58 protein-coding genes and 2 tRNA genes (2 of these 60 running past the window's edge) are annotated in these 55183 nt (G+C 71.3%); 23 read left to right on the top strand and 37 right to left on the bottom strand.

All coding sequences use genetic code 11. The features are described 5' to 3' along the window. From ACWGUG_RS07760 to ACWGUG_RS07740, 5 genes are all read right to left on the bottom strand, one after another. Window positions 1-321: the 5' end (the start) of an ABC transporter permease gene (locus ACWGUG_RS07760; protein WP_336397953.1), read on the bottom strand. Its footprint begins 447 nt before the window's first position; the window shows 321 of its 768 coding nt (coding positions 1-321); its start codon is at window positions 319-321; its stop codon lies beyond the left edge, outside the window. Continuing rightward, window positions 318-1133 carry an ABC transporter ATP-binding protein gene (locus ACWGUG_RS07755; RefSeq protein ID WP_452324357.1) on the bottom strand — a complete coding sequence of 272 codons (816 nt, stop codon included), beginning with the start codon at window positions 1131-1133 and terminating at the stop codon, window positions 318-320. Before ACWGUG_RS07755 ends, ACWGUG_RS07760 begins: the two co-directional genes overlap by 4 nt. Then, window positions 1130-1498, bottom strand: coding sequence for a DUF1048 domain-containing protein (locus tag ACWGUG_RS07750; protein WP_452324356.1), 369 nt, complete (start codon window positions 1496-1498; stop codon window positions 1130-1132). The genes ACWGUG_RS07755 and ACWGUG_RS07750 overlap by 4 nt, the downstream gene beginning before the upstream one ends. Window positions 1499-1500: 2 nt before the next feature. Then, the gene (locus tag ACWGUG_RS07745; protein WP_336397950.1) at window positions 1501-1854 is read right to left on the bottom strand and encodes a PadR family transcriptional regulator; all 354 of its coding nucleotides are present in this window, start codon (window positions 1852-1854) and stop codon (window positions 1501-1503) included. Between the two features lie 161 nt (window positions 1855-2015). Further along, window positions 2016-2098: transfer RNA gene (locus tag ACWGUG_RS07740), tRNA-Leu, on the bottom strand. Window positions 2099-2144: 46 nt separating this feature from the next. On the opposite strand from ACWGUG_RS07740, the gene ACWGUG_RS07735 reads away from it, so the two are divergent. Beyond that, window positions 2145-2768, top strand: coding sequence for an ANTAR domain-containing response regulator (locus ACWGUG_RS07735; RefSeq protein WP_336397949.1), 624 nt, complete (start codon window positions 2145-2147; stop codon window positions 2766-2768). 59 nt (window positions 2769-2827) lie between these two features. Here the strand turns inward: ACWGUG_RS07735 and ACWGUG_RS07730 are convergent, their stop codons facing one another. After that, on the bottom strand, window positions 2828-3259 hold the full coding sequence (locus tag ACWGUG_RS07730) for a hotdog fold thioesterase (RefSeq protein ID WP_452324355.1): 432 nt from the start codon (window positions 3257-3259) through the stop codon (window positions 2828-2830). Between the two features lie 79 nt (window positions 3260-3338). Here ACWGUG_RS07730 and polA point away from each other — a divergent pair, with 79 nt between their 5' ends. Beyond that, on the top strand, window positions 3339-5996 hold the full coding sequence (polA, locus tag ACWGUG_RS07725) for a DNA polymerase I (RefSeq protein WP_452324354.1): 2658 nt from the start codon (window positions 3339-3341) through the stop codon (window positions 5994-5996). 74 nt (window positions 5997-6070) lie between these two features. After that, window positions 6071-7744 carry a DUF885 domain-containing protein gene (locus ACWGUG_RS07720; protein ID WP_452324353.1) on the top strand — a complete coding sequence of 558 codons (1674 nt, stop codon included), beginning with the start codon at window positions 6071-6073 and terminating at the stop codon, window positions 7742-7744. 13 nt (window positions 7745-7757) lie between these two features. Here ACWGUG_RS07720 and ACWGUG_RS07715 read toward each other — a convergent pair whose 3' ends face one another. Then, window positions 7758-8414, bottom strand: a complete 657-nt coding sequence (locus ACWGUG_RS07715) for a phosphoribosyltransferase (RefSeq protein ID WP_378880744.1) — start codon at window positions 8412-8414, stop codon at window positions 7758-7760. Window positions 8415-8503: 89 nt separating this feature from the next. Between ACWGUG_RS07715 and ACWGUG_RS07710 the strand changes: the two genes are divergently transcribed. From ACWGUG_RS07710 to ACWGUG_RS07700, 3 genes are read left to right on the top strand one after another with little or no spacing between them, the layout of a single operon-like run. Further along, window positions 8504-9547 (top strand): LLM class flavin-dependent oxidoreductase, encoded by a 1044-nt coding sequence (locus ACWGUG_RS07710; RefSeq protein ID WP_452324352.1) that lies wholly within the window; start codon window positions 8504-8506, stop codon window positions 9545-9547. Between the two features lie 36 nt (window positions 9548-9583). Further along, window positions 9584-10936, top strand: a complete 1353-nt coding sequence (locus tag ACWGUG_RS07705) for an MFS transporter (RefSeq protein ID WP_336397943.1) — start codon at window positions 9584-9586, stop codon at window positions 10934-10936. 25 nt (window positions 10937-10961) lie between these two features. Then, complete coding sequence (locus tag ACWGUG_RS07700) at window positions 10962-11723, top strand: SGNH/GDSL hydrolase family protein (RefSeq protein ID WP_452324351.1); 762 nt, start codon at window positions 10962-10964, stop codon at window positions 11721-11723. A 35-nt stretch (window positions 11724-11758) separates the two neighbouring features. Here the strand turns inward: ACWGUG_RS07700 and ACWGUG_RS07695 are convergent, their stop codons facing one another. Further along, window positions 11759-12328, bottom strand: coding sequence for a dihydrofolate reductase family protein (locus ACWGUG_RS07695; protein WP_452324350.1), 570 nt, complete (start codon window positions 12326-12328; stop codon window positions 11759-11761). Window positions 12329-12421: 93 nt separating this feature from the next. On the opposite strand from ACWGUG_RS07695, the gene ACWGUG_RS07690 reads away from it, so the two are divergent. Together ACWGUG_RS07690 and ACWGUG_RS07685 are read left to right on the top strand one after the other, a co-directional pair. Further along, a complete protein-coding gene (locus tag ACWGUG_RS07690) occupies window positions 12422-12799 on the top strand; it encodes an ArsR/SmtB family transcription factor (protein WP_336397940.1) in 378 nt (125 codons plus the stop codon). After that, on the top strand, window positions 12792-13238 hold the full coding sequence (locus ACWGUG_RS07685) for an SRPBCC family protein (RefSeq protein ID WP_452324349.1): 447 nt from the start codon (window positions 12792-12794) through the stop codon (window positions 13236-13238). Before ACWGUG_RS07690 ends, ACWGUG_RS07685 begins: the two co-directional genes overlap by 8 nt. A 30-nt stretch (window positions 13239-13268) precedes the next feature. Here the strand turns inward: ACWGUG_RS07685 and ACWGUG_RS07680 are convergent, their stop codons facing one another. Continuing rightward, window positions 13269-14567 (bottom strand): MFS transporter, encoded by a 1299-nt coding sequence (locus ACWGUG_RS07680; RefSeq protein ID WP_452324531.1) that lies wholly within the window; start codon window positions 14565-14567, stop codon window positions 13269-13271. Between the two features lie 211 nt (window positions 14568-14778). Between ACWGUG_RS07680 and ACWGUG_RS07675 the strand changes: the two genes are divergently transcribed. Beyond that, window positions 14779-15042 carry a DUF6458 family protein gene (locus ACWGUG_RS07675; RefSeq protein WP_336397938.1) on the top strand — a complete coding sequence of 88 codons (264 nt, stop codon included), beginning with the start codon at window positions 14779-14781 and terminating at the stop codon, window positions 15040-15042. A 108-nt stretch (window positions 15043-15150) separates the two neighbouring features. Here ACWGUG_RS07675 and ACWGUG_RS07670 read toward each other — a convergent pair whose 3' ends face one another. Then, window positions 15151-15669 (bottom strand): hypothetical protein, encoded by a 519-nt coding sequence (locus ACWGUG_RS07670; RefSeq protein WP_452324348.1) that lies wholly within the window; start codon window positions 15667-15669, stop codon window positions 15151-15153. A 207-nt stretch (window positions 15670-15876) separates the two neighbouring features. Here ACWGUG_RS07670 and ACWGUG_RS07665 point away from each other — a divergent pair, with 207 nt between their 5' ends. Both ACWGUG_RS07665 and ACWGUG_RS07660 read left to right on the top strand, forming a co-directional pair. After that, window positions 15877-16104: a hypothetical protein gene (locus ACWGUG_RS07665; RefSeq protein WP_336397936.1), complete on the top strand. Its 228-nt coding sequence runs from the start codon at window positions 15877-15879 to the stop codon at window positions 16102-16104. Window positions 16105-16186: 82 nt separating this feature from the next. Then, window positions 16187-16897 carry a nitroreductase family deazaflavin-dependent oxidoreductase gene (locus ACWGUG_RS07660; RefSeq protein ID WP_452324347.1) on the top strand — a complete coding sequence of 237 codons (711 nt, stop codon included), beginning with the start codon at window positions 16187-16189 and terminating at the stop codon, window positions 16895-16897. Between the two features lie 285 nt (window positions 16898-17182). Here the strand turns inward: ACWGUG_RS07660 and ACWGUG_RS07655 are convergent, their stop codons facing one another. Next, window positions 17183-17632 (bottom strand): pyridoxamine 5'-phosphate oxidase family protein, encoded by a 450-nt coding sequence (locus ACWGUG_RS07655; protein WP_336397932.1) that lies wholly within the window; start codon window positions 17630-17632, stop codon window positions 17183-17185. A gap of 88 nt (window positions 17633-17720) precedes the next feature. Between ACWGUG_RS07655 and ACWGUG_RS07650 the strand changes: the two genes are divergently transcribed. Further along, on the top strand, window positions 17721-18641 hold the full coding sequence (locus tag ACWGUG_RS07650) for an AEC family transporter (protein WP_336397931.1): 921 nt from the start codon (window positions 17721-17723) through the stop codon (window positions 18639-18641). Window positions 18642-18652: 11 nt separating this feature from the next. On the opposite strand, the gene ACWGUG_RS07645 is transcribed toward ACWGUG_RS07650, so the two are convergent. Genes ACWGUG_RS07645 through ACWGUG_RS07635 form a run of 3 tightly spaced genes read right to left on the bottom strand, consistent with a single transcriptional unit; the run spans window position 18653 to window position 20237 of the window. Then, window positions 18653-18925 carry a DUF6510 family protein gene (locus ACWGUG_RS07645; RefSeq protein ID WP_336397930.1) on the bottom strand — a complete coding sequence of 91 codons (273 nt, stop codon included), beginning with the start codon at window positions 18923-18925 and terminating at the stop codon, window positions 18653-18655. Then, window positions 18922-19647, bottom strand: coding sequence for a ferredoxin reductase (locus tag ACWGUG_RS07640; RefSeq protein WP_452324346.1), 726 nt, complete (start codon window positions 19645-19647; stop codon window positions 18922-18924). Before ACWGUG_RS07640 ends, ACWGUG_RS07645 begins: the two co-directional genes overlap by 4 nt. Beyond that, a complete protein-coding gene (locus ACWGUG_RS07635) occupies window positions 19644-20237 on the bottom strand; it encodes a sulfite oxidase-like oxidoreductase (protein WP_452324345.1) in 594 nt (197 codons plus the stop codon). The genes ACWGUG_RS07640 and ACWGUG_RS07635 overlap by 4 nt, the downstream gene beginning before the upstream one ends. Before the next feature lie 184 nt (window positions 20238-20421). Here ACWGUG_RS07635 and ACWGUG_RS07630 point away from each other — a divergent pair, with 184 nt between their 5' ends. Next, entirely contained in the window at window positions 20422-20979 is a 558-nt protein-coding gene (locus tag ACWGUG_RS07630) for an HdeD family acid-resistance protein (protein ID WP_336397928.1), read from the top strand. Window positions 20980-21036: 57 nt separating this feature from the next. On the opposite strand, the gene ACWGUG_RS07625 is transcribed toward ACWGUG_RS07630, so the two are convergent. Both ACWGUG_RS07625 and ACWGUG_RS07620 read right to left on the bottom strand, forming a co-directional pair. Continuing rightward, window positions 21037-23013: a S9 family peptidase gene (locus tag ACWGUG_RS07625; RefSeq protein WP_452324344.1), complete on the bottom strand. Its 1977-nt coding sequence runs from the start codon at window positions 23011-23013 to the stop codon at window positions 21037-21039. A gap of 3 nt (window positions 23014-23016) precedes the next feature. After that, entirely contained in the window at window positions 23017-23790 is a 774-nt protein-coding gene (locus tag ACWGUG_RS07620; protein ID WP_452324343.1) for an SDR family oxidoreductase, read from the bottom strand. A 44-nt stretch (window positions 23791-23834) separates the two neighbouring features. Here ACWGUG_RS07620 and ACWGUG_RS07615 point away from each other — a divergent pair, with 44 nt between their 5' ends. The 4 genes from ACWGUG_RS07615 to ACWGUG_RS07600 all read left to right on the top strand — a co-directional run bounded on the left by ACWGUG_RS07615 (window position 23835) and on the right by ACWGUG_RS07600 (window position 26589). Continuing rightward, window positions 23835-24329, top strand: a complete 495-nt coding sequence (locus tag ACWGUG_RS07615; protein ID WP_452324342.1) for an NfeD family protein — start codon at window positions 23835-23837, stop codon at window positions 24327-24329. After that, window positions 24326-25309 carry an SPFH domain-containing protein gene (locus ACWGUG_RS07610; RefSeq protein ID WP_336397924.1) on the top strand — a complete coding sequence of 328 codons (984 nt, stop codon included), beginning with the start codon at window positions 24326-24328 and terminating at the stop codon, window positions 25307-25309. Before ACWGUG_RS07615 ends, ACWGUG_RS07610 begins: the two co-directional genes overlap by 4 nt. Next, complete coding sequence (locus tag ACWGUG_RS07605; RefSeq protein WP_452324341.1) at window positions 25306-26082, top strand: glycerophosphodiester phosphodiesterase family protein; 777 nt, start codon at window positions 25306-25308, stop codon at window positions 26080-26082. The genes ACWGUG_RS07610 and ACWGUG_RS07605 overlap by 4 nt, the downstream gene beginning before the upstream one ends. 126 nt (window positions 26083-26208) lie before the next feature. After that, window positions 26209-26589 carry an RNA polymerase-binding protein RbpA gene (locus tag ACWGUG_RS07600; RefSeq protein ID WP_336397922.1) on the top strand — a complete coding sequence of 127 codons (381 nt, stop codon included), beginning with the start codon at window positions 26209-26211 and terminating at the stop codon, window positions 26587-26589. 23 nt (window positions 26590-26612) lie between these two features. On the opposite strand, the gene lnt is transcribed toward ACWGUG_RS07600, so the two are convergent. The 9 genes from lnt to ACWGUG_RS07555 all read right to left on the bottom strand — a co-directional run bounded on the left by lnt (window position 26613) and on the right by ACWGUG_RS07555 (window position 36574). After that, window positions 26613-28169 carry an apolipoprotein N-acyltransferase gene (lnt, locus tag ACWGUG_RS07595; protein ID WP_452324340.1) on the bottom strand — a complete coding sequence of 519 codons (1557 nt, stop codon included), beginning with the start codon at window positions 28167-28169 and terminating at the stop codon, window positions 26613-26615. A gap of 58 nt (window positions 28170-28227) precedes the next feature. Beyond that, on the bottom strand, window positions 28228-30726 hold the full coding sequence (locus ACWGUG_RS07590; protein ID WP_336397920.1) for a DEAD/DEAH box helicase: 2499 nt from the start codon (window positions 30724-30726) through the stop codon (window positions 28228-28230). Then, window positions 30723-31481 carry a twin-arginine translocase subunit TatC gene (gene tatC / locus ACWGUG_RS07585; protein WP_336398058.1) on the bottom strand — a complete coding sequence of 253 codons (759 nt, stop codon included), beginning with the start codon at window positions 31479-31481 and terminating at the stop codon, window positions 30723-30725. Before tatC ends, ACWGUG_RS07590 begins: the two co-directional genes overlap by 4 nt. Before the next feature lie 66 nt (window positions 31482-31547). Then, on the bottom strand, window positions 31548-31808 hold the full coding sequence (tatA, locus tag ACWGUG_RS07580; protein WP_336397919.1) for a Sec-independent protein translocase subunit TatA: 261 nt from the start codon (window positions 31806-31808) through the stop codon (window positions 31548-31550). 72 nt (window positions 31809-31880) lie between these two features. Then, the gene (locus tag ACWGUG_RS07575) at window positions 31881-32843 is read right to left on the bottom strand and encodes a helix-turn-helix transcriptional regulator (RefSeq protein WP_452324339.1); all 963 of its coding nucleotides are present in this window, start codon (window positions 32841-32843) and stop codon (window positions 31881-31883) included. Then, window positions 32840-33832: a helix-turn-helix transcriptional regulator gene (locus ACWGUG_RS07570; protein WP_336397917.1), complete on the bottom strand. Its 993-nt coding sequence runs from the start codon at window positions 33830-33832 to the stop codon at window positions 32840-32842. Before ACWGUG_RS07570 ends, ACWGUG_RS07575 begins: the two co-directional genes overlap by 4 nt. 44 nt (window positions 33833-33876) lie before the next feature. Further along, window positions 33877-34842, bottom strand: coding sequence for an FKBP-type peptidyl-prolyl cis-trans isomerase (locus tag ACWGUG_RS07565; RefSeq protein ID WP_336397916.1), 966 nt, complete (start codon window positions 34840-34842; stop codon window positions 33877-33879). Between the two features lie 44 nt (window positions 34843-34886). Continuing rightward, window positions 34887-35900: a tRNA (adenine-N1)-methyltransferase gene (locus ACWGUG_RS07560; protein WP_378880703.1), complete on the bottom strand. Its 1014-nt coding sequence runs from the start codon at window positions 35898-35900 to the stop codon at window positions 34887-34889. Then, on the bottom strand, window positions 35897-36574 hold the full coding sequence (locus ACWGUG_RS07555) for an HAD family hydrolase (RefSeq protein ID WP_452324530.1): 678 nt from the start codon (window positions 36572-36574) through the stop codon (window positions 35897-35899). Before ACWGUG_RS07555 ends, ACWGUG_RS07560 begins: the two co-directional genes overlap by 4 nt. Window positions 36575-36704: 130 nt before the next feature. Here ACWGUG_RS07555 and ACWGUG_RS07550 point away from each other — a divergent pair, with 130 nt between their 5' ends. Beyond that, complete coding sequence (locus tag ACWGUG_RS07550) at window positions 36705-37580, top strand: PAC2 family protein (RefSeq protein ID WP_336397914.1); 876 nt, start codon at window positions 36705-36707, stop codon at window positions 37578-37580. Window positions 37581-37617: 37 nt separating this feature from the next. Here ACWGUG_RS07550 and ACWGUG_RS07545 read toward each other — a convergent pair whose 3' ends face one another. The 5 genes from ACWGUG_RS07545 to ACWGUG_RS07525 all read right to left on the bottom strand — a co-directional run bounded on the left by ACWGUG_RS07545 (window position 37618) and on the right by ACWGUG_RS07525 (window position 43207). Further along, window positions 37618-38439 (bottom strand): undecaprenyl-diphosphate phosphatase, encoded by an 822-nt coding sequence (locus ACWGUG_RS07545; protein WP_452324338.1) that lies wholly within the window; start codon window positions 38437-38439, stop codon window positions 37618-37620. Window positions 38440-38494: 55 nt separating this feature from the next. Further along, on the bottom strand, window positions 38495-39796 hold the full coding sequence (locus ACWGUG_RS07540; RefSeq protein ID WP_452324337.1) for a M20/M25/M40 family metallo-hydrolase: 1302 nt from the start codon (window positions 39794-39796) through the stop codon (window positions 38495-38497). Between the two features lie 140 nt (window positions 39797-39936). Then, a tRNA-Leu gene (locus ACWGUG_RS07535) sits at window positions 39937-40021 on the bottom strand. Window positions 40022-40104: 83 nt separating this feature from the next. Then, entirely contained in the window at window positions 40105-41193 is a 1089-nt protein-coding gene (locus ACWGUG_RS07530) for a VIT1/CCC1 transporter family protein (RefSeq protein ID WP_452324336.1), read from the bottom strand. Window positions 41194-41389: 196 nt separating this feature from the next. Next, window positions 41390-43207 carry a DEAD/DEAH box helicase gene (locus ACWGUG_RS07525; protein WP_336398056.1) on the bottom strand — a complete coding sequence of 606 codons (1818 nt, stop codon included), beginning with the start codon at window positions 43205-43207 and terminating at the stop codon, window positions 41390-41392. Between the two features lie 237 nt (window positions 43208-43444). Between ACWGUG_RS07525 and ACWGUG_RS07520 the strand changes: the two genes are divergently transcribed. Together ACWGUG_RS07520 and ACWGUG_RS07515 are read left to right on the top strand one after the other, a co-directional pair. Next, window positions 43445-44335, top strand: coding sequence for an SGNH/GDSL hydrolase family protein (locus tag ACWGUG_RS07520; protein WP_336397910.1), 891 nt, complete (start codon window positions 43445-43447; stop codon window positions 44333-44335). Window position 44336: 1 nt separating this feature from the next. After that, window positions 44337-45026 (top strand): SDR family oxidoreductase, encoded by a 690-nt coding sequence (locus ACWGUG_RS07515; RefSeq protein ID WP_452324335.1) that lies wholly within the window; start codon window positions 44337-44339, stop codon window positions 45024-45026. Between the two features lie 27 nt (window positions 45027-45053). Here ACWGUG_RS07515 and ACWGUG_RS07510 read toward each other — a convergent pair whose 3' ends face one another. Further along, window positions 45054-45857, bottom strand: a complete 804-nt coding sequence (locus ACWGUG_RS07510; protein WP_452324334.1) for a TrmH family RNA methyltransferase — start codon at window positions 45855-45857, stop codon at window positions 45054-45056. A 30-nt stretch (window positions 45858-45887) separates the two neighbouring features. Next, complete coding sequence (locus ACWGUG_RS07505) at window positions 45888-46661, bottom strand: class I SAM-dependent methyltransferase (RefSeq protein ID WP_452324333.1); 774 nt, start codon at window positions 46659-46661, stop codon at window positions 45888-45890. Window positions 46662-46752: 91 nt separating this feature from the next. Here ACWGUG_RS07505 and ACWGUG_RS07500 point away from each other — a divergent pair, with 91 nt between their 5' ends. Continuing rightward, window positions 46753-47598 (top strand): Sir2 family NAD-dependent protein deacetylase, encoded by an 846-nt coding sequence (locus ACWGUG_RS07500; protein WP_378881292.1) that lies wholly within the window; start codon window positions 46753-46755, stop codon window positions 47596-47598. Between the two features lie 23 nt (window positions 47599-47621). Next, window positions 47622-48227 carry a histidine phosphatase family protein gene (locus ACWGUG_RS07495; RefSeq protein WP_452324332.1) on the top strand — a complete coding sequence of 202 codons (606 nt, stop codon included), beginning with the start codon at window positions 47622-47624 and terminating at the stop codon, window positions 48225-48227. Window positions 48228-48241: 14 nt separating this feature from the next. Here ACWGUG_RS07495 and ACWGUG_RS07490 read toward each other — a convergent pair whose 3' ends face one another. The 5 genes from ACWGUG_RS07490 to ACWGUG_RS07470 are packed head-to-tail and all read right to left on the bottom strand — an operon-like array spanning window position 48242 to window position 54494. Beyond that, the gene (locus ACWGUG_RS07490) at window positions 48242-49051 is read right to left on the bottom strand and encodes an HpcH/HpaI aldolase/citrate lyase family protein (protein WP_378880681.1); all 810 of its coding nucleotides are present in this window, start codon (window positions 49049-49051) and stop codon (window positions 48242-48244) included. After that, window positions 49048-49593, bottom strand: coding sequence for a MaoC family dehydratase (locus tag ACWGUG_RS07485; protein ID WP_452324331.1), 546 nt, complete (start codon window positions 49591-49593; stop codon window positions 49048-49050). The genes ACWGUG_RS07490 and ACWGUG_RS07485 overlap by 4 nt, the downstream gene beginning before the upstream one ends. A gap of 16 nt (window positions 49594-49609) precedes the next feature. Beyond that, entirely contained in the window at window positions 49610-50770 is a 1161-nt protein-coding gene (locus ACWGUG_RS07480; RefSeq protein ID WP_336397902.1) for an acyl-CoA dehydrogenase family protein, read from the bottom strand. Window positions 50771-50787: 17 nt separating this feature from the next. Beyond that, window positions 50788-52884, bottom strand: a complete 2097-nt coding sequence (locus ACWGUG_RS07475) for an acetyl/propionyl/methylcrotonyl-CoA carboxylase subunit alpha (RefSeq protein WP_452324330.1) — start codon at window positions 52882-52884, stop codon at window positions 50788-50790. A 5-nt stretch (window positions 52885-52889) separates the two neighbouring features. After that, window positions 52890-54494 (bottom strand): carboxyl transferase domain-containing protein, encoded by a 1605-nt coding sequence (locus tag ACWGUG_RS07470; protein ID WP_452324329.1) that lies wholly within the window; start codon window positions 54492-54494, stop codon window positions 52890-52892. 136 nt (window positions 54495-54630) lie between these two features. Between ACWGUG_RS07470 and ACWGUG_RS07465 the strand changes: the two genes are divergently transcribed. After that, window positions 54631-55183, top strand: partial view of an SACE_7040 family transcriptional regulator gene (locus ACWGUG_RS07465; RefSeq protein ID WP_452324328.1) — the 5' portion only. The gene runs 44 nt beyond the window's last position; only the first 553 of its 597 coding nucleotides appear in the window; the start codon lies at window positions 54631-54633; its stop codon lies beyond the right edge, outside the window.

Raw genomic sequence — 55183 nt, 5'->3', positions numbered from 1 at the left:
CGCCCACAGCACCCCCGACCGCGAGATCGGCAGCGACTGGAACCGCTCGAAGATGCCGCTCTTCATGTCGAGGAACAGCCGATAGGCGGTGTATGCGATGCCCGAGGCGATGGTGATGAGCAGGATGCCGGGCAGCATGTAGTCGATGTACGACCCGCGGTCGGCACCGGTGTCGATCGCGCCGCCGAAGACGTAGACGAACAGCAGCATCAGGGCGATCGGTGTGACCGCCGTGGTGATGATGGTGTCGGGGCTGCGCAGGATGTGGCGCAGCGACCGACCGGTGAGTACGGCGGTGTCGCCGATGGCGTGAGAGGTCATCGCCCTTCCTTCCGTGTCGTGGCGGTGCCGGTCCCGGCCTCGCCGGCTTCCGCGGCGCCGTCCTCGCCCGTCAGGGCGAAGAAGACGTCCTCGAGGCTCGGCTGCTTCTCGACGTACTCGACCTTCGCCGCGGGGAGCAGCTGCTTGAGCTCGCTCAGGGAGCCGTTGACGATGATCCGGCCCTTGTGGAGGATCGCGATCCGGTCCGCGAGCTGCTCGGCCTCTTCGAGGTACTGGGTGGTGAGCAGGACGGTCGTGCCGCCCCGCGCGAGCTCTCTGACGGCATCCCACACCTCCAGGCGGGCCGCCGGGTCGAGGCCCGTGGTGGGCTCGTCCAGGAAGATCACCGGCGGGTCGCCGATGAGGCTCATGGCGATGTCGAGCCGCCGGCGCATGCCGCCGGAGTAGGTCGCGACCTTGCGCGAACCCGCGTCGGTGAGCGAGAAGCGCGCGAGGAGGTCGTCGGCCACGGCCCCCGGATCGGGCAGGTGGCGCAGCTGCGCGATGAGCATCAGGTTCTCGCGCCCGCTGAGGACCTCGTCGACCGCCGCGAACTGCCCCGTGAGGCTGATCGTCTCCCGGACCTTCTGGGACTGCGCGACCACATCGAAGCCGGCGACCGCGGCCTTGCCGGCGTCGGCCTTCAGCAACGTCGACAGGATTCGCACGACGGTGGTCTTGCCTGCTCCGTTGGAGCCGAGAAGGGCGAAGATGCTGCCCTTCTTCACATCGAAGTCGACGCCTCGCAGCACGTGCAGGTCCTTGTACGACTTCTCCAGGCCGGCGACCTGGATGACGGTGGCGGCGGTCATCGGTTCTCTCCTCGCTCTGCGTCGTCGATCGCCTTGTTGAGGCGCTCGCGCTCCTTGTCGATCCACTGCCTGCCCGAATAGGCGGCGGTGAACTCCTGCGCGAACGCCGACGGGTCCTCGCCCACGATGTCGCGCACGGGGGTGTGGTCGGCGGCGGCGCGCTCCCACATGTCGGCGGAGTCGCTGAGCATCTGGATCATGGACTCGCCGTCGGTCATGCCGCCGACGGTCATGAAGTACCGCTCCACGGCCTTCGCCGCGGCACGGTAGGGCTCCGGCAGGGCCTCGATGCGCGCCTTGTACTGCTTGTACTGCTTCTTCTGCTCGAGCGAGCCGGTGACGACCTCGTACCACTTGGCGGCCATGATCAGACCTCTTCCTTCCTGTTGTTGTCTTCGTGCTGGCGGTGGAGCTGTTCGATGCGCTCTGCGAGGAAGCTCCACGTCCGCCAGAACTCCGTGAGCTGTTCGCGCCCCTGCGCGTTGAGGGAGTACACCTTGCGCGGCGGCCCCTTCTCGGACGGCACCTTCTCGACGTCGACGAGACCGCGCTGCTCGACCCGCACGAGCAGGGCGTAGACCGTGCCCTCGGCGATGTCGCTGAAGCCCTGGTCGCGCAGCCACGTGGTGATCTCGTATCCGTAGGCCGGGCGGCCCGAGAGGATCGCGAGCACGATGCCCTCCAGCGTGCCCTTGAGCATCTCGGTCTCCTGCTTGCCCATCACGCGCCTCCTCTGACTACTCAGTGTTGCTGACTACCAGTACAAAGTAACACTAGGTACCAGTACTTAGCAACACCGGATACCGAGAAGTCTCGGGTGGCGGAAACGCCGAAGAGCGGATGCCTCGAATCCGAGGCATCCGCTCTCCGCGACAGATGGGGTGCCGGTGGTGGGAGTCGAACCCACACGCCCTTGCGGGCAACCGAGTTTGAGTCGGTCGCGTCTGCCATTCCGCCACACCGGCCCGCGGGCATGCCGCGCGTCCGCGATTGACCATACCGTAGGATTCAATGGTGACTGAGCAGGAGCAGAACGCCGCCCCCACGGCCTCCACACCCCGTCGTGTCGTCGTCGCGGAGGATGAGTCGCTCATCCGCCTCGACATCGTCGAGATCCTCCGCGACAACGGGTTCGACGTCGTCGGCGAGGCAGGCGACGGCGAGACGGCCGTCCAGCTGGCGACCGAGCTGCGGCCGGACCTGGTGATCATGGACGTCAAGATGCCGCAGCTCGACGGCATCTCCGCCGCCGAGAAGCTCAGCAAGAACCACATCGCCCCCGTGGTGCTGCTGACGGCCTTCAGCCAGAAGGAACTGGTCGAGCGCGCCAGCGAGGCCGGCGCGCTGGCGTACGTGGTGAAGCCGTTCACGCCGAACGACCTGCTTCCCGCCATCGAGATCGCCCTCGCCCGCTACGAGCAGATCATCACGCTCGAGGCTGAGGTCGCCGACATGGTCGAGCGCTTCGAGACCCGCAAGCTCGTCGATCGCGCCAAGGGCCTCCTCAACGAGAAGATGGGCCTGAGCGAGCCCGAGGCCTTCCGGTGGATCCAGAAGGCGTCGATGGACCGCCGCCTCACGATGCAGGACGTCGCCAAGGCGATCATCGAGCAGCTCGCGCCGAAGAAGGGCTGACCGCGCACGCTTTGCAGGAGCGGATGCCTCGATCGGGGCATCCGCTCTTGGCGTGAGGATCAGCGCTGCGGCCGCTGCGTGATGTGGTTCGTGATGCGCACCGTCGAGCAGCGGCGCCCCTGCTCGTCCGTGACCACGATCTCGTGGACGGTGATGCCGCGCCCGAGGTGGACGGGCGTGCACACTCCCGTGACGACCCCGGACGTGGCCGAGCGCGTGTGCGTGGCGTTGATGTCCACGCCGACGGCCAGACGTCCGGGCCCGGCATAGAGGTTCGCCGCCATCGAGCCGAGGGACTCGCCCAGCACCACATACGCACCGCCGTGCAGGAGCCCGACGGGCTGCGTGTTGCCCTCGACGGGCATGGTCGCCACCGCGCGCTCCACCGAGAACTCGGTGAAGACGATCCCCATCTTCTCGGCCAGCGCGCCCATGCCGCGATTCGCCGCCCACGCGAGTCCGTCGACGGCGGAGGGGGAGTGCTCGGGCATGGCAGGACTCTCGGTTCGGGCGGCGGGAGGGGCGTTCCGCGCGGGAGGGACTGTCGCCGCCCCTGGCTAGGCTTGCAGGGTGACGGACACCGCAAAGCCTACCCTTCTCGTCGTCGACGGCCATTCGCTGGCGTACCGGGCCTTCTACGCCCTCCCGGTCGACAACTTCTCGACGAAGGACGGCCAGCACACCAACGGGATCTACGGATTCCTGGCGATGCTGATCAATCTCATCAAGGCGGAGAAGCCCACCCACCTCGCCGTCGCCTTCGACACGTCCCGGCAATCCTTCCGCACGCGGGAGTACAGCGAGTACAAGGCCAACCGCTCCGAGACGCCCAGCGAGTTCAAGGGCCAGATCCCGCTCCTGCAGGACTGCCTGGCGGCGATGAGCATCCGCACGCTCTCGCAGGAGGACATCGAAGCCGACGACATCCTGGCGACTCTCGCCACCCAGGGTGCGGCGCAGGGCTTCCAGGTCCTCGTCTGCTCCGGCGACCGCGACACCATCCAGTTGGTGAACGACGACATCACGCTGCTCTACCCGAACGTGCAGGGCGTCTCGCAGCTCAAGCGCTACGACCGGGAGGCCGTCATCGAGCGCTACGGCGTGCCGCCCGAGCAGTATCCCGACATCGCCGCCCTCGTCGGCGAGACCAGCGACAACCTCCCCGGCGTTCCGAAGGTGGGCGAGAAGACCGCGGTGAAGTGGCTGACCCAGTTCGGCTCGCTCGACGCCCTGCTCGACGGCGCGGATTCCATCAAGGGCGTCGTCGGCGGCAACCTGCGCGAGCACCTCGACGACGTGCGCCGCAACCGGCGCCTCAATCGCCTGCTGACAGACGTCGAGCTGCCGTTCGGTCCCGACGACCTCGAGGTGCAGCCGATGGACGCCCAGGCGGTGCGCGACATCTTCTCCCGGCTCGAGTTCAAGACGCTCATCCCGCGCGTCGCCGAGCTGGCCGGCATCGAGCAGCAGATGGCCGCGGTCACGTCGGCAGCGGCCGAGCTCGCCCCCGTCGCACAGGAGCTCTCGCCGACGGACTTCGCCGCCTGGCTCGCGGCCACCACGAGCGAGGTCGGCGTGACGGTCGTCGTCGAGGGCGGGCAGCCGGCGCGCATCGGGGCGGCGACCAGCGATGCCGCCGCCGAAGCGGCATGGACGCCCGAGCTGCAGGAGGCGTTGACCCCCTGGCTGACGTCCGACGAGCCGAAGGTCCTCGCCGACGCCAAGCCGCAGGTCAAGGCGCTCCGCCGCGCCGGACTGCGGCTGGGCGGGCTCGTCTTCGACGTCATCCTCGGCGGTTGGCTGCAGCGGCCCAGCCTCCCCGACAAGAACCTCGCCGACCTCGTCGACCGCTACCTCGACGAGCGACTGCCCGAGTCCGATCCCGCACAGCTCGTACCCGAGACGGAGGGCGCGACCACCGGGCAGCTGTCGTGGTACACGCTGCGCGTGGCCCGCGCCCTGCAGTCCGAGATGCCCCCGAGCGTCACGAAGGTGCTCACCGACATCGAGCTTCCGACCCTGCACACGCTCGCCGACATGGAGCTCGCAGGCGTCGCGGTCTCGCACGAGCGCCTCTCGGCCTTCTCCGGAGAGCTCGGCGCGCGCGCCGACGCCTTGGCCGCGCAGGCGTATGCGGCGATCGGCCGCGAGGTGAACCTCGGCTCGCCGAAGCAGCTGCAGGAGGTGCTCTTCGAAGAGCTGCAGCTGCCGAAGACCCGCAAGACGAAGACCGGATACTCCACGGACGCCGCGGTCCTCGCCGACCTGCAGGAGACCAATCCGCACCCGTTCCTGGACCTGCTGCTCCAGCACCGCGAGGCGACGAAGCTGCGCCAGATCATCGAGTCGCTCGACACGGCGATCGGCGCAGACCGCTCGGCGGGCGCCGACGGACGCATCCACACCACGTACGTGCAGACCGGCAGCCAGACCGGCCGGCTGTCGAGCACCGACCCCAACCTGCAGAACATCCCGATCCGCACCGAAGAGAGCAGGCGCATCCGCTCCGCCTTCACGGTGGGCGAGGGATACGAGACGCTGCTGACCGCCGACTACTCGCAGATCGAGATGCGCATCATGGCGCACCTGTCGGAGGACCCCGGTCTGATCGAGGCCTTCAACTCGGGGGAGGACACCCACCGCTTCGTGGGCTCCCGGGTGTTCGGCGTCGCGCCCGAGGACGTCACCCCCGCCATGCGCACCAAGGTCAAGGCGATGTCGTACGGTCTCGTCTACGGCCTGTCCGCCTTCGGGCTCTCCAAGCAGCTGCGCATCGAACAGGCCGAGGCGAAGCAGCTGATGATGGAGTACTTCGCCCGTTTCGGCGCGGTGCGCGACTACCTGCGCTCGTCGGTCGAGCAGGCCCGGATCGACGGGTACACCGAGACGATCTTCGGCCGCCGTCGCCCGTTCCCCGATCTCGCCAGCCCCAACCGCGTGCTGCGCGAGAACGCCGAACGGGCGGCGCTCAACGCGCCCATCCAGGGCAGCGCCGCCGACATCATGAAGATCGCGCTGTTCCACATCCACGACGACTTCGCCGCCGAGGGTCTCACCTCACGGGTACTGCTCCAGATCCACGACGAGCTCGTGATCGAGGTGGCGCCGGGGGAGTGGGAGGCGGCGGAGCGCATCGTCCGCTCGCGCATGGGCGACGCCGCGCAGCTCTCGGTGCCGCTCGACGTGCAGATCGGCCGCGGAGACGACTGGAACGCCGCCGGCCACTGAGCCTGCGCCGGGCGCGGGGAAGAGACTCGAAGTCCCGTTTGGCGGCACCACGTCTCGTCCCTAGGCTCGGAGCCATGACTGACGAAACCCGCACACCCACGCAGATCGACAAGATCGCAGATGCGTGGGTCGACACCCTCGCCGAGCTCGAACCGACGCTCGCGACGTACATCGGCCGCTCGGAGTACAACGACCGGTTCGGCGACTACAGCCCGCAGGGGCACGAGCGCCTGGTCGAAGAGGGCCGCAAGACCCTGACCGCGCTGCAGGCCGCCACACCGGCCGATGATGTGGACGCCGTCACCCAGGACGACCTCGCGCGCGAGATCCAGCTCGGACTGGACCTCCACGACGCGAAGTGGCACCTGCGCGACCTCAACGTCATCGCATCGCACGCGCAGAACATCCGCTCGGCGTTCGACCTCATGCCCACGGCGACGGCCGACGACTGGTCCGTCGTCGCCACGCGCCTCGGCGCGGTGCCCGGCGCCATCGACGGCTACGTCGCATCGCTGCGCGAGGGCATCGCCCAGGGCGTCGTGCCGGCCCGCCGCCAGGTGGTGGAGGTCGCGACGCAGATCGCCCGCTACACCGCCGACGGCGGCTTCTTCGCCACATTCGCGGCCGAAGCGGCCCCGGCGGAGGGCCAGCTGCCCGCGTCGCTCGCGCGCGAGGTCGCCGACAACGCCAACGCCGCCCGCGTCGCCTACGACGAGCTCGCGTCGTTCCTCACCGCCGAGCTGGCGCCCGCGGCGACGGAGAAGGACGCCGTCGGCCGCGAGCTGTACGCGCTGCACTCCCGCCGGTTCCTGGGAGCGACCGTCGATCTCGACGAGACGTACGAGTGGGGCATCGAGGAGCTGGCCCGCATGGTCGCGGAGCAGGAGTCGATCGCGAACGAGATCAAGCCCGGGGCATCCGTCGAGGAGGCGGTGGCCTTCCTCGAGCAGGACGCCAGCCGCAAGCTCCACGGCACCGATGCGCTCCAGAAGTGGATGCAGGAGACCAGCGACCGCGCCGTCGCCGAGCTGGGCAGGACCCACTTCGACATCCCCGATCCGATCCGCACGCTGGAGTGCATGATCGCGCCGACGAAGGAAGGCGGGATCTACTACACCGGCCCGACCGACGACTTCTCGCGGCCCGGCCGTATGTGGTGGTCGGTGCCGGAGGGCGTGGAGGAGTTCGACACCTGGCGCGAGCTCACGACGGTCTATCACGAGGGCGTCCCCGGTCACCACCTGCAGATCGCCCAAGCGGTCTACAACCGCGCGCAGCTCAACACGTATCGCCGGCTCCTGGCGGGGACGTCGGGCCACGCCGAGGGATGGGCGCTGTACGCCGAGCGCCTCATGGAGCAGCTGGGCTACCTCTCCGACCCGGCGGACCGGCTGGGCATGCTCGACGGCCAGCGCATGCGCGCCGCGCGCGTGGTGCTCGACATCGGCGTGCACCTCGAGAAGCAGCGCCCCGACGAGCAGGGACCGTGGGACGCGGACTTCGCGCTGGACTTCATGCTGCGCAACGTCAACATGCCCGAGGAGTTCGTGAAGTTCGAGGTCAACCGCTACCTCGGCTGGCCCGGCCAGGCGCCGTCCTACAAGGTCGGCCAGCGCATCTGGGAGCAGCTGCGCGACGACGTGGCCGAGCGCGAGGGCGACGCGTTCTCGATCAAGCAGTTCCACAAGCGGGCGCTCGACATCGGAGGCGTCGGACTCGACACGCTTCGCGCCGCGCTGTCCCGCTGACGTGCGACGAGGCTCAGCGATCGTCCTCAGCGCCGGTCGCTGAGCCTCCTCCGTCGCCGGCGAGCAGGGCGACGACCTCGGCGTCGGTCGTCTGGCCGAAGTCGTCGTAGTACTGACCCACGGCCCAGAAGTCCGCCTCGCGGTGCGGGCACACGAACTCGTCGACGGCATCCGCGGGCGCCCGCCACCGGTGCGGCGCGACGGGCACCGCGAGGACCACGCGCGCCGCGCCGCGCGCCCTGACCGCCCGGCAGGCGGCGACCGCGCTCGCGCCCGTCGCCACGCCGTCGTCCACGACGAGCGCCGTGCGGCCGGTCAGATCGACCGGACGCGAGCCGTAGGCATCCGTCCGCCGTTGCAGCTCCTCGCGTTCGGCCTCCTCGACGCGCTCGACGTCGCCCTCGGACATCCCCGCCCATCGGACCGCCCCGGGGGTGACGATCCTGACGCCCTCGGCGATGGCCCCGACGGCGAACTCCTCATGGCCGGCCGCCCCGAGCTTGCGCACCACGACGGCGTCGAGGGGGAGGCCGAGCTCCTGTGCCACGGCGGCGGCGACCACGACACCGCCGCGGGCGATGCCGAGCACGACGGCATCCGTTCCCCGCCACCGGCTGAGCGCGCCCGCCAGCTCCCGCCCGGCTGCCCGTCGATCCGCGAAGAGGGCCATGCCCCACACGCTACGCCCATGCGGTCTGCACGTCTCGGGAATGCCGCGCCGACCGGCAAGGTTCATGCAATCGCATAGAAGGAGACGCAATGACCTCTGTCGACCCCGCCACCATCGAGCTCGGACTGGACACGTTCGGCGACGTGACCCGCGATGCGTCGGGCGAGCTGCTCAGCGACGCGCAGACCATCCGCAACGTCGTGGAGCAGGCCGTGCTCGCCGACCGCGTCGGACTGTCGTTCTTCGGGGTGGGGGAGCACCACCGCCGGGAGTTCGCCATCTCGAGCCCCGAGATCGTCCTGGCGGCAGCCGCCGCGCGCACGGAGCGGATCCACCTCGGCACCGCCGTCACCGTGCTCTCCAGCGACGACCCCGTGCGGGTCTTCGAGCGCTTCGCCACGCTCGATGCCGTCTCCCACGGCCGCGCCGAGGTGATCCTCGGCCGCGGGTCGTTCATCGAGTCGTTCCCGCTGTTCGGGTTCGACCTGCGCGACTACGAGGCCCTCTTCGACGAGAAGCTCGACCTCTTCTCGCAGCTGCTGACGGAGAAGCCGGTCACCTGGAGCGGCACGATGCGCGCTCCACTGGAGGGCGCCGACGTGTTCCCGAAGACCGAGAACGGGCTCCGGGCGTGGGTGGGCGTCGGCGGCACGCCCGAGTCGGCGGTCCGCGCCGCGCGGTACGGCTACGGGCTCATGCTTGCGATCATCGGCGGCCCCGCCGCCCGCTTCCGGCCGTTCGCCGACCTGTACCGCCGGTCGCTCGAGACGTTCGATCAGCCGCAGCTGCCCGTGGGCGTGCACTCGCCCGGCCACATCGCCGAGACCGACCAGCAGGCCTGGGACGAGGCCTACGAGGGCTTCGAGGCGATGAACAACTCGATCGGACGGGAGCGCGGCTGGCCCACGTACAACCGGCTCCGCTTCCAGCACGATGTCGGGCCCGACGGCGCACTGTACGTCGGTTCGCCCGAGACGGTGGCCCGCAAGATCGCCGACACGGTGCGAACGCTCGGCGCGTCGCGGTTCGACATGAAGTTCTCCACCGGCACGCTGTCGCACGAGAAGATGATGCGCTCGATCGAGCTCTTCGGCACCGAGGTGGCCCCGCTCGTGCGCGACATGCTGTCGTGAGCCCCGCCGGGTGCGCGGCATCCGTAGCATGACGCTATGACGGATGCCGGAACCCGTATGTCGTCGACGCTCTCGCAGCGTCTCGACCGCCTGCCGTTCACCCGCGCGCACCTGCGCGTGCTCACCGGCTCGGGGGTCGGCTGGGCACTGGACGCGATGGACGTCGGTCTCATCTCGTTCGTGATCGCGGCCCTCGCCGCGCAGTGGAGCCTCCAGCCGAGCGAGACCGCGTGGATCGCGTCGATCGGGTTCGTGGGCATGGCCATCGGCGCGAGCGTCGGCGGCCTGCTGGCCGACCGCTTCGGCCGGCGGCAGGTGTTCGCCCTGACCCTGCTCGTCTACGGCGTGGCGACCGGCGCGAGCGCCCTCGTCGGCGGGCTGGCGGCACTGCTCGTGCTGAGGTTCCTCGTCGGCCTCGGCCTCGGCGCCGAGCTCCCGGTGGCCAGCACCTACGTGAGCGAGTTCGCTCCCGCGCGCATCCGCGGGCGCCTGATCGTCATCCTGGAGGCGTTCTGGGCCGTCGGGTGGACGCTCGCCGCGCTGATCGGCTACTTCGTGATCCCGTCCTCCGAGAACGGCTGGCGCTGGGCGTTCGCACTGGGCGCCATCCCGGCCGTCTACGCGCTCGTCGTGCGCTGGGGGCTGCCGGAATCGGCGCGGTGGCTGGAGCGGCGCGGGAGGTTCACGCAGGCGGAGTCGGTCGTGCGCACCTTCGAGGAGGCGGCGGGCGTCACGGCGGCTCCGGCCGCCGGCAGGCCTGTCGCGTCACCGGCGAAGGCGACCTCCCTCGGGGAGCGGCTCGGTGCGCTGTGGTCGGCCGAGTTCCGCGTGCGCACGGCGTGCCTGTGGCTGGTGTGGTTCTGCGTCAACTTCTCGTACTACGGCGCGTTCATCTGGATCCCGTCGATCCTCGTCGCGCAGGGATACGACCTGGTGCGCTCGTTCGGCTTCACGCTCATCATCACGCTGGCGCAGCTGCCCGGCTACGCCGTCGCGGCCTGGCTGATCGAGGTCTGGGGCCGGCGGGCGACGCTCTCGGTGTTTCTCATCGGCTCCGCAGCATCGGCGGTCTTCTTCGGCACGGCCGGATCGCCGGGCGTGATCATCGCGGCCGGCATGGCGCTGTCGTTCTTCAATCTCGGGGCGTGGGGCGCGCTCTACGCGGTGAGCCCGGAGATGTACCCCACGTCGCTGCGCGCCACCGGCACGGGCTGGGCGGCCGGCGCCGGCCGCATCGCGTCCATCGTCGCGCCGCTCGTCGTGCCGCCGCTGCTGATGGCGGGCGGGGCGCCGACGCTGTTCGTGGTGTTCGCGGTGTTCTTCGCCGTCGCGGCCGCCGCGGCGTGGGGCCTCGTCGACCGGCGGGGGGCGGCGCTCGACGACCGGTGACCGGTGGCGGTCGTAGGCTGGGGTCGTGGCATCCGTTCGATACGTCGCCATCGGCGACTCCTTCACCGAGGGCGTGGGCGACGAGCTTCCCGACGGACGCGTGCGCGGCTGGGCGGACCTCGTGGCGCAGGGGTGGGCGGATGCCGCCGGCGAGGCGATCGACTACGCCAATCTGGCCATCCGGGGCAAGCTCGTGTGGCCGATCGTCGAGGAGCAGCTCGAACCCGCTCTGGCTCTCAAGCCGACGCACCTGTCGTTCAACGGGGGCGGCAACGACATGCTGCGCCCGCGCACGAGCGTGGCGCGGGTCGTGGAGGCGTTCGACACCGTCCTGCGTCGCTGCGACGAGGAGGGCGTGCAGCTCATCGTCCTGTCGGGCGCGAACCCGACGCGCCAGCTGCCGCTGCGACGCGTCATCCAGCGCCGGGGGGACCTGCTCTCGCACGCGGTCGAGGCCCGGCTGTCGGCTCGCGCCGACATCGTCCGCGCCTACAACTGGTTCGACGAGGAGCTCGCGAGCCCGCCGTACTGGTCGGAGGACCGCCTCCACATGAACTCGCGCGGCCATCACCGCGTCGCGGCACGCGTGCTCGACGCCCTCGGACTCGAGGTGCCCGCCTCATGGTGGTCGCTCGATCCGCTGCCGGGCGCCGGCGCGCGCGGAGCGGCCTATTACCGTGACCACGTCGGGCCCTGGGTGCGGCGCCGGCTCACCGGAACCTCGTCGGGCGACGGCCGGACCGCCAAATTCGCTCAGTGGACCGCGTTCGCCCCCTCAACCGCCTGACGCGGCCCGGCCCCCGACCGGGCCGACTGCAGCCCTCAGCCCGGTTCGCCCTTCAGCCGGTAGGTGAGCTCGGCGAAGGCGCCGGCCTGGCGCGCGGAGATCAGCTCGAGCCGATCGGCGCCGAGGCGGCGGGGGAGGAGCGGCTTGCCCGATGGGAGCGTGGCCGGCGCGACGGACACGCGGATCTCGTCGAGGAGCCCGGCATCGGCGAACTGCCCTGCGAGGTCGCCCCCTCCCACGACCCACACATCGCGGTCGCCGGCGGCGTCGCGGATCTGCGGCCAGGCGTCACGCACGTCTCCGGCCGCGAAGCGGACGTCTGCCCCCGGGACCACCGGCAGCTCCCGCGTGGTGAAGACCCACGTGGGCCGCTCGCCGTAGTACGCCGGCCATTTCTCCGGATGCGCGACGAGGTCCTCGTGCTCGAGCACCCACCGGTAGGTCGACGACCCCTGCACGAGTACGCCGATGCCCGCGAGGAACCGCTGGAAGTCGGCGTCGCCGCCCTCGCCGCCCGGGGCGGCGAACAGCCACTCGAGCGAGTCGTCGTCGTCGGCCAGAAATCCGTTGAGGGTGGTCGCAGTGTAGAAGATGACGCGAGGCATGTCGTGACGGTATCGCGGGGGTACGACACCGGGTCTTGACGGTTGTTCAACCGATCGGTATTGTACCTATCGGTTGAACAAAGGAGGAGTCCCGTGGCCGACACCCTGAGCCGCACGTTCGCGGCTCTCGCCGACCCCACGCGTCGTGCCATCCTGGCGCGGCTCGCCGACGGGGAGGCGACGGTGGGCGAGCTCGCAGAGCCGTTCGACATGACGTTCGCCGCGATCTCGAAGCACCTCCGGGTGCTCGAGGGGGCGGGCCTGGTCACGCGGGGCCGTAACGCCCAGTACCGGCCCGCGCGGCTCGATGCACGACCCCTGGCCGCGGCATCCGACTGGATCGGCGGTTACGCGCGGTTCTGGGAGGACAGTCTGGGCGCACTCGACCACTACCTCAACGCCCTGCAGCAGCTGGGCGCCGCAGACGGCAGGGCCGTCGCATCCACCGAGAAGGAGAACGACCATGACTGAGTACTTCACCCTGACCCGCACCCTGCAGGCGCCGCGCGACCTCGTCTTCGAGGCCCTCACCAGGCCCGAGCACTTCGCCGTGTGGTTCGGCACCGCGGCGGTGGAGGTCCCGCAGGAGACGCTGACCATGGACGTGCGACCGGGTGGGGCCTTCCGCGCCGTCATGCATCTGCCGGACGGTGGTCTCATCCATTGGGCGGGCGAGTACCGGGTGGTCGAGCCGCCGTCGCACCTGGCCATGACGCTCACCGATCAGCCCGGCGACGACGCAGGCCTGCCCGTGCTGTTCGACCTGGAGGAGAGCGACGGCGCCACGGTCCTCACGATCCGCCAGGACCGGTCGGACTTCACCGACGAGCAGGTCGCGGCGACGATCGCCGGCTACAACGCGTTCGTCGACGACATCGAGCGCGTGCTGGAGCGCCTGCAGACCGCGTGACCACGCCGCGGTGTCGATCCGGATGCCGCGTCAGCGGCGCGGCCCGCCGGGCCGGCGTGGCCGGCGGGGCGGATCGAGGCCGAGCCGGATGCGGGTGCGCTTGCGCTCGATCACGATGAACACGGCTCCGAGCAGCCACAGCGGCACCTGCATCAGGAACGCGATGCGGAAGGCGTCCAAGCTGTAGGTGTCGGGCGTTCCGGCACCCTGGAGGTCGAGGGCGAGACCGATGAGGAGGATGGCGATCAATGCCGCGAGGAACCCGCCGGCGTTCGTCACACCTGTCGCGGTGCTGAGCCGGTGCGACGGGTTGTGGGTGCGGGCGTGGTCGAACGCGATCATCGAGGCGGGACCGCCGGTCGCGAGCGCGACGGCGAGCACCAGGAGCAGCCACAGCGGCGCCGGTCCGGGGTGGGCGATGACCGCGAGCCACGCGAGCGCCTGGACGGCGACCGTGGGCAGCACGAGGGCCTGCGACCGCAAATGCGGGACGCGGCGGGACAGTTCGCCCATCACCGGCCCGAGCAGCATGCCGACCACGACGTAGAGCGACATGACCGAGGCCGCCTGGGCGGTGGTGAGGCCCTCGCCGGCGGTGAGGAAGGGCATTCCCCACAGCAGGACGAAAGCCGTCCCGGCGAACGGGGTGGTGAAGTGGGACCAGAACGCCAGCCGCGTGCCGGGGTGCGCCCACGCCGCGCGGATCCCGACGCCGGTGTCGACGGCGGAGGTCACGACCCGGATCGCTCCGGTGTCGGTGTCCACCGACACGTCGTCGTTGCGGTCGGGCGGATGGTTGCGGATGAGCAGGAACACCAGCACCGCGAACAGGATGCCGAGCCCGGCGATGCTGCCGAACGTGATGGTCCAGCTCGTCGCGTGGAGGAGGGCCGCCAGCGGCACCAGCGACACGAGCTGCCCGGACTGGCCGACGATACCGGTGAACTGCACCATGAGCGGTCCCCGCTGAGCGGGGAACCAGGTGGCGATGAGACGCAGCACTCCTGGGAAGATGGCCGCATCGCCGGCTCCCAGCAGCATCCGCGCGAGGATCGCGACGCCGACGCTGGGGGAGAGGGCCATGGTGAGCTGCCCCACCGCCATCAGGATCATGCCGACCGTCATGATGGGCCGAGCGCCGTATCGGTCCAGAAGCACCCCGATGGGGATCTGCATCCCGCCGTACACCGCCAGCTGGACGACCGCGAACATCGACAGCGTCGCCGCGTCGGCATCGAACCGGGCGGCCGCATCGACGCCGACGGCGCTGAGGGAGGACCGGTTCGTGATCGCGAGCACATAGGCGGCCACCCCGACGGTCCAGATCACCCACGCGCGCAGCCCGGGCCCCGCCGCGGGAGGACGCGAGAGGCTGGGCACGATTCCACAGTAGCCGCCGGCATCCGCGGCTCTTTGAGTGCTCACGCGTCGTTTGTCAAGACCCTCCTCGCGCGGTGGCGACTGCGTCACGGTTGTCGAGGGACAACTCGTCCCACAGCAGGGGAGGGCCCATCGCCGCGCCCCGGAAAGGACACCTCGCATGAGTATCGGAGCTGGCATCGCCCTCTTCGCCATCGGAGCGATCCTCGCGTTCGCGGTGAACGTGGAGGTCGAGTGGGTGAACCTCGACATGATCGGCTACATCCTGATGGCCGCAGGAGCCGTCATCTTCATCATCGGCCTCGTCCTGATGGCGCGCCGCCGCCGCTCGGACACCGTGACGCGCACCGCGGTGGACCCCGTCGCGAACGAGCGCGTGACGCGCCAGAGCACGGCTTCCACCGACGACGCCGCCGGACTCTGACCAACACACCTGACCGCGGGCGCTACGGCGCGCCCGCGGTCAGTGCTCTCCGCCCTCCGCGGGGACGACCTCTCGTTGTGCCCGGGGGCCCGCGACGCTCGAGAACGGCTATCCGCCCGGGGTGCCGACGGCTGTGATGGTGTCGGGAAGGGTATCGCCGCTGTCCGGAACGACCCGCCGGAACTCGTCGTCCTGCCGGATGTAGAGACCTGCGACTGCTCCGGTGACGAAGTACTGACCGCCGGCCTCTCCGGGCAGCATCGTCGGAGTCAGGAACAGCAAGTACTCCTCGCCCAGGCCGAGCACCGGCGGAAGATCCTGTCGAACCTCGACGGTGTCGCCCACCGCGGCGGGCTCCGGGCGGTCAACGAGAGCGGCGCCCAGCTGTGGGTTCGTGGGCGCGTTGGTGACCTCGACGGAGGAGATGGTCGCATCGCCTTCCGTCGTCTGCGTCGACACTGTGCCCACGACGATCGACGAACTGTCAGCCGCGAGCGATTCGACGCTGTCGTACAGCGTGTGCCGGCTGCCCGAGCTCGTCTGGGAGCAACCGGCCAGAAGGCCGGCCACGACGATGCCGACCGCGAACACCCCGGCCGTCGTCAACCGCGGTCGCGTACCAGGCAATGCCACTCCTCGGTTCAGCTAAGGGTTGATCTGCAGAATTTCGCGGCGTTGAACGTGACCGCGGCGAGACTCATAACGACGAACGTAATGGGACGAGGTGTTCCAAAGCCAGCGGGTCGCAGGACTGAGGAGCGGCTGGAGCGTCGGCGTCCGACGCGGGGGAGGGACCGGCTTTCGGTCGGGTTCATCCGGTGCAATGGTGGCCGCATGGAAACCATCGAGTGGTGGGCGAAGGTGGACTCCGACGCCAAGGCGTGGCTCATTGCCCATAACGGCGAAGCGGTATCGTCCGAAGTGCTGAACAAGATAGCGGCGGCAGGCGGCGCGGTCACCTCGAGCGCATGGTGGGTCGGCGAGTCAGGACCTGACGGCTTCTTTCTCTCGGATGAAGCCGTCGACTGGATCGAAGCAGCAGCGAACGACGAGTCCGGCTGAATCCCGCGCGGCGGAGGACCGGCGCGCGAACGCACGAGAGCGAGCTTCGAGAACGGGCAGCGATTGCACGCTGGCGGATTGCGTGGGCGTCGACGCGATGACCGTCAGCATGTCGGCGACGCTGTGGCGGAACCCGGTGAACAAGTCCGACCCGGTGAACCTCGCGGACCTCGACGAGGCCACGCGCCGTGCGCTCGACGAGGTGCCGCCCTGGCCACGCTTCCGCCCGGACATATGGCTGAACGCGCGAGCCCCGCTGATGAATGGCAGATTTCCGCCCACAGTTACGACCTGTAATGCCCGTGCCGACTCACGTGGCTTTGCTGCAGGGAACGTTGGCCATCAGCGTTGCGCGCGGAATATCTCACCGGTCGTGTGGAATGTGTGCAGCAGCGAGATTGCTTCACCAGGTGTGGACAACGACGTCAGCACCGCTCTGCACCGAAGTCAGCTCATCGACTTGACGACGACCGGTCGCCGTAGCGGGCTACCGCGCCGCATCGAGATCTTCCTGCACGACGAGGACGGCGTGCTGTTCATCACCGGGATGCCGCGTCGAGACCGCACAAGGGACTGGATACACAACATCACCGCAGACCCCAACGTCATCGTGCATCTGAAGACAGACATCGAGGCCGACGTTCCTGCCACGGCGCGGGTGATCACCGATCCCCGCGAAGCACGGCCGCTCATCGAGGCCGCCGCACGCCGATGGCGCAGAGACGATGTCGACGAGATGATCGCGCACAGTCCGCTCATCGTGCTGACTCCGGCTACCGCGCCCGCCGTCTGACCGCATCCCGAGGCACCGGCCGCGGCCACGGCGCGAAGGGGAGATGCGGCGATCACCGTGACGCTCGAAACTGCCGGAGCCGAGATGGCCAGTGACATCGCCGTCACGCCTGACAGCGACATGGACGCACTCCGCGACCATCGCCGACGCACCGACGAGTGGGCTCGTCCGGCACCAACCAAAGCAGGTCGAGGGGAGAGGCCAATTCGAACCAGACGCGAAGAGGTCGATCTTCGATCTGACATAATGTGCATTATCGGCGCTCAGCCGACCAGCGAGCCGGCCTCAGACGAGCCACTCGCCATCCCGCATCAGCAGGCGGCCTGCGAGCTCATTCGACTCGCGCCAGGCCTGGATGCGGACAGGACGCAGCACGAGGAAGACGTAGGCGGCCAGTCCGCGCGGATCCCAGTCGGCCTGCGCGGCGTACGCCGCGCCGATGCGCGCGTCGTCGTCGACGCCGAGCGACCGCTCGAGCGCGACGTCGATGATCGCGACGTCACGCGTCGGCCCCACGGCGAGCCGTGCGACGTTCGACGCGGCGAGGTTCCGCGCCGTCACGGATGCGCCCTCGAGGGCGATGACGGCGCGCTCGTCGATCCACGCGAGCGACAGCGGCACCAGATACGGCGTCGCGTCCGCGGACGCCGTGGCCACCCAGACGTCGGCGGCCGGAGCGGTCAGCGCGGCGAGCAGGTCGGCCTTGCGCGCGGCACGGTCGCGGGGCTGCGGCATCCATCGCTCCTTCGTCTCGGCGGGTGCCAGTCTGACAGACCGTGACGAGCGATTCGGAGCGACAGAACGTTGTCCCTAAGCTCGGAGCGTGCTGGAATCGCTCACCGGGTTCGTCGTGGTGGGCGTCGCGATCCTCGTCGGGTGGATCCTTGGACGCATCGACCTCCTCGGCGAGCACGCCCGGCCGGTGCTGGCGCGCCTGACGTTCTTCGTGCTGTCGCCCTTCCTGCTGTTCGTCGTGCTCGCCCAGGCGGACGTGCGAACGCTGTTCTCGGCGCTGCTGCCGGTGTCCGCGATCGCCGCGGTCGCCGTGATCCTGGTGTACGCCGTGGTCGCCCGCCTCGCCTGGCGGCGCTCGGTCGGCGAGACGGTCATCGGCGCCCTGAGCGCCGGCCAGGTGAACTCCAACAACATCGGCATCCCGCTGTCGCTGTACCTGCTGGGCAGCGCCGCGTATCCCGCCCCCGTGATCCTCATGCAGCTGCTGGTGTTCACGCCCATCACGATGGCGATCCTGGATGCCGTCACCACCGCCCGCGCCTCGCTCTGGCGGGCCGTCGCCCGCGTGGTCACCAACCCCATCGTCGTGGGATCGGTGCTCGGCACGCTCGTGTCGGTGCTGGGGGTCGACCTACCGCCGATCGTCATGGAGCCGGCGGTGCTCATCGCGAACGCCTGCGTCCCGATCCTCCTGATCGCGTACGGCATCTCGCTGCACGGCCAGCGTGTCCTCGGTCCGTCCGGACGCCGCCAGGACATCGTGCTGGCGACCGTGCTCAAGCTCGTGGCGATGCCGATCGTCGCGTGGGCCGTGGCGGAGTTCGTGTTCGGCCTCAGTGCCCACGACGTGCTCGTGGTGACGGTGCTGGCCGCTCTCCCGACCGCGCAGAACGTGTTCAACTACTCGCAGCGATACGACGTCGGCGAGACCATCTCGCGCGACACGGTGTTCCTCACCACGATCGGGTGCGTCCCCGTCCTGATCCTGGTGACGCTGCTGCTCGGGTGAACGGTCGCCGGCTACGCCCGCACGAGTTCGCGCAGCGCACCGATCACGACTCTGGCGCCGTGCTCGTCGCGCAGCACCGTGATGAGGGTGTGCGTGCATCCGCGGCACCGCACGATCGCGGCCGTCTCGTCGAGCTCCACGATCGCCTCGGCCATCGGCGCGGCCGCGCCGCACCCTCCGCAGACACCGATGAGCGCGGTGACGTCGGCCCCGAACACGTCCCACAGCATCCCCGCGGCGGCGTTGCCGTCCACGGTGCTCGTGGCGATATCCGCCCGCATCATGCACCTCCGAAGCGCTCGGTCCTGATCCGCGCCGGCGGATGGCCCAGCTCGACCAGCGCGTCGGCGACGTGCTCGACGAAACCCGTCGGACCGCAGACGTACACGATCGGCTCCCGTCCAGGGTCCCACGTCGACTCGCGCAGCGCATCGAGGTCGACCCGTCCCACCGCCGCGCCCCACCCGGGCGGCGCGGAGCGGGTGTAGCGCCAGGCGACCGCCACTCCCCCGTCCGTCGCGCCGCGCTCCAGCTCATCGCGATATATCGCGTCCTCGGCACGGCGCACGGAGTACAGCAGGCGAACGGATGCCACGGCTCCGGCATCCGTCGCCGCCCTCGCGATCGCCATCAGCGGCACGATGCCCGAGCCGCCGGCGATCAGCTGCACGAGCCCCTCTCCCCCGGGCCGCCAGACGAAATAGCCGCCCAGCGGTCCCTTCACCTCGAGCTCGTCGCCAGGGAGCACATCGCGCACCAGATAGGGCGACACCTCGCCGTCGGGGATCTCGTCGACCGCCAGCTCGATGGTGTCCGAGGCGCCGTACGACCCCAGCGAGTACGAGCGCTCGGCCTGATAGCCGTCCTCGGCGGTCAGGCGGACGTCGACGTGCTGGCCGGCCACGCTCCCCGGCCAGCCGGGCACCGCGAGCCGGAGGATCCGCGCCGAGCGTGTCACCGGAACGGCGTCGACGACCCGGGCCGGACGCCAGTCCCCGACCGTCACCAATACCGCTCCTCGGTCCAGGGGTCGCCGTGCATGTTGTAGCCGTTCTGCTCCCAGAAGCCGGGCGCGTCGTCGTCCATGAGCGTCAGCCCGCGCACCCACTTCGCGCTCTTCCAGAAGTACAGATGGGGCACCAGCAGACGCGCCGGACCCCCATGCTCCGGATCGAGCGGCTCACCCTCGAACTCGAACGCGACCCACGCCCGGCCGTCGCGCAGCTCGTCGAGCGGGATGTTCGTGGTGTACCCGCCATACGAGTGCGCCATCGCGTAGCCGGCGTCCGTGTCGACGCCCTCGAGCAGCGTGTCGAGCGAGACGCCCCGCCACGAGGTGCCGAGCTTGGACCAGCGGGTGACGCAGTGGATGTCGGTGTGCACATCCTCGATCGGGAGGGCCAGGAACTCCTCCCACGTCCAGGACACCACGCCGCCGGCCTCGTCGCGGATGCCGAAGCGCCACTCCCCCGTGTCGACGCGCGGTGTCGGCCCGGCCGACAGCACCGGGAAGTCCTCCGTCAGATACTGCCCCGGCGGAAGGCGCGGATCGCTCCCGCGACGGCGTGCGCCGAAGCCCCTCGAGATGACGGCCATTCCAGCTCCCTCCGACGGCTCGCCCGGCGCATCGCCATCGCGGGGCGACGCACGCTCACGGTAGCGCGGAGAGCTGCCGCGGGGCGAGCACTGTCACGACACACGAACGATGTTGCGCCGGAGTTCGACATGAGGTCTAAGCTTTAGCCGCACCACGTACAGGAAACTTTCAGAAAGGCCGCACATGTCCACTGCATCCGAGGCCGAGAAGTCGGCCGTCAACGGGATCCGCACGGCGCTCGGGATCGGCGGTGTCCTCGCCGTCATCGTCGGCATCCTGGTCCTGGTCTGGCCGGGCAAGACCGCCGCCGTCGTCACCGCGATCATCGCGATCTACGCGATCGCCGCCGGCCTCGTCTACGCCGGTCTGGGGATCTTCTCCAAGACCAAGGGCGGTTGGGCGCGCGTCGGGCACATCGTGCTCGGCATCCTGTTCATCATCGCGGGCATCGTCGCGCTGCTGAACCTCGGACAGGCCACCGCCTGGCTCGCCCTGTTCCTCGGCATCCTCGTCGGCATCATGTGGATCGTCGAGGGCATCGTCGCACTGTCCACCCTCGGCGACGCCGCATCCAAGGTGTGGTCGGTCATCTTCGCCATCCTGAGCATCATCGCGGGCATCATCCTGCTCTTCTCGCCCATCTGGGGCGCCGCCGTGCTGTGGTGGCTGCTCGGGATCGCGCTGATCGTGCTCGGCATCATCAACATCGTCCGCGCCTTCACCTTCAAGGGCGACCTCTGATCAGGCACTGACGACGACGGCCCCGGGAGCGATCGCTCCCGGGGCCGTCCGCGACGATCAGGTCACCGGCAGGTGACGCCGCCACCAGTCCAGCACGGCGTCGAAGCGCTCGACCCGGTGGCGCGGCTGACCCGAGCGGGTGAGCTCGTGATCCTCACCGGGGAAGACCAGCAGCTCAGCCTCGGTGCCCTGGCGCTTGAGCGCGGAGTAGTAGCGGGTGGCCTGCTCGAGCGGGCAGCGGAAGTCCAGCTCCGAATGCATCACCAGCGTCGGGGTGGTGACCTGGCCGACCACCGCCATCGGGCTCTGCCGGGCGATGTCGTCGGGCGAGACGCCGACGTACTCGTCGCCGAAGAACGACCCGATGTCGCTCGTGCCCTGGAAGGAGACCGGCTCGAGGAACCCGCGCTCGACGATGGCCCCGGCGAACCGGTGGTCGTGCGCGATCACCCACGCCGTGAGATAGCCGCCGTACGAGCCGCCCTGCACGCCGACGCGGCCGCCGTCCAGGCGATCGTCATCGGCGATCGCTCCCTCGAGGAAGTCGATCACGTCGGCGAAGTCCACCGTCCCCATCTGCTGACGGATGCTTCGCCCGTGCGCGCGCCCGTAGCCCGCCGAGCCGCGGGGGTTGCAGTAGACCACCGCGTAGCCGGCGTCGACGAGCACCTGCGTCTCGTCGAACAGGTGCACCCCGTACGCCGCGAACGGCCCGCCGTGGATCTGGAGGATCACCGCGAACGGACCCTCGCCCTCGGGCGTCGCCACCCAGCCGTGCACGGGGTAGCCGTCGCGGCCGGTCACGGTGAGCTCCCGGGGCAGGACGATGCCGGATGCCGCGGCCGCTGCACCGAATGCCGTGAGCGTCCGCGGCTCGTCGCCGACGAGCACCAGCTCACCGAAGGAATCGGGCCGCGACACCGCAGCGACCACCTGGCCGCCGACGGCGGCGTGCCCGCCGACCTCGACGTCGCCGCCGAGCACCTCGGCGATGACCCCCTCGCGGGAGATGCGCAGCAGCCGGACGCGGCCGCGCGTGGTGTCCTGGGCGAGGAAGTCGGCGTCGACGGCGGTGAGATGCCCTTCGCCGAGGTGGATCGTCTCCGCGTCGGTGAGGCGCCGCGGACCGGTGTCCTCGAGGAGGAAGACCCCGACGCCGGGGGCGACGAAGTCGAGACCATCGCCGACCTCGTGGGCGAGGATGCCGATGGCGCCGTCTCCGGCGACCGCGACGTCGAGCACCGAGAGCCCTGCGTCTGCGCCGAGCACCTCGCGGACGCCCGATCCGTCGAGCGCTACGGCGACGAGACGGCTGCGCAGATCGCGGCGCTCCGTCTCGATCTCATCGGGCACCGTGAGCAGCTCGCGGCCGTCCGCCGTGAACACGATCCTGCTGTGCGACGTCGGCCCCGAGGTGAGCACCCGCGCCTCGGCCGCGAGGACCCGCTTGCGGACAGGCTCGGCGTCGTCGGCGCGCACGGCTGCCGCAAGCTCGTAGAACGGCTCGCTGTCGGGCTGCGGCGCCGCGACCACGAACAGGTGCGCGGGGCGGTCGGCGGCGTAGCCCAGGCCGTTCGCGTGCCAGCGGACGCCGGTGATCCGGCGCGGCGCCTCGGCGTGGGGCTCCAGACCCTCGACGCTCCCGTACCGCCCCTTCTCGGGCACGCGCGCGAGGAACGCGATCGTGGCGCCGTCCGGCGACCACGCGAACTGCTCCACCCCGAGAGGGGCGTCGGTCGCCTGCACGGGCTCCCCGCCGCTCGCTGCGACGACGTGCACCTGCGGCTTGCGCGCGCCGTCCGCGCGCAGGAACGCCAGCTGAGAGCCGTCCGGCGAGAGCCGGGGCGCGGTGTCGGCGGTGCCCCGGGTCAGCCGACGCGGTGTGCCGCCCGGCAGCTCGACGCGCCACACCTGGCCGACGGTCCGGTTGGCGTCGAGGTCGGGCCGCGAGGTCGCGAAGACGGCGAAGGAGCCGTCAGCGGCGACATCCGGACGCCCGACCGAGATGAGGGTCTCGATGTCGCGAGCCTTCACCGATCACTCCCCCGCGAACGACGACGTGTCGCCGATGAGACGCGTGTTGCCTGACGGCACCGGCTCGACGGCCGCGGCGGCGACCTCGGCGGCGAACTCCGACACGTTGTAGAGCTTGCCCGCGTCCTCGCGGCGCGCCGCGATGGCGCCGGGGTTGGCCCGTTCGAGCAGCGTGGCCGTGATGGTGCCCTCGATCATGTCGCCGGAGACGACGACGAACTCCACCCCGCGTTCCGTGAGGGCAGGGATGCGCTCGCGCAGGGCGTCCTCGCCGGCCCGCTTGGACAGCGCGACGGGCTCGTACTCGGGCATCGTCGGCGTGGTGCGGATGAAGTGCGCCTGGTGGCTGGTGACGAAGACCACCCGCGAGCCTTCGCGCAGCACCGGCAGCGCGGTCTCGAGCACGCGCACCTGCGCGTCCCGGTTGAGCTTCAGGGCGTAGTCCTCTGCCATGCCGGACTCCATGCCGCCCGATGCGTTGAGCACGAGGATGTCGAGGCCTCCGAACGCGGCGGCGACCTCGTCGAACATCGCCTGCACCGACTCCGCGTCGGTCAGGTCGGCGCCCACGACGAGCACCTCGACGCCGAGCTCGCGCAGCTCCGTCGCGAGCTTCTCGGCCCGCGGGGCCTTGTTGCGGTAGTTGATGACGACGTTCGCGCCGCCCTGCGCGAGGTACCGCGCGGTGTCGGCGCCGATGCCGCGCGACGAGCCGGTCACGAGCGCGGTCCTGCCGCTCAGGGCACCGGCGGGAATCGGGGTGGGTGTCTCAGTCACACAGCGACCCTACCTGCTAGGTTCGAGGCAAGAGGAGGCGCACCGTGGAGCTCATCCAGACCGTCGAGCAGTGGGCGTGGATCGGCTGGCTCGTCTTGATCCTCGTCTTCCTCGTCATCGAGATGCTCACGCTCGATTTCACCTTCCTGATGCTCGGCATCGGCGGCCTGGCAGGGCTGGTGGCCGACATCCTCGGAGCACCGATCTGGCTCCAGGTCATCATCGCCGCCGGCATCGCCGCCGTCCTCGTGCTGCTCCTGCGGCCTCCGCTGCTGCGGCGCCTGCGACGCGGCGAGGACCCCACGCCGTCCAACGTCGACGCCCTCATCGGCATCGGCGGCACCGTCGTCTCGTCGGTCGGCGCCCACGGCGGCCAGGTGAAGCTCGCGAACGGCGACGTCTGGACCGCGCGCACCGAGGCGGGCGATCTCGACCCGGGCACGCGGGTCCGCGTCAGCCGCATCGACGGCGCCACCGCGGTCGTCCGCTCCGACTCCCCCGAACCTCTCGCCCCCGCTCAGGAAGACCCCTACGCATGAACGACTTCGCCGCGGCCGTCCCCGCCGCGATCGGCTGGCTCCTCGCGATCGCGGTCTTCATCTTCGTGCTGGTCGTGATCGTCCGGTCGATCCGGATCATCCCGCAGGCCAACGCCGGGATCGTCGAGCGCCTGGGCCGGTACCACAAGACCCTCATGCCCGGCCTGAACCTCCTGGTGCCGTTCATCGACCGGCTGCGTCCGCTCATCGACATGCGCGAGCAGGTCGTGTCGTTCCCGCCGCAGCCCGTGATCACCGAGGACAACCTGGTGGTGTCCATCGACACCGTGGTCTACTTCCAGGTCACCGACGCCCGCGCCGCGACGTACGAGATCGCGAACTATCTCGGCGCCGTCGAGCAGCTGACGACGACCACCCTGCGCAACGTCGTCGGCGGGCTCAACCTCGAAGAAGCGCTCACCAGCCGCGACAACATCAACGGACAGCTGCGCGTGGTGCTCGACGAGGCGACCGGCAAGTGGGGCATCCGCGTCTCCCGTGTCGAGCTGAAGGCCATCGACCCGCCGCACTCGATCCAGGACTCGATGGAGAAGCAGATGCGCGCCGAGCGGGAGCGCCGCGCGACGATCCTCACCGCCGAGGGCTCGAAGCAGTCCCAGATCCTCGAGGCCGAGGGCCGCCGGCAGGCCGAGATCCTCAAGGCCGAGGGCGACAAGCAGGCGGCGGTCCTGCGCGCGCAGGGCGAGGCCGAGGCGATCCAGACGGTCTTCGACGCCATCCACTCCGGCAACCCCGACGACAAGCTGCTGGCCTACCAGTACCTGCAGACGCTGCCGAAGATCGCCGACAGCGCCTCGAGCAAGCTGTGGATCATCCCGAGCGAGTTCACCGATGCCCTCAAGGGGCTGAGCGGCTCCTTCGCCGGTGCGGTGACGGATGCCTCGGCCCGCGGCCGTGCGCAGTCCTCGGGTCCCGCCCTCGGCGGCCACACCACGCCGGGCGCCCCTCCGGCTCCGTGACCCACCCCTGGTTCCAGGGCGTCGCCCGACCCCGGGTGCTCGCCCACCGCGGACTGGTGACCTCGTCCGATGCCCGCGACGGCATCGTCGAGAACTCGTTCGCCGCCGTCGCCCACGCCCACTCCGCCGGGATCCGGTACGTCGAATCGGACTGCCATCGCACCGCCGACGGTGTCGTCGTGCTGTTCCACGACGACGACCTGTCGCGCGTGACCGGCGATCCGCGGAAGATCGCCGACGTCACGGTTCACGAGCTGGAGCAGCTCATGACCGGGCGCGGCGGCCTCGTCACGCTCGCACAGGCGCTCGACGCCTTCCCCACCCTCCGGTTCAACCTCGACGTGAAGGCGGCGGATGCCGCGGCCGACGTCGGCGCGACGGTGGCGGCGCATGGCGGGCGGGTGCTCGTGACGAGCTTCTCGGATCAGCGCCGGACCGCGGCGCTGGAGGCCGCGGCGACCGCGAGACGCGGCATCCGTCCTGCCACCTCCGCCGGCAGGAGCACGATCGCGAAGGTGCTCGCGGCCGCCTCGGCCCGCTCGGATCGCCTGCTGGCCAGGGCCCTCGCCGGCGTCGACGCACTGCAGGTGCCCGAGCGGCAGGGACGCCTGCGCGTCGTCACGCCGCGCCTGATCGCCGCCGCCCACCGGCACGGGGTCGAGGTGCACGTGTGGACGGTGAACGACCCCGAGGAGATGCGCCGGCTGGTCACGATGGGCGTCGACGGCATCGTCACCGACCGGGCCGACGTCGCGCTCGAGGTCCTCGGATAGCACGCCCCGACGAAGGCAGGCAGACGCCCCTGTGCATCCACTGTGAAAGGTCGATGAACAGCCCCCCTTCGGATGATCCGCACAGGTCGTTTCGTTATACCTGTACAGCGACGAGAGGACCACACAATGGCAGACCGCAGTCTGCGCGGCATCCGACTCGGCGCCCAGAGCCTACAGAGCGAAGAGGGCGTCGTGTTCCATGAGCGCGCACAGCACATCTACACCTGCACCGCCTGCGGGCGTGACACCACCCTGACCTTCGCGGCCGACGCCGAGGTCCCCCCGGCCTGGGAGTGCCGCACGTGCGGCGCCGAGGCTCTCCTCCGCGTCGGAGAGGGCACCGCGACCGTCGACCACTCGGGCGACAAGACGCCGCGGAGCCACTGGGACATGCTGCTGGAGCGTCGCACCATCCCGGAGCTCGAGGAGCTCCTCGAGGAGCGCCTCGCCTACCTCCGCGCCCGCCGCGGCGGAGACCAGGCGAACTCCGACAAGCTCAGCGCCTGACGCACGTCCGCGCGACGCCGGCCCTACGGGGCCGGCGTTTTCGCGTTCCGGCGCCGACGCGCGACGACTCCGATGCCCGCCAGCAGCGCCACGCTGCCCCATGACAGCAGCGCGTTCACCCAGCCGCCCGCGATCACCGCCGGCGTCAGGCCGGTGCGCAGCGGGACGTCGGTGAGCATGTGGCCGGGCTCGTCTGCGGGCAGACCCTCGATCGTCGACCCGTCCGGCGCGATCACCTGGCTGGTTCCGACGGTCGAGAGGTTCACCACGGAGCGGCCGGTCTCGATCGCGCGCAGCCGCGCGACCGCCAGCTGCTGCAGGTTCTCGTCGGTCCCCCGGAAGTCGGCGTTGTTCGTCTGGAAGAGGTACACGCGCGCCCCTTCGCGCGCACCCTCCCACACCAGCGCGTCGTAGATGACGTCGAAGCAGATCGCGAGCCCCGCCAGGGTCCCGTCGATGTCGAACACCGGCGGAGTCGTGCCGGGGGTGTAGTCCCGGCCGATCATGCCGATGAGGTCGGGAGCGATCGCCGCGTAGAACGCCCGATCCGGCACGTACTCGCCGAACGGGACCGGGTTGCGCTTGTCGTATGTCTGCTCGATGCCGTCCCGCCACAGGAATGACATGTTGAAGTACTCGTCGCCCCGCTGATCGATCCGGTTCGCGACGAGCGGCGCCCCGACCTCGCGGACGACGCGGTCCAACGCCGCCGCCGCGGCCGGTGAGCCGTCCGGGTCGACGTCCACACTGCCCTCGGGCCACAGCACGACGTCGACGTCCTCGGCGCCGAAGAGCGGGAGGGTGGCCTCGTACTGCGACTCGAGCACATCCCCGGCCTGCCGGTCGTCGAAGTACCCCGCCGGCCCGTTGCCCTGCACGCCGGCGACGCGGAGGGAGCCGGCGGGCGTCGTCGCCCACGCCGGCACCAGCAGGAGCGCCGTCGCGACGACGGCGAGGACGGCGACGGGGAGGAGACCGCGAACGCCGTTTCCGCGATCGCGGCGCGGGGCGCGCACCAGTTCGATGCCGACCGCGACCAGTCCCACCACGATGAAGGTCACGCCCGCGGTGCCGATCCACGAGACCAGCTCTGCGAAGGGGCCGCTCACCTGGGACGTCCCCACGCGACCCCACGGGAAGCCGCCGTACGGGAACCCGCCGTTGACGGCCTCGCGCGCCGTCCACAGGCCCGCCACGAGCGCCGACGTGAGCATCACGCGCCCCCTCCGGGACGTCGCACGCGGCACCCACCGGTACGCCAGCGCGATGAGCGCGGCACCCCCGGCGACGAAGGCGGCCTCGAGCACCGAGAGCGCGATCCACGGCAGGGGTCCCACCCACTCGGCGGTGAAGTCCACGTTCAGCAGGTAGAACGCGAGCCCGAACGCCATCCCGACGACGAGCGCACTGCCGACCCGCCTGCCGATGAGGCTGACCAGCGCCAGCGCGACCGCGGCGAAGGCCATGGGCCACCACCCGACGGACGGGAACGACACGTCCAGCAGCACGCCGCCGAGCACCGAGGCCGGGATCGCGGCCCACAGCGGCAGCAGCGGGCGTGTCGCGGGGGCAGGTGGCACGCCATCAGCCTAAGCGAGCGCGCGGACGCCACAGGCGCGGCATCCGTCATCCCCGAGTTCAGACGCCGGAGTACGCGACGATGCCGCGGCGCACCGCATCCAGCGCCTTGCGGGCGGTGCCCGCGACGGGCTGATCGGCCACGAGGGACAGCTGGTCGAGAAGGTCGATCGTCTGCTTCGCCCACCGCACGAAGTCGCCGGCGGCCATGTCCGCCTCGAGCAGCACCCGATCCAGCATCCCGCCGCGCGCCCACGTGTGCATGGCCTGCGCGAGGCCGGCCGAGATCGGCTCCGTGCCCGGCAGCCGGTTCTCCTGCTCGAGATCGTCGAGCTCTTGCCACAGCGTCAGCGTCGCCTCGAATGCCGGGCGGAAGGCGCCCCGGGGAAGCCCGCGCTCGCCCGGCCCGGCATCGTCGCGCCGTGGCTCGTACACCAGCGAGCAGGCGAGCGCGGCGAGCGAGGGGGCATCCAGGTCCTTCCAGATGTCGCGCCGCAGCGACTCCGCCACGAGGAGGTCCCGCTCGCCGTAGATGCGCCGCATCGTCCGCCCCGACGGGGTCAGCGTCGTACGGCCGTCCTCGTCCAGCGAGACGTACTCCAGGGCGGCCAGGACGTCCACGACGCGGTCGAAGATGCGCGCGACCGTGCCGGTGCGGGTATCGATCTGGCGGCGCAGCTTGTCGATCTGGCGCTTGAGCTTCCAGTACCGCTCCGCCCAGCGCGCGTGATGCTCGCGGTCGGGGCACTGATGGCACGGATGCCGCTGCATGCGCCTGCGCAGGCTCGCGATCTGCCGCTGCCGCTCGTCGCGGGTTCGCCGCGAGGCGCCGGCGTCCTTGCGGTTGATCTTCTCCAAGTCGCTGAGCTCGCGGCGGATGCCGGAGTACTCGGCGAAGTCCCCCCGGTCGCACGTCATGGCGCTGCGGTAGCCGGCGAGAGATTCCTCCTGCTCGCGCACCTCGCGTGCGATGCCCACCACGGCGCGATCGGCCTGGAACTGCGCGAACGACGACTCGAGGATCTCGCGCGCCCTGGCGCGCCCGAACTGGTCGATGAGGTTGACGGCCATGTTGTACGTCGGCCGGAAGCTGGAGTTGAGCGGGTAGGTGCGCCGAGAGGCGAGGGCCGCGACCGCCTGGGGATCGAGGCCCTCCGTCCACTGGATGACGGCATGGCCCTCGACGTCGATGCCGCGGCGGCCGGCGCGGCCGGTGAGCTGCGTGTACTCCCCCGACGTGATGGCCACGCGCGCCTCGCCGTTGAACTTCTCGAGCTTCTCGAGCACCACGGTCCGTGCGGGCATGTTGATGCCGAGGGCGAGCGTCTCGGTCGCGAACACGGCCTTCACCAGCTTGCGCTGGAAGAGCTCCTCGACCACTTCCTTGAACGCGGGCAACAGGCCCGCATGATGGGCGGCGACCCCGCGTTCGAGGTTGTCGCGCCACTCCCAGTAGCCCAGGACGGCCAGGTCCTCCTCGAGGAGCGTGCGCGTGCGCTCCTCGACGACCGCGCGGATCTCGCGCCGCTCCTCCTGGGATGTCAGCCGAAGCCCCGAACGACGCACCTGCTGGACGGCGCCGTCGCACCCTGCACGGCTGAAGATGAAGAAGATCGCCGGCAGCAGGTTGGAGCGCGAGAGCAGCTCGACGACCTCGGGCCGGTCGAGCCGCTCGATGCGCTGCACGTTGGCCGACCGCACCGGCCGTCTGCCGCCCCGCTGGGGACGACGGCGGGATGCCTCGTAGCCGGCGTGGCGGGCACTGCTCGACGCCTGTGCGCGACGGTTGTTCTCGTAGTTCGAGCCCTTGAAGGACCGGATGCGCATGAGCTCCTGGTTCACCTGCGCCGTCGCGATGCCGGCACGGTCGTCGAACAGCGGCAGCAGGTCACCGCGCACCAGGACGTGCTGCTCCAGCGGCACCGGGCGGGTCTCGGAAACGATCACCTCGGTGTCGCCGCGGACCGTGTCGAGCCAGTCGCCGAACTCCTCGGCGTTGGACACGGTCGCCGACAGCGACACGAGCCGGACGCTGGGCGCGAGGTGGATGATGACCTCCTCCCACACCGCGCCGCGGAACCGGTCGGCGAGGTAGTGCACTTCGTCCATGACGACGTAACGCAGGCCGCGGAGGGCGGGTGAGTCGGCGTACAGCATGTTGCGCAGCACCTCGGTGGTCATGACGACCACCCGTGCGTTGCCGTTGATGTTCGTGTCGCCGGTGAGCAGGCCCACCTCGTCCGGACCGTAGACGTCCTGCAGCTCGCGGAACTTCTGGTTCGACAGCGCCTTCATCGGCGTGGTGTAGAAGGCCTTGTCCCCGGGCTCGCGCATCGCCAGGTGCACGGCGAACTCGCCGACGATCGTCTTGCCCGCTCCGGTGGGCGCCGCGACGAGGACGCTGCGGCCGTCCTCGAGGGCGCGGCATCCCTCGAGCTGGAACGGATCCAGGGTGAAGCGCTGTGCCGCGGCGAAGGCAGCCGTGAGGGGATGTGACCGGTCGAGCTGGGCGGACTCGCGTGCTCTCGCGTACCGCTCGGCGGGGCCCGGATCGGTCACGGAGTCGGCTCCGGCGGGAGCAGGGCGGCGTTGCGCTTGGCCTTGCGCCTGTCGAACAGCATCGACAGGCCGGCGGCCGCGAAGAACAGCACGACCAGGATGCCGGCCAGCATCAGCATGCTCACCACGTCGGCGGCCGGCGTGGCCAGCGCCGCGAAGGCGGTGGCGATGAGGACGGCGACGCGCCATCCCTTCACGATCGCCCGGCCGGACATGATCCCCGCCATGTTGAGGGCGACGAGGAAGACGGGCAGCACGAACGAGACGCCGATGACGATCATCAGCTTGAACACGAAGTCGTAGTACTCCGCGGCGGCGTAGAAGTTCACGGCGCCCTCGGGCGTGAAGCTCCACATGAGCTCGATGACGTGCGGCACGATGAGCAGGCCCACCCAGCAGCCGATGAAGAACAGCGGCACGGCCGCGGCGACGAAGCCGATCGTGTACTTGATCTCTTTGCGGGTGAGACCCGGCATGATGAACGCCCAGATCTGCCACAGCCAGATCGGCGCAGACAGGAAGAGCCCGATCGTGAACGCGATCCGCATCCGCAGGTCGAAGGACGACGTGACGGTGCCGAAGTTCAGAGCCGAGAAGTCGTCGCCGCGTCTCTCGGAGATGATGCGGATCGGCTCGGTGATCCAGTGGATGATCGGGTCGGTGATGATGAACGCCACGACCATGCCGACGAGCAGGCCGATGGCCGCGAAGACGAGGCGCCGGCGCAGCTCCAGCAGGTGCTGGCCGAGCGACATCCTCTTGTCGCGCTTCGGCAGCTCCGGGCCGTCGATCGGCGCGGAGCCGGTTGCGGCCACCATCCGCTACGGCTTTTTGTCGGGCGCGCTGTCGGTGGCGGGAGTGGCGGGGGTCGTGGCATCCGCGACCGTGGAGTCCGCGACGGTCGACGTCGTCGACGCGTCGGCGGTCTTGTCCTCTTCCTTCATGGCCTTCATCTCGCCCTTGAACACGCGGGCGGACTGCCCCATGCTCTTGGCGAGCGCCGGCAGCTTCGCCGCGCCGAACAGCAGCAGGATGACGACGAGCAGGATCAGCAGGTGCCAGCCGTTCAGATTGCCCAACATGAGTTGCTCCGTCGTTCGCGTCAGCGGGGATCGGCCTAAGTCTAATATGCCGGGGCGGGAGGATGCGGCCGATCAGCGATACTGCGCGAGACCGGCCTCTGCCCACTCGGCTACCGCCCGGCGCGCTCCGGCGGGCTCCAGAACCTCCACGAGCCCGCCGCGCCGCGCCGCGAGCCTGCGCAGGCTCAGCTCGTCGGCGACGCGCATGGTCGCGATCGTCATGCCGTCCCTCGTCTCCACCGTCGCCCGATCGAGGTAGTCGCCCAGGAGCGGTGCGACGCCGTCGGCGAAGCGGACGCGGGCGACCACGTCGCCGGCATCCGTGTCGAACCAGTCGGGGGCCTGGTCGCCCGCGTGCGTGCTGGCGATGTCCGTCAGCTCGAGATCGCTCACCCGATCCAGGTGGAAGGTGCGCATCGCCTCCCGCAGGTGGCACCAGCCCTGCAGGTACCACTGTCCGCTCGCGATGTGGACCTTCACCGGATCCACCGTGCGCGTGGTGGGCGCGGCATCCGGCGCCTTGTAGGTGAACGAGACGGCCACCCCGCGGCGCAGCGCATCGGCGACGAGGTCGCGCGCCGTGTCGACGGGCTCGGGGGCGAGGATGACCTCGGCGGGCGTCCCCGACGCGCCGCGGGCGAGCTTGGCGAGCAGGCCCGCGTAGAGCTCGGTGTCGCCGATCCCCGGAATCGAGCGCGCGAGCTGGAGGCCGGCCAGCAGCGCCGCCGCCTCGCGTGCGGTGAGCTTGGGCGCCCGCTCGAGTCCGACGGAGTTCGTGATGACGATGAGGTCCCGCTCGTCGAGAAGATCCCAGTCGATGTCGAACAGGTCGTTGGCCATCTGCCAGTAGCCCCGATCGCCGGGGAGACCGATGACGGTGAGCTTCTCGACCATCGAGCGCATCTGCTCGGGCGAGACGTCGAACTCGTCCGCCGCTTCGGCGAGCGAGACCTCGCCCTTGCCCATGAGGTAGGGCACGAGCTGGAGCATGAGGGCCGCGCGGTCCGTCGCGACGAGGGGCCGACGGGCGGTCATGAGGCGCCTCCGTGCAGGTCGCGGGTGGCCGCAAGGCGGTCGATCACCCGGTCGCGCAGGTCGGCGGGCTCCACCACCCGCACTTCCGGGCCGTAGGAGGCCAGCTCGTCGGCGAAGATGTGCACGTCCACGTACGGCACGCGGATGCCCTGCTCCGCAGGCCGTGCCCGGCGCGCGAGGCGGAGGGCCGCCTCGGTGCCGGGGTTCACCTCCAGCAGGGCGGAGCTGCGGGCGGCGACCTCCTCGAGCCCGGCCAGCGCCCGCTCCCCCGCGCCCTCGCGCAGCGCGGGATCGAACGGGACGCGGGTGACCGAGACGGGTCCCACGATGCGGGAGAGGAGGAAGGTGCGGTCGGCGCTGACGTCGAGGTCGATGCCGAACACGTGCCAACGCCCCTCGTACTCGACGAGCGCCAGGGGCTGCACGCGGCGCATGCGCGGCGCGCCCTCGCCCGGCTTCAGGTAGGGGAAGCCGACCACGCGGCTCTGCTCGATCGCCTGCTGCAACGGGAGGAACGCCGGGTCGTGCATGCTGAGCCGCGGCGAGAAGCCGATGATGGGCTCGTCGACGAGGTCGCCGAGCGCGCGGATCTTGCGCAGGCCGCTGCGGGCGTCGTCCGATATCGAGCTCTCGCTCCACACGCCGCCGGCGAGCGTCAGCAGCGCCAGCTCCGCGGGTGTGAACTCGATGTCCTCGGGCAGCTCGTACTCCGCCGTCGGCACCCGGTACCGCGCCTCGCGCAGGTCGTCCGGGTCGGCCCAGTCCCCGATCGTCTCGATCGGAACCCCGAGGCCGCGCAGCGACTCCTTGTCGCGCTCGAACATCTTCTCGAGCGCGTCCTTCGACGCCCCCGCCTCGCTCTGCTCGCGGTAGCCGGCGACCGAGCTGAGGATGGTGTCCTTGGTCAGCCCCTGATCAGTCGCGATGAGGGCCACCACGAGGTTGACCAGGCGCTCCTCGGGCGGGATCTTGGCGGCGACGGCAGGCACCCGCCCATCTTAGAGCCGGCCGCGCCGCCGCAGCCGATCCTCGATCACTCCGGGGCCGGCGCGTCCACGCCGAGGATGTCGATGACGAAGACGAGCGTCGATCCGCCGGGGATCGCACCCTGGCCCTCGTCGCCGTAGCCCTGCTCCGGCGGGATGACGACCATGACCTGGGAGCCGACGGTCTGCCCCTCGAGCGCCTGGGCGAACCCGGGCACGACGGCGTCGAGCGTGAGCGACGCGGCCTCGGAGTCCCACGTGGTGTCGAACGGCTCGTCCTCGCCCCAGACCACGCCGGTGTAGTGCACGCGCACGGGCTGTTCGCCGGTGACCTCCTCGCCGGAGCCCTTCTTCAGGGTCTGGACGACGACGTCCGCGGGAGGGGCGCCCTCGGGGATGATGAGGCCCGGACGTCCGTCGGGCGCACGGACGACGCTGGGAAGCCCGAAGCCGCTGTTGAACTGGTTCTGCCCGTTCGCGGCGGCGAGGTAGACCTTGCGCACGTCGACGACGGTGACGATGCTGTCGCCCTCCTCCAGCTCGAAGCTGCTCGCGACGCCGTCGCCGAGGTCGTCCGGCGACATCGCGATGGCGATGCGGGACCCCTCGGTGGCGCAGTCGAGCGCCTCCTGGAAGCCCGGGAACGTGGTCGCCCACTGCGCCGGCGACGACACCCGCGAGAGGTCGCCGTCGTAGGCGGTCGAGACGATCGGCTGGCCGGTCGCGCCGTTGACGACCGCGACGTCGACGACCATCAGCTGGTTGTCCGTCGTGATCGCGGTGCCCTCGCCGGTGACGACGTCCTCGAAGGCGAGCTGCTGCACGCTCAGCGGCGTGTAGACCTCCACGTCGGGCTCGTCCGCGACGTCGCCGGTGACCGTGATGAGCTCCATCACGTCGGGGTCGGACACCGCCGGCCGCGAGCAGTCGGAGGCGCCGGGCAGCAGTGAGCAGCCGGCGAGGCCGAGCGTCGTCAGACCGAGGACGGCGAGGGCAGCGGGGATCTTGCGCACCGGAACAGTTTAGATGCGTGCGGGGCGGATGCCGTGCACGAGGGTCAGGGGGCGTCCGGCTCGCTCGCGCGTGCCGCGGCCTGCCGCGCGCCCTCGGCCGCCCGCTCCGCCTCCCGCACGCGCTTGCGCAGGTTCTTATCGGTGATCTGGCGGTCTCCGACGGCACCGGGGGTCCACAGCTCCACGTCCTCGTCGCCGTAGCTGGTCTTCGACGCGCGGCGCTTCACCTCGGGCGGGATCGCCCCCGGCGCGAGGCGCCGCGCCCACACCAGGAAGCCGGTGTGCGCGACCATCCGGTGATCCGGCCGCACGGCGAGCCCCTCCACGTGCCAGCCGCGGACCATGGTCTCGTTCGCGTCCGGCTCGGTGAACAGGCCGGTCACGCGGATGTACTCCGCGACGCGGCTGAGCTGCGTCGCAGTGGCCACGTAGCAGACCACGACGCCGCCGGGGGTGAGCGCGTCGGCGACGGCGTCGATGCAGTCCCAGGGCGCGAGCATGTCCAGGACGACGCGATCGACGGATGCCGGTGCCACGGCGTCCCCCAGCTGCTCGGCGAGGTCCCCCACGACCACGTCCCAGTTCTCGGGCACGGCGCCGATGAACGTCTCGACGTTCGCACGGGCGACGGCGGCGAAGTCGTCGCGGCGCTCGAACGACACCAGACGGCCCTCTGTGCCGATGGCCCGCAGGAGCCACAGCGACAGCGCGCCCGATCCGACTCCCGCCTCCACGACGGTCGCCCCCGGGAAGATGTCGGCCTCGGCGAGGATCTGCGCGGCGTCCTTCGGATAGACGATCGCGGCGCCCCGTGGCATCGACATGACGAAGTCCCGCAGCAGCGGGCGCAGCGCGAGGTACTCGTGCCCGCCGCTGTTGGCGACGACCGAGCCATCGGGCTGACCGACCAGGTCGGCGTGGCGGAGCACGCCGTGGTGGGTGTGCAGCTCGCCCCCCTCCCGCAGGGTGATCGTGTGCAGACGGCCCTTCGGCCCGGTGAGCTGAACGCGATCGCCGAGCCGGAACGGCCCGCTCGGTCGCTCGATCGCCCCGGTCATCGCGCGACCTCCTCGGCGTGGTGGACCGCGCCGGCGGCGATCCGGGCGCGATGGGCGGCGTGGAACGCCGCGACGTCGTCGGCCGTCCGGCCGTCCAGGGTGTCCCACAGCGCGTGGGCGCCCGCCCCGGTGAGCGACACCATCAGCGGAACGCCGATGACGGATGCCCCGGACGCGACCGCGGATCGCAGTCCGTTGGGCGAGTCCTCGATGGCCACCGTCTCTTCGGGCGCGACCCCGAGCGCTTCGCACGCCTGCAGGTACGGGTCGGGGAAGGGCTTGGGGCGGGTGGCGTCGTCGCCGGCGACGACGACGTCGAAGGCCTCGAAGTCGATCAGGTCGACCACCGTCTCGGCCATGCGCCGCATGGACATCGTCACCAGGGCCGTCTTGATGCCCGCCGCCCGCAGGCCCGCGAGGAGCTCGCGCGCGCCGGGGCGGAACGGCACACCGGTCCGGGACAGGCTGCTCATGACCTCCGTGGTGAGGTGGTCGACGATGGCGTCGGTGCTCATCCGCACGCCGGTCTCCTGCAGGATCCGGGCCGAGTCCTCGAGCCCGAGCCCGACGAGGCCGAGCGCCTGCTCATGCGACCACGAGCCTCCGAAGCTCTCGACCAGCGGCGTCTCGGCTGCCATCCAATAGGGCTCGGTGTCGACGAGTGTTCCGTCCATGTCCCACAGGACGGCGGCGAGTCGGGGCTGGTTCACCGTCCAATCCTACCGACGGGCCTCGGGCCCCCCGCTGGGAGGGGGCCTATCCTGGAAGGAGCTCGCACCGCCGGATGCGGGCGGAGGAGGTTTCGTGGACGGACTGGGTCGCCGCGTTCTCGTCGCCGCGTTCGACGGGTGGAACGACGCGGGCGAAGCCGCGTCGTCCGCGCTCACGCAGCTGCGCGAGGGCGGCTCGTACGAGACCGTGTTCTCCGTCGATCCCGAGCTGTACTTCGACTACCAGTACACCCGGCCCCATATCTCCGCCGACGGCGACGGCGGCCGGTCGCTGCGCTGGCCCGAGGCGACGCTGCTCCGCCCTGCCCACGCGACGCGCGGCACGCAGCTGTGGCTGCTGACCGGCGTGGAGCCGGCGCGCGCCTGGCAGGCGTTCTCGTCGGAGTTCATCGACGTCGCCCTCCGCGAGGACATCACCGGGTTCGTGTCCATCGGCTCGATGATGTCGGACGTCCCCCACACGCGCCCCATCTCGGTCTTCGCCGGCAGCGAGAACGAGGCGCTCCGCGGCGCGCTGAGCCTCGAGCGCTCCACCTACGAGGGCCCGGTCGGCATCCTCAGCGTGCTGGGCGATGCCGCCGAGCGCGCCGGGATCCCGTCGGCGAGCCTGTGGGCGAGCGTCCCCCACTACGTCGCCGGCCACACGCCGTCGCCCAAGGCCACGCTGGCCCTGCTCGACCGCCTCGAGGACCTCACCGGCGCGTCGGTGTCGCGCGGCGAGCTCGCCACCGAGGCGGCCGCATGGGAGGCCTCGATCGACGCGGCCGCGGCCGACGACGAGGAGATGACGGAGTACATCCGCCAGCTCGAGCGCACCCGCGACACATGGGACTCCCCCGAGGCCTCCGGAGACGCGATCGCGCAGGAGTTCGAGCGCTACCTGCGCCGCACGGACGGCAAGCCGGGCGACGGGCCGAACAAGCCCGGCCGCGACGATCCGCGCCGCTGAGCGGCATCCGTCTGCCGATGCTGCGGCGCCTGCGCCGCTACGGCTGGATGACGCCCATGCTCAGGAGCACGAGCAGGAGCGATCCGAGCGCGACGCGGTAGACCACGAACGGCAGGAAGCTGTGCTTGGAGATCCAGCTCATGAAGAACGCGATCACTCCGAGCGCGACGATGAACGCGACGCCCGTCGCGACCGCGGTCTCGCCGAGCGTGAACACGCCCGGCTCGCCGAGGTTCTTGAACAGCTGGAAGAACCCGCTGCCGAAGACCGCCGGGATCGCGAGCAGGAACGCGTAGCGGGCCGCCGCGGCGCGCTCGTACCCCATGAAGAGGCCGGCGGTGATCGTCCCGCCTGACCGCGACACGCCCGGGATGAGCGCGAGCGACTGCGCGAAGCCGTAGATGACGCCGTGTCCGACCGTCATGTCCTGGAGCTTGCGCTTCTTCGCGCCGACATGGTCGGCGATGCCCAGCAGCACGCCGAAGAAGATGAGCATGCCGGCGGTGATCCACAGCGACCGCAGCACCGTCTCGATCTGGTCCTGGAAGAGCAGTCCGAGCACGACGATCGGGATCGAGCCGATGATGATGAGCCAGCCGAGCCGGGCGTCGGGGTCGTTGCGCGGCACGCGTCCGCCGATCGACCGGAACCACTGCCCGATGATGCGCACGATGTCGCGCCAGAAGAACACGACGACCGCCGTCTCCGTGCCGATCTGGGTGATGGCGGTGAATGCGGCCCCCGGATCCTGCGCGGAGGGCAGGAACTCCCCGAGGATCCGCAGATGCGCGCTGGAGGAGATCGGCAGGAACTCGGTCAATCCCTGGACGAAGCCGAGGATGATCGCTTCGAGAAGCATGGGCGCCTTTCAGCCGTGCAGGGGGGATGCCGCCGGTCGCGGCATCCCTCGGGTCTCAGTAGGTGCGGAGCAGGTCGGTGAGCACGGCCTGGCCGAACACGAGCGCGTCGACCGGCACGCGCTCGTCGACGCCGTGGAACATGCCCGTGAAGTCGAGGTCCGCCGGCAGCCGCAGCGGCGCGAAGCCGTAGCCGGCGATGCCGAGGGCCGCCAGCGCCTTGTTGTCGGTGCCGCCGCCCATCAGGTACGGCACGACAGGCGCCCGCGGGTCGTGACGGCCGAGGGCCGCCACCATCGCATCGACGAGGTCGCCGGAGAACGGCACCTCGAGGCCGATGTCCTGATGCACGACCTCGACCGCGACGTCGTCGCCGACGATCCGGCGGATGTCGGCGAGAGCGGCGTCCTCGGTGCCGGGGAGCACCCGCACGTCCACGAGCGCCTCGGCGCGATCGGGGATCACATTGTGCTTGTACCCGGCGACCAGGCCGGTCGGATTCGTCGTCGTGCGGAGCGTCGAGCGGAGGAATCCGGATGCTGCGCCCGTCGCGGCGGCGACCGCGTCGGGGTCGCCGGCGGAGCGTCCCATGATCTCGGCGAGCCGGTCGGTCATCTCGCGCGTGGTGTCGGTGAGGGTCACCGGCCACGCGGTGCGTCCGAGCGCCGCGACGGCCTCGGCCAGGCGCGTGACGGCGTTGTCGGCGTGCACGCTCGATCCGTGCGCCGCGCGGCCGCGGGCGACGAGGCGGATCCACACCAGCGCCTTCTCCCCCACCTGGAGCAGGTAGGCGTGCCGGTCGCCGACCGGGATCGAGTACCCGCCGACCTCGCTGATCGCCTCCGTCGCGCCGGCGAACCACTCCGGATGGTCCTGCACCACCAGCGCCGAGCCTTCGATGCCGCCGTTCTCCTCGTCGGCGAAGAACGCCAGCACCAGGTCGCGCTCGGGCTGCTCCCCCGCGCGGAGGAGATCGGCGACGGACGTGAGGATCATGGCGTCCATGTCCTTCATGTCTACGGCGCCGCGGCCCCACAGCAGCCCGTCCTTGACGACGCCTTCGAACGGGTCGACGCTCCAGTCCTCCGCGATCGCGGGGACGACGTCGAGGTGCCCGTGCAGCACGAGCGCCGGCTTGTCGCGGTCGCGTCCGGGAACCCGCGCCATCACGTTGGTGCGCCGCGGGACGGGCTCGTAGTACTCCGCCTGCAGGCCCAGGCCCTCGAGGTACGCGCCGACGTACTCCGCCGCCTCCCGTTCGCCCGCCGCCCGGCCCCCGCCGTGATTGGTGGTGTCGAAGCGGATGAGGTCTCGCGCCACGGCGGCGACTTCGGGGAGTCCGAGATCGGGTGAGGGCATGCGCTCCAACCTACCTGTCACTCGTTTCCCCTCCGTTTCCAGGCCCGCCGCCGGACCCCTCGTCCGCGACACGCGGACGAGCCGGCGAGGCGCCTGCCGGCGCACGAAAGAAGGCCCCCTTCCGGGGGCCTTCTTCACTGTGCGCGAGGGGGGACTTGAACCCCCACGCCCTATACGGGCACTAGCACCTCAAGCTAGCGCGTCTACCTATTCCGCCACCCGCGCAGGTGGTTTCCGGTTTCGCAACCGAGGAATGACATTACCACGTCACCGACCGTTCAACGAATCGCCGAGGGCTGCCGGGCGCGTCATCCGAGCGACACTCCGAACAGCAGTCCGAGGAGGTAGGTGATGCCGGCGGCGCCGAATCCGATGGCGAGCTGGCGCAGTGCGCGGCGCAGCGGCGGGGCCCCCGACAGGAGCCCGACCGCGGCCCCCGTCGACATCAGCGCGATGCCGACGAGCACCAGTGCGACGACGATCGCCGGGGTGCCCGTGAGCCCGAGGATCCACGGCAGCACCGGGATGATCGCCCCCGACGCGAAGAACAGGAAGCTCGACAGCGCGGCCCCCCACGCGGTGCCCACCACTTCGCCGTCGTCGGCGAGGGCGATGGGGCCGGTCTCGGCCCTCCCCTGCCCGAGGGCGCGAGCCGCCTCGACGGCGCGGCGGGCACGTGCGGACGCCTCGGCCTCCGGCATCCCGCGCGTGCGGTACACCAGCGCGAGCTCGTTGGCGTCGATGTCCAGGTGAGGGATGGCACCGTCGGCATAGTCGCTGGGCTCGGTGGCGGCGAGCAGCTCCCGCTGGGAGCGCACCGAGACGAACTCCCCGGCCCCCATCGACAGCGCTCCGGCGAGGAGGCCGGCGATTCCGCTGAACAGCACGAACTGTCCCGCGACGCCCGTCGCGCCGATGCCCATCACGAGGGCCAGGTTGGACACCAGGCCGTCGTTCGCACCGAAGACGGCCGCGCGGAACGTGCCCGACAGGCGCCGGCGGCCGCGTGCCGCGAGACCGCGGACGACCTCGTGGTGTACCTTCTCGTCGGCGGCCATCCGCGACGTCGCGAACGGCTCGTCGTCGTACGGCGATCGCGCCTCGGCGCTCTGCGCGAGCGCGAGGACGAAGATCGATCCGAAGCTGCGGGCCATCCACCCCAGCAGGCGGGTGCGGACGTCCGGCTGCGGCAGCCGTTGGGGCTCGGCGCCCAGCAGCTCCAGCCAGTGCGCCTCGTGCCGGCCCTCGGCCTCGGCGAGCGAGAGGAGGATCTCTCGCTCCTCGCCGCTGCGCCGCCCGGCGAGCTCGCGGTACACGCGCGCCTCGGCGCGCTCGTTGACGAGGTACCGCGCCCAGCGGCGTCGATCGCGGTCGGTCGGTGCGGCGGGCGCGCTCACTCGTGCCTCCAGTCGGCGGTTCGGGACTCGTCAACGGTAGCCAGCGGCCCGGCCGCGAACCGGCGGAAACCGAGGATTGCCAGCATTTCGGGGATCCGAACGGCATGGGCCTTCAGCGGCCGGCGCCGCCTCCGCTGCGCGCAGCGCGTGACGTGCGCGTGGCGCGCAGCGTCTGACGTGCGGGTGGGCGGGCGCGTCAGGAGTGGACGCGCTTGCGGAGCACGTCGATGCGCGCCTGCAGCTGCGCCACCGTCGCGTGCGAGACCGCCGGTCCGCCGCAGATGCGCCGCAGCTCGGCGTGCACGAGCCCGTGTGCCTCGCCGGACTGCCGGGCGTAGAGGCCGACGAGGCTGTTGAGCAGCTGCCGCTGCTCCTTGAGCGTGCGGTGCAGCGCCTGCGGGAGCGCGGGCTCCTCGTCGGCGGTCTCCGAGCCGGGTTCGGCCCGGGCGGCGCGGGCCTCGCGGGCGGCGCGGTGGCGGGACTGCCGCGAGACACGGGACATCAGCACCTCGTGCACCTGGTCGGGCTCCAGAAGACCGGGGATGCCGAGGAACTCTTCCTCCTCAGGGGTGCCCGGAACGGCGAGCTGGCCGAACTCCTTGCCGTCGAACAGCACGCGGTCGAAGTGCGCGAGCGAGCCGAGCGCCTGATACGCGAACTCCTCGGTGAGCGCGTCGGACGCCTTGTCCTCGCGCTCCGCCGCGTCCATGAGGTCTTCTTCGGCGTTCCACTCGTCGTCGCCGTCGGAGTCGCGGTCGAGCGCGTGGTCGCGCTGTCGCTCCATCTCGCCCGCGAGGGCCAGCAGCTGCGGCACGTTGGGCAGGAACACGCTCGCCGTCTCGCCGCGGCGGCGCGCGCGCACGAAGCGTCCGATCGCCTGGGCGAAGAACAGCGGTGTGGAGGCGCTGGTGGCGTACACGCCGACGGCCAGGCGCGGCACGTCGACGCCCTCCGACACCATGCGCACCGCCACCATCCAGCGGCTGGTGCTCTGGGAGAACGCCTCGATGCGGCCCGACGCCTCCGCCTCGTCCGACAGGACCACCGTCGGCGGCTCGCCGGTCAGCTGGTGCAGGATCGCGGCGTAGGCGCGCGCGGCCGTCTGGTCGGTCGCGATGACCAGTCCGCCGGCGTCGGGCACGTGCTCGCGCACCTCGGTGAGCCTGCGGTCGGCCGAGCGCAGGACGGCGGGGATCCAGTCGCCCTCCGGGTCCAGCGCCGTGCGCCACGCCTGCGCGGTGATGTCCTTGGTGTTGTCCTGGCCGAGATGCGCCTCCATCTCGTCGCCGGTCTTCGTGCGCCACCGCATGTGCCCGGCGTAGACCATGAACATCACGGGGCGGACGACCCCGTCCTCGAGCGCGCGGCCATAGCCGTACGCGTAGTCGGTCCGCGAGACGCGGATGCCCTTCGCGTCGGGGTGGTACTCCACGAACGGGATGGGCGCGGTGTCGCTGCGGAACGGCGTGCCCGACAGCAGCAGGCGTCGCGTGGCGCGGCCGTACGCCTCGCGCAGGGCGTCGCCCCAGCTCAGCGCGTCGCCGCCGTGATGCACCTCGTCGAGGATCACGAGCGTCTGCGCGTCCATCGTGAGCCGCTGATGGACGGATGCCTTCACCGCGACCTGCGCGTAGGTCACGGCGACGCCGTGGTACTGGCGGGCCGGAGCCACGTGGCGGTTGCTGAACGCCGGGTCGAGCCGGATGCCCACGCGGGCCGCGGCATCCGCCCACTGCGTCTTCAGGTGCTCGGTCGGCGCGACGACGACGACGCGGTTCACGATGCGCCGGCGCAGCAGCTCGCTGGCAAGACGGAGGGCGAACGTCGTCTTGCCGGCGCCGGGGGTCGCCGCGGCGAGGAAATCGCGCGGTCCGCCCCCGGGGCCGTCGGGGCCGTCCAGCCCGAAGTACAGATCGAGGGCCTCGGCCTGCCACGCGCGCAGCCGCTGGGCCGTTCCCCATGGCGCGCGCTGCGGATAGGTCGGCGACAGGTGCTCGGCGGCGAAGCTGCCGATGTGGGGCTCGCCGTCGCGCGCGGGGCGCGGGTCGTGGTGCGGTTCGGTGAGTTCGGGCGGCGATTCGATCGTCGTTTCGTCCGTCACCGAATGCACCTCCCCCGTGGACAACGAGTCACCACGATAGACGACCGGGCCGACATCGTGGGTGCCACCTCACCGGATCCGAGGCATCCGTCCGCGTCCGCGGTGCGCGGTAGCCTGTGTGTCGGTCACGAGCCGAGGAACGGAACAGGGATGTCCACGACAGAAGACCCCCGCACTCCCCACGTCGCGAACGCCGGGCCCCACCCCTGGCGTCGCTATGTCGCGATCGGGGACTCGTTCACCGAGGGCGTGGGCGACCCGGAGCCGACCGCGCCCAACGGGTTCCGCGGGTGGGCCGACCGCGTCGCCGAGGTGCTGTCCGAGCAGGTGGAGGACTTCGCGTACGCGAACCTCGCGATCCGCGGGCGCCTCATCGGCCAGATCGTCGCGGAGCAGGTGGAGCCGGCGATCGCGCTCAAGCCCGACCTCGTGACGTTCTCGGCCGGCGGCAATGACGTCATCCGGCCGAACGGCGATCCCGATGCGATCGCGCAGCTCTTCGAGGACGCCGTCGTGCGCCTCTCACGCGACGGCGCGACGGTGGTCGTGTTCACGGGCATCGACACCGCCTTCACGCCTGTGTTCCGCGGCATCCGCGGGAAGGTCGCCATCTACAACGAGAACATCCGCGCGATCGCCGACAGGTACGACTGCGTCGTCGCCGATCAGTGGGCGCTGAAGGAGGTGCAGGACATGCGCTTCTTCGACGACGACCGCCTGCACTACAACGCGCTGGGGCATCACGAGGTCGCCCGCATGGTGCTGCGCGCCCTCGCCGTGCCGAACGACCTCCAGCCGATGCAGCCCGACCCCCTGCCCGTGCGCACGTGGCGCGAGGCCCGCGCGGTCGACTTCGTGTGGGCGCGGGAGTACCTCGTGCCGTGGGTGCTCCGGCGGGTCCGCCACCAGTCCTCGGGCGACACCGTCACGGCCAAGCGCCCTGACCCGCTGCCGATGATCGCGTCGGCGCCCCCGGGCGAGACGTCGGCGCTGCCGGCGCTGAGTCCGGATGCCGCCGCCGCGCGCGAAGAGGAGGCCTGACGTGGCGACGCACCTCATCACGGGCGCGGGATCGGGAATCGGGGCCGCCCTGGCCGAGCGGCTCGCCGAGCGGGGCGACGAGCTCTGGCTGCTCGCACGCGACGCAGGCCGGGCCGCGCAGCTGCGTGAGCGCTTCCCCGGGGCGCGGACGCTGGTCGGCGACCTCGCCGATCCGGGGCGCCTGTCGTGGGCCTTCAGCCACCAGAGCGTGCCGGGACGTCTGGACTCGCTGCTCCACGTCGCGGGCGTCGTCGAGCTCGGCGCGGTGGCCGACACCCCGGTGACGACCTGGCAGCACCAGCTCAACGTGAACGCCGTCGCGCCGGCCGAGCTGACGCGCCTCCTGCTTCCGGGTCTGCGCATCGCGCGGGGGAACGTGGTCTTCGTCAACTCCGGCGCCGGACTGCGGGTGAGCCCCGAGTGGGGCTCGTACGCGGCGAGCAAGTTCGCGGTCCGCGCGGTCGCCGACGCCCTTCGCGAGGAGGAGCGCGCCCACGGCCTGCGGGTCACGACGGTGTATCCCGGACGGACGGCGACGCCCATGCAGGAGAAGGTGCATCAGCAGGAGGGCGCCGACTACGACGCGACGAAGTGGATCGACCCCGCCTCGGTCGCGACGACGATCCTGGCGGCGCTCGACCTGCCGCGCGACGCCGACCTCACCGAGCTCACCGTCCGCCCCGGCGGCTGAGCCCGGTCTGCCGCGCGGGTGCTCCGGTCAGGGCCGGCGCAGCTCCCATAGCGCCACCGCGCTGGCCGCCGCGACGTTGAGCGAGTCCACGCCGCCGGCCATGGGGATGGTCACCACCGTGTCGGCGGCCTGCAGCGCGGCGCGCGACAGGCCGTCGCCCTCGGCGCCCAGCATCAGCGCCACTCGCTCGGGGCGCCGTGCGCTGTAGGCGTCCAGCGGCACCGCGTCGTCGGCCAGCGCGAGCGCGGCGAGCTCGAAGCCGACGTCGTGCAGCGCGGCGCGCGCCTCGCTCCACTCGGGCAGCCGCGTCCAGGGGACCTGGAACACCGTGCCCATGCTCACTCGGACGCTCCGCCGGTAGAGCGGATCGGCGCAGCGCGGGCTGATCAGCACGGCGTCGGCTCCGAGTCCCGCGGCCGCCCGGAAGATCGCGCCCACGTTGGTGTGGTCGACGATGTCCTCCAGCACGACGATCAGACGCGCCCCCGAGATCACGTCGGCGACCGGCGGCAGCGCGGGTCGATGCATCGACGCGAGCACCCCGCGGTGCACGGCGTACCCGGTCAGCGACTGCGCGACCTCCGCGGTGACGACGTGGATCGGCACATCGGCGTCGCCCACCAGGGCCTCGGCGTCGGACAGCCATTTGTCCTGCACGAGCACGGAGCGCGGCCGGTGTCCGGCCGCGAGCGCGCGCGAGATCACCTTGGCCGACTCGGCGATGTACAGACCGCCCTCGGGCTCGATGACGCGGCGCAGCGCGACGTCCGTGAGGTCGCGGTAGTCGGCGAGCCGCTCGTCGGCGGCGTCGGAGATCCAGGTCGCACCCATCGCGTCCCATCGTCGCACGGGCCCGGCGCTTCACCGGGCGACGCCGACCGCCGCCCAGGCGCGCGCGGTGATCGTGAACGCCCCCTCGCCGAGCTCGTCCCGCAGGGACCGCTCGAGCCGCGTGATCGCCGTCGCGTCGAGACCGGCGATGTAGCGGCCCGCCGGTCCGACGCCGAGGAGGAACGGCTGCCACCAGTCGTCGAAGCCGTCGAACGAGAGGGTGCTCTCGACGACCTGCTGGGTGACGTCGGCGAGCCCGGCACGCTCGAAGATCTCGACGAGCTGCCCCTCGGAGGCGCCGCTGAGCCCGCCTTCGCCGCGGGTGTCGGGGTCGAGCCGCTGCGCGACCCGCCAGAAGTCCGAGAGGGGGCCCCCTCCCCCGCCGTGGTCCCACACGCACGCCGAGACCAGTCCGCCCGTCGTCGTCACCCGCGCCATCTCCGCGACCCCGCGCACGGGATCCGTCATGAAGTGCACGACCAGCTGGGCGAGGGCCGCCCCGAACTCGCCGTCGTCGAACGGCAGCTCCTCGGCGCGGGCGACCCGGGCGTCCACGCCGCGGCACGCCTCGGCCGTGGCCGCCACGAACGCCGGCTCCGGGTCGACCGCGACGACGGCGTCCGCGCCGCGGCGCCGTACGAGCTCCGCCGTGAGCATGCCGGGACCGCAGCCGACGTCGAGCACCCGCGCATCGGGCGGGACGCCCACGAGCCCGGCGTCGGCGAAGGAGACCGCGAGCGGGGTCGAGAACCGGCCCATGAAGCGCGCGTAGGCCTCCGCGCTGACACCTCCGAAGCCGCCCACGCGCTCATCCTGGCACGGCGGCCGACGCCGTAACATCCCGGTAAAGCCCGGACCGTACACTCGACCGCGAAGGGGGTGCACCGTGACCTCGATGGCGACCGGACTGGACGCCCGCGCGACGGATGCCGTGGCGCAGGCGATCGCGACGCTCGCCGGGCGCCGCATCGCGGTGCTCACCGGTGCGGGCGTGTCGACCGACTCCGGCATCCCGGACTATCGCGGTGCGGGCGCGCCCGTGCGCACGCCCATGACCGCGGACCAGTTCCTCGCCAGCGACGCGTCCCGCCGCCGCTACTGGGTGGGCAGCCACCTCGGATGGAAGGCGTTCGCGGCGGCCGAGCCCAACCCGGGCCACCGCGCGATCGCCGACCTCGAGGCGCGGGGGCTCGCCACCGGCGTCGTCACGCAGAACGTCGACGGCCTGCACGTGCGGGCGGGCAGCCGGCGGGTCGTCGAGCTTCACGGCACGATGCGGCGGGTCTTCTGCACCCACTGCGGCCAGGTGTTCGACCGGCGGGACCTCGCGGCGCGCGTCGAGGACGACAACCCGTGGATCCGCGTGCCCGAGAACGTCCCGCTCGGGCCGGACGGAGACGTGCTCCCCGAGAGCACGGACGGCTTCCGCGTGCCCGATTGCAGCGTGTGCGGCGGCATGCTCAAGCCCGACGTGGTGTTCTTCGGCGAGTTCATCCCGGCCGGGAAGTTCCGCGAGGCCGAGCAGCTCGTGCACGCCAGTGAGGCGCTCGTCATCGCCGGCTCCTCGCTCGTCGTGAACTCCGGCATCCGGCTCCTCGAGCGCGCGCGGCGGCGCCGCCTGCCCGTGGTGATCGTGAACCGGGGGCAGACCAGGGCCGACAGCCGCGCCACGGTGAAGATCGACGCCGGCACCAGCGAGGTGCTGCGTCTCCTCGCGGACGGGCTGCCGGCGCTCGCCTGATGCCGCGCGGGTAGGCTCGAAGCGTGACCGCGCTGATCCTCATCCGCCACGGCGAGACCGATTGGAACCGCGACCGGCGCATCCAGGGGTCGACGGACATCCCCCTCAACGACAACGGACGTGCGCAGGCGCGCGCGACCGCCGCCGCCCTTCGGGAGCGCCTGTCCGGAGCCGACCAGCCCACGATCGTGTCGAGCGACCTCGCCCGCGCCCGCGAGACGGCCGAGATCATCGCCGGCGAGCTGGACCTCGCCGCGCCGCGGACCTATCGCGGTCTTCGCGAGCGCGCGTACGGGGAGGCAGAGGGGCTCGGCGTCGACGAGTTCCGCACGCGATGGGGCGACTGGTACACCGCCGAGGTGCCCGGCGCCGAACCGTGGCCGGACCTGCGCGAGCGGGGCATCGCCGCCCTCGGCCGTGCGGTGCGCGACCATCGCCGCGCGACGGCCCCCGTCGCGGCATCCCTCATCGTCGTGAGCCACGGCGCGCTCATCCGCGAGATCATCCGCCACGCGACGGCGGGCGAGCTGCCTCCGGAAGGCGAGCGCCTGCTCAACGGTTCGGCGCACGACTTCGTCTACGAGCGCGATCACCTGCGGCTCATCGCATACGCGGGCCTCGTGGCCTAGCCTCGATCCACCGCTCAGCCGTCTGCGCGCACCAGGATCCCGCGCGCGTGCCGCAGGACCGGCTCGTCCACCATGCGGCCCTCGTACGAGAACACCCCGCGCTCGCCGCGCGCCGCCTCCAGCACGCCGCGCGCCCACGCCACCGTCTTGTCGTCGGGGCGGTACGCATCGCGGATGATCGCCACCTGGCTCGGGTGGATGCAGGCCGTGGCGCGGAAGCCGGATGCCGCGGCATCCGCCGCCTCGATCGCCAGGCGCTTCACGTCGGCGATGTCGAGGTGCACGGCGTCGATCGCCGCCTTGCCGCGCGCGCCCGCCGCGAGCAGCACCTGCGCCCGCGCGTGGCGCGCGATGTCGCGATAGCGGCCGTTCGGCTTGCGGCTGGACGTGCCGCCGATGCTCGCGACGAGGTCTTCCGCCCCCCACATGAGCGCGGCGACGTTGCCGAGCGCCGCGATGCGATCGGCCTGCGCGACGCCCTTGGCCGTCTCGCACAGCGCGACGACCTCGAACCGGGCGTCGATCTTGGCGATCCGCTTGGGGGACTCGGCCTTGGCGACCATGATCCGCCGGTAGTCCGTCTGCGACAGCGTCGCGAGATCGGCGGCGAAGTCGCCCGTCTCGGGCGGGTTCACCCGCACGATGACGCGCGCCGGGTCCAGCTCCGACTCGATGAGGTGTCCGCGCGCGGCGGTCTTGTCGGCCGGCGCGACCGCGTCCTCGAGGTCGAGGATGACCCCGTCCGCGCGCTGCATGGCCTTGGCGTACCGCTCGGGCCGGTCGGCGGGGCAGAACAGCAGCGCGGGCCCCAGCTCGAAGGTCATGACGTCTCCCCCTCCGCCGGCACGGCGCCGGGCGGCTCGGCTGCGGATGGCGGAGCGCACCACATCAGCGCGGTCCGGGTCGCCTCCGCCACGATCTCGCCGTGCTGGTTGCGGCCGGTGTGGCGGAGCGTCACGATGCCCTGCCCGGGCCGCGAGGCCGAGAGCCGCTTGTCGACGACCTCCGACTCGGTGTACAGCGTGTCGCCGTGGAACAGCGGGGCCGGGAAGCGGACGTCGGTCAGTCCGAGCTGCGCCACGAGGGTGCCCTGCGTGATCTGGGTCACCGATGCGCCCACCATCGTCGCCAGCGTCCACATCGAGTTCATGACACGCTGCCCGAACGGCTGCGCGTCCGCGTACGCGGCATCCAGGTGCAGCGCCTGCGTGTTCATCGTCAGCGACGAGAACAGCACGTTGTCGGCCTCCGTCGCGGTGCGGCCGGGACGATGCAGGTACCGCGCGCCGACATCGAGCTCGTCGTAGTACAGCCCGCGCTGCACGATCGCCCGGGCGGCGCCGGCGTCGTGGGGGTCGGGGGTCACCTGTGCCACGCTACCCTCACGCGATGCCGAGCGCCCGGGCGATCACGAGGAGCTGCACCTCGTTGGTGCCCTCGCCGATCTCGAGGATCTTCGAGTCGCGGTAGTGCCGGGCCACCGGGTACTCGTTCATGAACCCGTTGCCTCCGAAGACCTGGGTGGCGTCGCGCGCGTTGTCCATGGCCGCATCGCTCGCGGTGAGCTTCGCGATCGCCGCCTGGGTCTTGAACGGCCTGCCGGCGTCGCGCAGCCGCGCCGCGTGGTGCCACGCGAGCCGGGCGAGGTGCACTCGCTGCTGCATCCGGGCGAGGAGGAACTGGATGCCCTGCCGCGTGGCGAGGGCCTCGCCGAACACCGTGCGCTTGCGCGCGTAGTCGACGGCGGCCTCGAGGCATCCCTCCGCCGCTCCCGTGGAGAGCGCGGCGATCGCGATGCGGCCCTCGTCGAGGATGTGCAGGAAGTTCGCGAAGCCGCGCCCGCGCTCGCCGAGGAGGTTCCCCTCGGGCACCCGCGCGTCCTGGAAGGTGAGCGGATGGGTGTCGGAGGCCCGCCAGCCCACCTTGTCGTAGCCCGGCTCCACCGTGAAGCCCGGCGTGCCGTTCGGCACGATGATGGTCGAGATCTCCTTGCGCCCGTCCGTCTCGCCGGTGACCGCGGTGACGGTGACGAATCGGGTGATGTCGGTGCCGGAGTTCGTGATGAACTGCTTCGACCCGTTGATCACCCACTCGCCGCCCTCCAGCCGCGCGGTCGTGCGGGTGGCGCCGGCGTCCGATCCCGCCTCCGGCTCGGTGAGGCCGAAGCCCGCCAGCGCACGGCCGGCGAGGAGGTCCGGAAGCAGCTGCTGCTTCTGCTCCTCGGTGCCGAACCGGAACACCGGCATCGCGCCGAGGCTCACCCCGGCCTCGAGGGTGATCGCGAGGGACTGATCGACCCTGCCCAGCGCCTCGATCGCGAGGCACAGCGCGAAGTAGTCGCCGCCCTGTCCGCCGTACTCCTCGGGGAACGGCAGGCCGAACAGCCCCAGCTCGCCCATCTGGGCGACGACGTCCATCGGCAGCGTGTGCGTGCGGTCGGCCTCGTACGAGCGGGGCGCGACCACCTCCTCGGCGAACTGCCGGGCCATCGCGGCGAGCTCGCGCTCGTCGTCGGTGATGTCGTAGGTGTCGTAGCCGTCCATGGTGCTCCTCGGGGGTGTCAGGGCGCGGTCGCAGGCGCCTCGTGGGCGTCCGCGTCGGGCTGTGCGGGATGGTCGAATGCCGCGCCCGCCGCGTCAGCGGCTGTCACGTGCGCGAGCGCCTGGTCGCGGCGCACCTGGTCGCCGACGCCCACGTCGACGCGCACCACGCCGTCGTGGGGCGCGAGGACAGGGTGCTCCATCTTCATGGCCTCGATGGTGACGATGCGGTCGCCCGTGGCGACATGAGCGCCGTCGGCGACGTGGACCGCGACGACGGCGCCCGGCATCGGTGCGCGCAGTTCGGGATCGGATGCCGCGGCCTCGCGTCGGCGGGCCGCCAGGCGGCGCTCCATCGCGGCGCGCCGGGTGAGCGGGCGGAGCGCCGTGGTGACCCCGTCGACGTGGACCCACAGCAGTCCGTCGGCGGCTGTCGCGAGCTCGACCCCCGGCGCAGCCGCGTGGCCGATGCGGAGGGCGCCGCGCGGGTCCGCTCCCGCGCCCACGACCGGTCCGGGCGCATCGGCCTCGGTGACGACGACCCCACCGTCGGAGGTCTCGAACGCGGCCGTCGCCGGCGCCGGCGGAGCGCCCATCCGCCACCCCGACAGCTCGTGCCACACCGCCCCGCTGCGTCGAGATCGCGCGTTCTCGCCGAACGACCACGTCCTCGGCGCCGAGGACGTGCTGTCTCGACGAGATGGTGCGATCTCGGCGTGAGCCCGGACGAACGACGCGGCAGCGCGGAGCGCGGTCGGGCCGGGCAGCGGAGCGACGAAGGCGGGCATGCGGTCGATGAGCCCGGTGTCCATGTCGCCGGTGCGCACCCCGTCGTCGGCGAGCAGCGTGCGGAGGAACGCGACGTTCGTGTCGAGCCCGAGCACGACGGTGTCGGCGAGCGCGGCGTCCAGGCGCGCGAGGGCGGTCGCACGATCCTCGCCGTGCGAGATGACCTTCGCGATCATCGGGTCGTAGTCGGCCGTGACGACGCTGCCCGTCTCGACGGCGGCATCCGTCCTCACCCCGGCGGCGGGCCGCCACGCGAGCACCTCGCCGGTCGCGGGCAGGAAGCCACGCTCCGGCGACTCGGCGTACACCCGCCCCTCGATCGCGTGGCCGTCGAGCCGCACGTCGTCCTGCGCGAACGACAGGGGCTCCCCCGCCGCGATCCGCAGCTGCTGCTCGACGAGGTCGAAGCCGGTCACGAGCTCGGTCACCGGGTGCTCGACCTGCAGCCGCGTGTTCATCTCGATGAAGAAGAACTCGTCCGGCCGGTCGGCGGCGACGAGGAACTCCACCGTCCCGGCGCCGACATAGTCGACGGATGCCGCGGCGGCGCAGGCCGCGGTGCCGAGGCGTGCGCGCGTGGCCGCGTCGACGGCGGGCGACGGCGCCTCCTCGATCACCTTCTGGTGCCGGCGCTGCAGCGTGCATTCGCGCTCGCCGAGGTGGACCACACCGCCGTGCCCATCGGCGAGCACCTGCACCTCGATGTGCCGGGGCCGCTCGATCAGGCGTTCGAGCAGCAGCGTGTCGTCGCCGAATGCGGCGAGCGCCACCCGTCTCGCGGTCGCGAGGGCGTCGGGCAGCTCTCCGGGAGAGCGCACGACCTGCATGCCCTTGCCGCCGCCGCCCGCGGACGGCTTGACCAGCAGCGGGTAGCCGGACCGTTCGGCGGCGACGGCGATCTCGGCATCCGTCATCTCCGCCGCGCTGAACCCGGGCACGGTCGGCACGCCGTGGCCCGCGACGTGCTCCTTCGCGCGGATCTTGTCGCCCATGACCTCGAGGGCTCGCTCGCCCGGGCCGATGAAGACGATGCCGGCCGCGGCGCAGGCCCGCGCGAACGCGACGTTCTCCGACAGGAACCCGTAGCCCGGGTGCACGGCCTGTGCGCCGGCGGCGATCGCCGCCTGCACGACGGCGTCGACGTCGAGGTACGAGCGCGCCGCCGCCGCGGGCCCGATGCGCACCGCGGCATCGGCCTCGCGCACGTGCGGCGCCCCGGCATCGGCGTCACTGAAGACGGCCACCGAGCGGATGCCGAGGCGGTGGAGCGTGCGGATCACCCGGCGCGCGATCTCGCCGCGGTTGGCGACCAGGACTGTTTCGAACATGGGTCTCACATCCGGAAGACGCCGAAGCGCGGTTCGGGAAGCGGCGTGCGCGACACGACGTCCAGGGCGAGGCCGAGGAGGTCGCGGGTGTCCAGCGGGTCGACGACGCCGTCGTCCCACAGGCGGGCCGTCGCATAGTAGGGATCGCCCTGCTGCTCGTACTGCGCGCGGATGGGAGCCTCGAACGCGGCCTGGTCCTCGGCCGGCCACTCCTCGCCGCGCGCCTCGATCTGATCGCGCTTGACGGTCGAGAGCACGGACGCGGCCTGGTTGCCGCCCATCACCGAGATGCGGCTCGCCGGCCAGGTCCACAGGAACCGCGGCGAGTACGCGCGACCGCACATCGAGTAGTTGCCCGCGCCGAAGGACCCGCCGATGACGACGGTGAGCTTGGGAACGCGGGTGGTCGCCACCGCGGTCACCATCTTCGCGCCGTCCTTCGCGATGCCCCCGGCCTCGGCATCCCGGCCCACCATGAAGCCCGAGATGTTCTGCAGGAACAGCAGCGGCACCCCGCGCTGGTCGCACAGCTCGATGAAGTGGGCGCCCTTCTGGGCCGACTCGCTGAACAGGACGCCGTTGTTCGCGACGACGCCGACGGGATGCCCGTGGACGCGGGCGAACCCGGTGACCAGCGTGTCGCCGTACTCGCGCTTGAACTCGTGGAACTCGCTGGCATCGACGAGGCGCGCGATGACCTCGCGCACGTCGTAGGGCTGGTTCACGTCGACCGGGACGACGCCGTACAGATCGGATGCCGCCACCGCCGGCTCCCGCGACGGCGCGACGTCCCACGCCGGCTCGGCGGGCCCGGGCAGCGTGGCGACGATGTCGCGCACGATCTCCAGCGCGTGCTCGTCGTCTTCGGCGAGGTGGTCCACGACGCCCGAGCGGCGGGCGTGCAACTCTCCCCCGCCGAGCTCCTCCGCCGTGACGACCTCGCCGATGGCCGCCTTCACCAGCGGCGGTCCGCCGAGGAAGATCGTGCCCTGATCCCGGACGATCACCGTCTCGTCGCTCATCGCGGGCACGTAGGCGCCCCCGGCCGTGCACGAGCCGAGCACGGCGGCGATCTGCGGGATGCCGGCGGCCGACAGCCGCGCCTGATTGAAGAAGATGCGCCCGAAGTGATCGCGGTCGGGGAACACCTCGTCCTGCATCGGCAGATACGCCCCGCCGGAGTCGACGAGGTAGATGCACGGGAGCCGGTTCTCGAGCGCGATCTCCTGCGCGCGCAGGTGCTTCTTGACCGTGAGCGGGTAGTAGGTGCCGCCCTTCACCGTCGCGTCGTTGCACACCACCATGACGTGGCGCCCCTGCACCAGCCCGATGCCGGCGATCACCCCGGCGGCGGGGGCGTCGCCGTCGTAGAGGCCCTCGGCGGCGAGGGGCGCGACCTCGACGAAGGGACTCCCCTCGTCGAGCAGGCGCGCGACCCGGTCGCGCGGCAGCAGCTTGCCGCGGGCGACGTGGCGCTCCCGCGAGGCGGGAGGTCCGCCGAGGGACGCCGCCGCCAGCCGCTCGCGCAGCTGCTCCGCCAGCTCCCGCTGGGCGTCTCGCGTGCGCGTGAACCCCTCGTCGTGCACCGCGGCGGTGGTCAGCACGCTCATCTCGCCCTCCGTGTCATCCCCGTCGACGTCACGATCGGATCACGCCGGTTGTCCGGACGCGATCGGATTGGTTAGTGTTCACTAACTGAGCTTTAGGTTAGCGGTTGTTAACTCGAACGACAAGCGGAGTGCGGAGATGACGAGCGGCGCCACCGACCGCGAACGCGCGAAGGCAGACCGGCACGCGGCGATCCTCCACGAGGCCGCCGCCCTCTTTGCCGAGCGCGGGTTCAGCGGCGTGAGCCTCGAGGACATCGGCGGCGCCGTCGGCGTGAGCGGCCCCGCGCTGTACCGGCACTTCGCCAACAAGCAGGCGCTGCTGGGCGCCATCCTCGTCGAGGTGAGCGAGCGCCTGCTCGCCGGCGGGCGGGAGGTCCTCGCCGCGCACGACGACCCCGTCGCCCAGCTCGACGCGATCATCGACTTCCACGTCGAGTTCGCCCTCCGCGACGCCGACGTCATCCGCGTGCAGGACCGCGATCTGGCGAGCCTCAGCGACGCCGATCGCCACACCGTGCGGCGACTGCAGCGCGAGTACGTCGAGGTGTGGATCGGCATCCTCGCCGCCGTGCATCCCGATCGCGACGAGGACGACCTCCGCGTCCGCGCCCACGCCTGCTTCGGCCTCATCAACTCGACGCCGCACACCGTGCGCGCGACCCGCTCACGGCCCGGCGCCGGGGACGTGC

Source organism: Microbacterium sp. NPDC055455, from assembly GCF_053619935.1.
The sequence above is the reverse complement of the archived record's forward strand: the minus strand, read 5'-3'. Positions and strand labels throughout refer to the sequence as shown.

Excerpts from the sequence above, each read along its gene's own strand:
- ACWGUG_RS07720 (WP_452324353.1), top strand. The coding sequence starts at position 6,071 with ATGACTGACGAAACCCGCACACCCACGCAGATCGACAAGATCGCAGAT.
- ACWGUG_RS07510 (WP_452324334.1), bottom strand. The coding sequence starts at position 45,857 with ATGGGTGCGACCTGGATCTCCGACGCCGCCGACGAGCGGCTCGCCGAC.
- ACWGUG_RS07560 (WP_378880703.1), bottom strand. The coding sequence starts at position 35,900 with ATGACCGGGGCGATCGAGCGACCGAGCGGGCCGTTCCGGCTCGGCGAT.
- ACWGUG_RS07600 (WP_336397922.1), top strand. The coding sequence starts at position 26,209 with ATGGCAGACCGCAGTCTGCGCGGCATCCGACTCGGCGCCCAGAGCCTA.
- ACWGUG_RS07730 (WP_452324355.1), bottom strand. The coding sequence starts at position 3,259 with ATGCCCGAGCACTCCCCCTCCGCCGTCGACGGACTCGCGTGGGCGGCG.
- ACWGUG_RS07520 (WP_336397910.1), top strand. The coding sequence starts at position 43,445 with ATGTCCACGACAGAAGACCCCCGCACTCCCCACGTCGCGAACGCCGGG.
- ACWGUG_RS07480 (WP_336397902.1), bottom strand. The coding sequence starts at position 50,770 with ATGGACGGCTACGACACCTACGACATCACCGACGACGAGCGCGAGCTC.
- ACWGUG_RS07735 (WP_336397949.1), top strand. The coding sequence starts at position 2,145 with ATGGTGACTGAGCAGGAGCAGAACGCCGCCCCCACGGCCTCCACACCC.
- ACWGUG_RS07635 (WP_452324345.1), bottom strand. The coding sequence starts at position 20,237 with ATGGCCGTCATCTCGAGGGGCTTCGGCGCACGCCGTCGCGGGAGCGAT.
- ACWGUG_RS07705 (WP_336397943.1), top strand. The coding sequence starts at position 9,584 with ATGACGGATGCCGGAACCCGTATGTCGTCGACGCTCTCGCAGCGTCTC.
- ACWGUG_RS07545 (WP_452324338.1), bottom strand. The coding sequence starts at position 38,439 with ATGCTTCTCGAAGCGATCATCCTCGGCTTCGTCCAGGGATTGACCGAG.
- ACWGUG_RS07665 (WP_336397936.1), top strand. The coding sequence starts at position 15,877 with ATGGAAACCATCGAGTGGTGGGCGAAGGTGGACTCCGACGCCAAGGCG.
- tatA (WP_336397919.1), bottom strand. The coding sequence starts at position 31,808 with ATGTTGGGCAATCTGAACGGCTGGCACCTGCTGATCCTGCTCGTCGTC.
- ACWGUG_RS07610 (WP_336397924.1), top strand. The coding sequence starts at position 24,326 with ATGAACGACTTCGCCGCGGCCGTCCCCGCCGCGATCGGCTGGCTCCTC.
- ACWGUG_RS07750 (WP_452324356.1), bottom strand. The coding sequence starts at position 1,498 with ATGGCCGCCAAGTGGTACGAGGTCGTCACCGGCTCGCTCGAGCAGAAG.
- ACWGUG_RS07555 (WP_452324530.1), bottom strand. The coding sequence starts at position 36,574 with ATGGACGGAACACTCGTCGACACCGAGCCCTATTGGATGGCAGCCGAG.
- ACWGUG_RS07655 (WP_336397932.1), bottom strand. The coding sequence starts at position 17,632 with ATGCCGCAGCCCCGCGACCGTGCCGCGCGCAAGGCCGACCTGCTCGCC.
- ACWGUG_RS07470 (WP_452324329.1), bottom strand. The coding sequence starts at position 54,494 with ATGAGCGTGCTGACCACCGCCGCGGTGCACGACGAGGGGTTCACGCGC.
- ACWGUG_RS07710 (WP_452324352.1), top strand. The coding sequence starts at position 8,504 with ATGACCTCTGTCGACCCCGCCACCATCGAGCTCGGACTGGACACGTTC.
- ACWGUG_RS07500 (WP_378881292.1), top strand. The coding sequence starts at position 46,753 with ATGGCGACCGGACTGGACGCCCGCGCGACGGATGCCGTGGCGCAGGCG.
- ACWGUG_RS07675 (WP_336397938.1), top strand. The coding sequence starts at position 14,779 with ATGAGTATCGGAGCTGGCATCGCCCTCTTCGCCATCGGAGCGATCCTC.
- ACWGUG_RS07630 (WP_336397928.1), top strand. The coding sequence starts at position 20,422 with ATGTCCACTGCATCCGAGGCCGAGAAGTCGGCCGTCAACGGGATCCGC.
- ACWGUG_RS07490 (WP_378880681.1), bottom strand. The coding sequence starts at position 49,051 with ATGACCTTCGAGCTGGGGCCCGCGCTGCTGTTCTGCCCCGCCGACCGG.
- tatC (WP_336398058.1), bottom strand. The coding sequence starts at position 31,481 with ATGTCGCTCGGCCAGCACCTGCTGGAGCTGCGCCGGCGCCTCGTCTTC.
- ACWGUG_RS07645 (WP_336397930.1), bottom strand. The coding sequence starts at position 18,925 with ATGATGCGGGCGGATATCGCCACGAGCACCGTGGACGGCAACGCCGCC.
- ACWGUG_RS07715 (WP_378880744.1), bottom strand. The coding sequence starts at position 8,414 with ATGGCCCTCTTCGCGGATCGACGGGCAGCCGGGCGGGAGCTGGCGGGC.
- ACWGUG_RS07475 (WP_452324330.1), bottom strand. The coding sequence starts at position 52,884 with ATGTTCGAAACAGTCCTGGTCGCCAACCGCGGCGAGATCGCGCGCCGG.
- ACWGUG_RS07540 (WP_452324337.1), bottom strand. The coding sequence starts at position 39,796 with ATGCCCTCACCCGATCTCGGACTCCCCGAAGTCGCCGCCGTGGCGCGA.
- ACWGUG_RS07685 (WP_452324349.1), top strand. The coding sequence starts at position 12,792 with ATGACTGAGTACTTCACCCTGACCCGCACCCTGCAGGCGCCGCGCGAC.
- ACWGUG_RS07745 (WP_336397950.1), bottom strand. The coding sequence starts at position 1,854 with ATGGGCAAGCAGGAGACCGAGATGCTCAAGGGCACGCTGGAGGGCATC.
- ACWGUG_RS07575 (WP_452324339.1), bottom strand. The coding sequence starts at position 32,843 with ATGACCGCCCGTCGGCCCCTCGTCGCGACGGACCGCGCGGCCCTCATG.
- ACWGUG_RS07695 (WP_452324350.1), bottom strand. The coding sequence starts at position 12,328 with ATGCCTCGCGTCATCTTCTACACTGCGACCACCCTCAACGGATTTCTG.
- ACWGUG_RS07755 (WP_452324357.1), bottom strand. The coding sequence starts at position 1,133 with ATGACCGCCGCCACCGTCATCCAGGTCGCCGGCCTGGAGAAGTCGTAC.